Source organism: Pirellulales bacterium (genome assembly GCA_019694455.1).
In the GTDB taxonomy this organism is placed as follows: domain Bacteria; phylum Planctomycetota; class Planctomycetia; order Pirellulales; family JAEUIK01; genus JAIBBY01.
In genome coordinates this window covers 1-57,671 of the sequence record JAIBBY010000017.1, presented here as the reverse complement: position 1 = coordinate 57,671, position 57,671 = coordinate 1, and the positions used below count along the sequence as shown (strand labels likewise).

At 64.0% G+C, this 57,671-nt stretch carries 49 protein-coding genes and 1 other RNA gene (1 of these 50 running past the window's edge); 28 read left to right on the top strand and 22 right to left on the bottom strand.

Annotated elements, in window-relative coordinates; all coding sequences use genetic code 11:
- The 7 genes from K1X71_09070 to K1X71_09040 all read left to right on the top strand — a co-directional run.
- Nucleotides 1-648, top strand: the 3' portion of a protein-coding gene (locus tag K1X71_09070; GenBank protein ID MBX7073286.1) for a class I SAM-dependent methyltransferase. Its footprint begins 135 nt before the window's first position; 648 of the gene's 783 nt are visible here — the last part of the coding sequence; its start codon lies off the left edge, out of view; the stop codon is at nucleotides 646-648.
- Between the two features lie 25 nt (nucleotides 649-673).
- Nucleotides 674-1,405: a class I SAM-dependent methyltransferase gene (locus K1X71_09065; GenBank protein ID MBX7073285.1), complete on the top strand. Its 732-nt coding sequence runs from the start codon at nucleotides 674-676 to the stop codon at nucleotides 1,403-1,405.
- A gap of 36 nt (nucleotides 1,406-1,441) precedes the next feature.
- Nucleotides 1,442-2,068: a CatB-related O-acetyltransferase gene (locus K1X71_09060; protein ID MBX7073284.1), complete on the top strand. Its 627-nt coding sequence runs from the start codon at nucleotides 1,442-1,444 to the stop codon at nucleotides 2,066-2,068.
- Between the two features lie 132 nt (nucleotides 2,069-2,200).
- Nucleotides 2,201-3,136: a zinc ABC transporter substrate-binding protein gene (locus K1X71_09055; GenBank protein MBX7073283.1), complete on the top strand. Its 936-nt coding sequence runs from the start codon at nucleotides 2,201-2,203 to the stop codon at nucleotides 3,134-3,136.
- Between the two features lie 65 nt (nucleotides 3,137-3,201).
- Complete coding sequence (locus tag K1X71_09050; protein ID MBX7073282.1) at nucleotides 3,202-3,984, top strand: metal ABC transporter ATP-binding protein; 783 nt, start codon at nucleotides 3,202-3,204, stop codon at nucleotides 3,982-3,984.
- Nucleotides 3,981-5,174 carry a metal ABC transporter permease gene (locus tag K1X71_09045; protein MBX7073281.1) on the top strand — a complete coding sequence of 398 codons (1,194 nt, stop codon included), beginning with the start codon at nucleotides 3,981-3,983 and terminating at the stop codon, nucleotides 5,172-5,174. Before K1X71_09050 ends, K1X71_09045 begins: the two co-directional genes overlap by 4 nt.
- Complete coding sequence (locus K1X71_09040; GenBank protein ID MBX7073280.1) at nucleotides 5,171-6,472, top strand: metal ABC transporter permease; 1,302 nt, start codon at nucleotides 5,171-5,173, stop codon at nucleotides 6,470-6,472. Before K1X71_09045 ends, K1X71_09040 begins: the two co-directional genes overlap by 4 nt.
- 284 nt (nucleotides 6,473-6,756) lie before the next feature.
- Here K1X71_09040 and K1X71_09035 read toward each other — a convergent pair whose 3' ends face one another.
- From K1X71_09035 to K1X71_09025, 3 genes are all read right to left on the bottom strand, one after another.
- Nucleotides 6,757-7,995: an insulinase family protein gene (locus K1X71_09035; protein ID MBX7073279.1), complete on the bottom strand. Its 1,239-nt coding sequence runs from the start codon at nucleotides 7,993-7,995 to the stop codon at nucleotides 6,757-6,759.
- The gene (locus K1X71_09030) at nucleotides 7,970-9,223 is read right to left on the bottom strand and encodes an insulinase family protein (GenBank protein ID MBX7073278.1); all 1,254 of its coding nucleotides are present in this window, start codon (nucleotides 9,221-9,223) and stop codon (nucleotides 7,970-7,972) included. The genes K1X71_09035 and K1X71_09030 overlap by 26 nt, the downstream gene beginning before the upstream one ends.
- A 94-nt stretch (nucleotides 9,224-9,317) precedes the next feature.
- Nucleotides 9,318-9,869 carry a GNAT family N-acetyltransferase gene (locus K1X71_09025; protein ID MBX7073277.1) on the bottom strand — a complete coding sequence of 184 codons (552 nt, stop codon included), beginning with the start codon at nucleotides 9,867-9,869 and terminating at the stop codon, nucleotides 9,318-9,320.
- 628 nt (nucleotides 9,870-10,497) lie between these two features.
- On the opposite strand from K1X71_09025, the gene K1X71_09020 reads away from it, so the two are divergent.
- From K1X71_09020 to K1X71_08985, 8 genes are all read left to right on the top strand, one after another.
- Complete coding sequence (locus K1X71_09020; protein MBX7073276.1) at nucleotides 10,498-12,300, top strand: HEAT repeat domain-containing protein; 1,803 nt, start codon at nucleotides 10,498-10,500, stop codon at nucleotides 12,298-12,300.
- A gap of 284 nt (nucleotides 12,301-12,584) precedes the next feature.
- Nucleotides 12,585-13,637, top strand: coding sequence for a hypothetical protein (locus K1X71_09015; GenBank protein MBX7073275.1), 1,053 nt, complete (start codon nucleotides 12,585-12,587; stop codon nucleotides 13,635-13,637).
- A gap of 41 nt (nucleotides 13,638-13,678) precedes the next feature.
- Nucleotides 13,679-14,821 (top strand): hypothetical protein, encoded by a 1,143-nt coding sequence (locus tag K1X71_09010; GenBank protein MBX7073274.1) that lies wholly within the window; start codon nucleotides 13,679-13,681, stop codon nucleotides 14,819-14,821.
- A gap of 81 nt (nucleotides 14,822-14,902) precedes the next feature.
- Nucleotides 14,903-16,627 carry an acyl-CoA dehydrogenase family protein gene (locus K1X71_09005; GenBank protein ID MBX7073273.1) on the top strand — a complete coding sequence of 575 codons (1,725 nt, stop codon included), beginning with the start codon at nucleotides 14,903-14,905 and terminating at the stop codon, nucleotides 16,625-16,627.
- A 21-nt stretch (nucleotides 16,628-16,648) separates the two neighbouring features.
- Nucleotides 16,649-17,518 carry a fumarylacetoacetate hydrolase family protein gene (locus tag K1X71_09000; protein ID MBX7073272.1) on the top strand — a complete coding sequence of 290 codons (870 nt, stop codon included), beginning with the start codon at nucleotides 16,649-16,651 and terminating at the stop codon, nucleotides 17,516-17,518.
- Nucleotides 17,519-17,631: 113 nt separating this feature from the next.
- Nucleotides 17,632-18,141, top strand: coding sequence for a VanZ family protein (locus K1X71_08995; protein MBX7073271.1), 510 nt, complete (start codon nucleotides 17,632-17,634; stop codon nucleotides 18,139-18,141).
- A gap of 36 nt (nucleotides 18,142-18,177) precedes the next feature.
- A complete protein-coding gene (locus tag K1X71_08990) occupies nucleotides 18,178-18,582 on the top strand; it encodes a hypothetical protein (GenBank protein MBX7073270.1) in 405 nt (134 codons plus the stop codon).
- A 101-nt stretch (nucleotides 18,583-18,683) separates the two neighbouring features.
- Nucleotides 18,684-19,967, top strand: a complete 1,284-nt coding sequence (locus K1X71_08985) for a nucleoside permease (protein ID MBX7073269.1) — start codon at nucleotides 18,684-18,686, stop codon at nucleotides 19,965-19,967.
- Nucleotides 19,968-19,983: 16 nt separating this feature from the next.
- Here the strand turns inward: K1X71_08985 and K1X71_08980 are convergent, their stop codons facing one another.
- Both K1X71_08980 and K1X71_08975 read right to left on the bottom strand, forming a co-directional pair.
- Entirely contained in the window at nucleotides 19,984-21,459 is a 1,476-nt protein-coding gene (locus K1X71_08980) for a DUF1501 domain-containing protein (GenBank protein MBX7073268.1), read from the bottom strand.
- A complete protein-coding gene (locus K1X71_08975) occupies nucleotides 21,437-24,541 on the bottom strand; it encodes a PSD1 and planctomycete cytochrome C domain-containing protein (GenBank protein MBX7073267.1) in 3,105 nt (1,034 codons plus the stop codon). The genes K1X71_08980 and K1X71_08975 overlap by 23 nt, the downstream gene beginning before the upstream one ends.
- Before the next feature lie 187 nt (nucleotides 24,542-24,728).
- Between K1X71_08975 and K1X71_08970 the strand changes: the two genes are divergently transcribed.
- Nucleotides 24,729-25,667: a sugar phosphate isomerase/epimerase gene (locus K1X71_08970; protein ID MBX7073266.1), complete on the top strand. Its 939-nt coding sequence runs from the start codon at nucleotides 24,729-24,731 to the stop codon at nucleotides 25,665-25,667.
- 403 nt (nucleotides 25,668-26,070) lie between these two features.
- The gene (locus K1X71_08965) at nucleotides 26,071-26,463 is read left to right on the top strand and encodes a hypothetical protein (protein ID MBX7073265.1); all 393 of its coding nucleotides are present in this window, start codon (nucleotides 26,071-26,073) and stop codon (nucleotides 26,461-26,463) included.
- A gap of 405 nt (nucleotides 26,464-26,868) precedes the next feature.
- Here K1X71_08965 and rnpB read toward each other — a convergent pair.
- Nucleotides 26,869-27,268: RNase P RNA component class A (rnpB, locus tag K1X71_08960), an RNA gene on the bottom strand.
- Between the two features lie 302 nt (nucleotides 27,269-27,570).
- Between rnpB and K1X71_08955 the strand changes: the two genes are divergently transcribed.
- Complete coding sequence (locus tag K1X71_08955) at nucleotides 27,571-27,798, top strand: hypothetical protein (protein ID MBX7073264.1); 228 nt, start codon at nucleotides 27,571-27,573, stop codon at nucleotides 27,796-27,798.
- A 339-nt stretch (nucleotides 27,799-28,137) separates the two neighbouring features.
- On the opposite strand, the gene K1X71_08950 is transcribed toward K1X71_08955, so the two are convergent.
- The 3 genes from K1X71_08950 to K1X71_08940 form a co-directional block, all read right to left on the bottom strand.
- Complete coding sequence (locus K1X71_08950; protein MBX7073263.1) at nucleotides 28,138-31,206, bottom strand: CusA/CzcA family heavy metal efflux RND transporter; 3,069 nt, start codon at nucleotides 31,204-31,206, stop codon at nucleotides 28,138-28,140.
- A 35-nt stretch (nucleotides 31,207-31,241) separates the two neighbouring features.
- Nucleotides 31,242-32,675: an efflux RND transporter periplasmic adaptor subunit gene (locus K1X71_08945; GenBank protein MBX7073262.1), complete on the bottom strand. Its 1,434-nt coding sequence runs from the start codon at nucleotides 32,673-32,675 to the stop codon at nucleotides 31,242-31,244.
- Nucleotides 32,676-32,817: 142 nt separating this feature from the next.
- Complete coding sequence (locus tag K1X71_08940; protein ID MBX7073261.1) at nucleotides 32,818-33,207, bottom strand: hypothetical protein; 390 nt, start codon at nucleotides 33,205-33,207, stop codon at nucleotides 32,818-32,820.
- A gap of 361 nt (nucleotides 33,208-33,568) precedes the next feature.
- Between K1X71_08940 and K1X71_08935 the strand changes: the two genes are divergently transcribed.
- From K1X71_08935 to K1X71_08915, 5 genes are all read left to right on the top strand, one after another.
- Entirely contained in the window at nucleotides 33,569-33,802 is a 234-nt protein-coding gene (locus K1X71_08935; protein MBX7073260.1) for a type II toxin-antitoxin system prevent-host-death family antitoxin, read from the top strand.
- Nucleotides 33,802-34,188, top strand: coding sequence for a type II toxin-antitoxin system VapC family toxin (locus K1X71_08930; protein MBX7073259.1), 387 nt, complete (start codon nucleotides 33,802-33,804; stop codon nucleotides 34,186-34,188). The genes K1X71_08935 and K1X71_08930 overlap by 1 nt, the downstream gene beginning before the upstream one ends.
- A 4-nt stretch (nucleotides 34,189-34,192) precedes the next feature.
- On the top strand, nucleotides 34,193-34,378 hold the full coding sequence (locus tag K1X71_08925) for a hypothetical protein (protein MBX7073258.1): 186 nt from the start codon (nucleotides 34,193-34,195) through the stop codon (nucleotides 34,376-34,378).
- A gap of 332 nt (nucleotides 34,379-34,710) precedes the next feature.
- Nucleotides 34,711-35,220 carry a hypothetical protein gene (locus tag K1X71_08920; protein ID MBX7073257.1) on the top strand — a complete coding sequence of 170 codons (510 nt, stop codon included), beginning with the start codon at nucleotides 34,711-34,713 and terminating at the stop codon, nucleotides 35,218-35,220.
- Between the two features lie 101 nt (nucleotides 35,221-35,321).
- A complete protein-coding gene (locus tag K1X71_08915) occupies nucleotides 35,322-36,269 on the top strand; it encodes an alpha/beta hydrolase (protein ID MBX7073256.1) in 948 nt (315 codons plus the stop codon).
- Between the two features lie 56 nt (nucleotides 36,270-36,325).
- Here K1X71_08915 and K1X71_08910 read toward each other — a convergent pair whose 3' ends face one another.
- From K1X71_08910 to K1X71_08890, 5 genes are all read right to left on the bottom strand, one after another.
- On the bottom strand, nucleotides 36,326-37,411 hold the full coding sequence (locus K1X71_08910; GenBank protein MBX7073255.1) for a hypothetical protein: 1,086 nt from the start codon (nucleotides 37,409-37,411) through the stop codon (nucleotides 36,326-36,328).
- Nucleotides 37,412-37,773: 362 nt separating this feature from the next.
- Nucleotides 37,774-38,301, bottom strand: a complete 528-nt coding sequence (locus K1X71_08905) for a hypothetical protein (GenBank protein ID MBX7073254.1) — start codon at nucleotides 38,299-38,301, stop codon at nucleotides 37,774-37,776.
- A 102-nt stretch (nucleotides 38,302-38,403) separates the two neighbouring features.
- The gene (locus K1X71_08900; protein MBX7073253.1) at nucleotides 38,404-38,889 is read right to left on the bottom strand and encodes a VOC family protein; all 486 of its coding nucleotides are present in this window, start codon (nucleotides 38,887-38,889) and stop codon (nucleotides 38,404-38,406) included.
- A gap of 226 nt (nucleotides 38,890-39,115) precedes the next feature.
- Nucleotides 39,116-40,120: a class 1 fructose-bisphosphatase gene (gene fbp / locus K1X71_08895; protein ID MBX7073252.1), complete on the bottom strand. Its 1,005-nt coding sequence runs from the start codon at nucleotides 40,118-40,120 to the stop codon at nucleotides 39,116-39,118.
- Nucleotides 40,121-40,246: 126 nt separating this feature from the next.
- Nucleotides 40,247-41,398, bottom strand: a complete 1,152-nt coding sequence (locus tag K1X71_08890; protein ID MBX7073251.1) for a hypothetical protein — start codon at nucleotides 41,396-41,398, stop codon at nucleotides 40,247-40,249.
- 75 nt (nucleotides 41,399-41,473) lie between these two features.
- Here K1X71_08890 and K1X71_08885 point away from each other — a divergent pair, with 75 nt between their 5' ends.
- Together K1X71_08885 and K1X71_08880 are read left to right on the top strand one after the other, a co-directional pair.
- A complete protein-coding gene (locus tag K1X71_08885; GenBank protein ID MBX7073250.1) occupies nucleotides 41,474-42,439 on the top strand; it encodes a DMT family transporter in 966 nt (321 codons plus the stop codon).
- A gap of 77 nt (nucleotides 42,440-42,516) precedes the next feature.
- Entirely contained in the window at nucleotides 42,517-43,665 is a 1,149-nt protein-coding gene (locus tag K1X71_08880) for a hypothetical protein (GenBank protein ID MBX7073249.1), read from the top strand.
- 250 nt (nucleotides 43,666-43,915) lie between these two features.
- On the opposite strand, the gene K1X71_08875 is transcribed toward K1X71_08880, so the two are convergent.
- Together K1X71_08875 and K1X71_08870 are read right to left on the bottom strand one after the other, a co-directional pair.
- On the bottom strand, nucleotides 43,916-44,509 hold the full coding sequence (locus tag K1X71_08875; GenBank protein MBX7073248.1) for a hypothetical protein: 594 nt from the start codon (nucleotides 44,507-44,509) through the stop codon (nucleotides 43,916-43,918).
- Nucleotides 44,510-44,654: 145 nt separating this feature from the next.
- Nucleotides 44,655-45,131, bottom strand: coding sequence for an FHA domain-containing protein (locus K1X71_08870; protein MBX7073247.1), 477 nt, complete (start codon nucleotides 45,129-45,131; stop codon nucleotides 44,655-44,657).
- Between the two features lie 111 nt (nucleotides 45,132-45,242).
- Between K1X71_08870 and K1X71_08865 the strand changes: the two genes are divergently transcribed.
- The 3 genes from K1X71_08865 to K1X71_08855 all read left to right on the top strand — a co-directional run bounded on the left by K1X71_08865 (nucleotide 45,243) and on the right by K1X71_08855 (nucleotide 49,608).
- The gene (locus K1X71_08865; protein MBX7073246.1) at nucleotides 45,243-46,202 is read left to right on the top strand and encodes a TIGR01212 family radical SAM protein; all 960 of its coding nucleotides are present in this window, start codon (nucleotides 45,243-45,245) and stop codon (nucleotides 46,200-46,202) included.
- A 1-nt stretch (nucleotide 46,203) separates the two neighbouring features.
- Entirely contained in the window at nucleotides 46,204-46,860 is a 657-nt protein-coding gene (locus K1X71_08860) for a hypothetical protein (GenBank protein ID MBX7073245.1), read from the top strand.
- 273 nt (nucleotides 46,861-47,133) lie between these two features.
- Entirely contained in the window at nucleotides 47,134-49,608 is a 2,475-nt protein-coding gene (locus K1X71_08855) for a DUF1549 domain-containing protein (GenBank protein MBX7073244.1), read from the top strand.
- A gap of 21 nt (nucleotides 49,609-49,629) precedes the next feature.
- Here the strand turns inward: K1X71_08855 and K1X71_08850 are convergent, their stop codons facing one another.
- From K1X71_08850 to K1X71_08825, 6 genes are all read right to left on the bottom strand, one after another.
- Nucleotides 49,630-50,997, bottom strand: coding sequence for a TolC family protein (locus K1X71_08850; GenBank protein MBX7073243.1), 1,368 nt, complete (start codon nucleotides 50,995-50,997; stop codon nucleotides 49,630-49,632).
- Between the two features lie 236 nt (nucleotides 50,998-51,233).
- Nucleotides 51,234-51,986, bottom strand: a complete 753-nt coding sequence (locus tag K1X71_08845) for a ThuA domain-containing protein (GenBank protein ID MBX7073242.1) — start codon at nucleotides 51,984-51,986, stop codon at nucleotides 51,234-51,236.
- Between the two features lie 2 nt (nucleotides 51,987-51,988).
- Nucleotides 51,989-52,819 (bottom strand): purine-nucleoside phosphorylase, encoded by an 831-nt coding sequence (locus tag K1X71_08840; protein MBX7073241.1) that lies wholly within the window; start codon nucleotides 52,817-52,819, stop codon nucleotides 51,989-51,991.
- 291 nt (nucleotides 52,820-53,110) lie between these two features.
- On the bottom strand, nucleotides 53,111-54,043 hold the full coding sequence (locus tag K1X71_08835) for a hypothetical protein (protein MBX7073240.1): 933 nt from the start codon (nucleotides 54,041-54,043) through the stop codon (nucleotides 53,111-53,113).
- A gap of 312 nt (nucleotides 54,044-54,355) precedes the next feature.
- Nucleotides 54,356-55,786 (bottom strand): aminotransferase class V-fold PLP-dependent enzyme, encoded by a 1,431-nt coding sequence (locus K1X71_08830; protein MBX7073239.1) that lies wholly within the window; start codon nucleotides 55,784-55,786, stop codon nucleotides 54,356-54,358.
- A 12-nt stretch (nucleotides 55,787-55,798) separates the two neighbouring features.
- The gene (locus K1X71_08825; protein ID MBX7073238.1) at nucleotides 55,799-57,430 is read right to left on the bottom strand and encodes an FGGY-family carbohydrate kinase; all 1,632 of its coding nucleotides are present in this window, start codon (nucleotides 57,428-57,430) and stop codon (nucleotides 55,799-55,801) included.
- Nucleotides 57,431-57,671: the final 241 nt, after the last annotated feature.

Below are 57,671 nucleotides of genomic sequence, written 5' to 3'. Positions count from 1 at the left end.
CACACCCCCGCCAGCCGCGCGATTCCGCTGGCCAGCGGCCTGCGCTACGATCAACTCCTGGCCTACATCGCCGAGCGGCCCTCTCTCTCCATCCTGGAAATCGGCGTCGCCCGCGCCGCCAACACCATGCGGATGCTGGCCTTCGCCGATTGGCTAGGCGGCAAGCCGCGCTACACCGGCATCGACCTGTTCGGCTCGCTCACCGATCAGCAGTTCGAGCAGTCGTATTGCAGCGCCAACAAGCGCCCCATGTCACGCGACGCCACGCTGGCCAACCTGCGCCTACTGCTGGGAGACGACATCGCTGGCCGCATCGAACTCCTCGAAGGGCTCAGCCACAATGTCCTCCCCCGCTTGCTCGCCCGCGGGCGCAAGTACGACCTCATCTTCATCGACGGCGGCCACTCCTACGAAGATGTCTCCAGCGACTGGCTAAGCTGCCAACAATTGCTCGCGCCCGGCGGAACGATCGCCTTCGACGACTATCCCAATTGGGGCGTCGGCCCCACAGTGGCCGAGATCGACCCCGCCCGCTGGCAGGTGCGCGTGCTGCCGCAGCGCGACAGTTTCCAGAACCATCGCACCGACGAAGATCCCTCGCCCGTGCGGCATCATCAATTGGTCGAAGCGCGGCGCCGCGCCGGCTAAAGCGCCAGCGCCACAGGGGAAAACCATGACCTCACATTCCATCGCCGCGCCACGTTTGGATTCCAATAGCGCCGCGACCATCTCCTGGTCCACGCTCTACGGTCATCGCAAGCGCGCCGCGCGCCGCCTGGGCGACGTCTACGATCTGCCGCTTGCCAAGCGCGTCCGCGATCTGCTGCTGGGCGAACTCGGCGAACTCTCCAATACCGTCGCCCGACCCGCCGTGCTCGAGGTCGGCGCCGGCGATCGCTCGATGGGCCTGTCGATCGCCGAGCGGTTTCCGCTGGTCGGCTATCAATCGCTCGATATCGACCCCCAGGGCAACCACGACTATCACGATTGGAGCGAGGTCGATCGCCAGTTCGACGCGGTCTTCGCCTTCGAGGTCATCGAGCACCTGCCGATCGAGGCGATTCCTGGCTGGCTCGACCAGATCGCCACGCGGCTGGCGCCGGGCGGCCGCCTGTTGATCAGCACCCCCAACACCTATTATCCCCCCGCCTACCTGCGCGACGCCACGCATCGCACCCCTCTCTGCTACGACGAACTGGCCGGGCTCGTCTCCGCCGCCGGCCTGGAGGTCGATCGCGTGGTCCGCATCTATCACGATCCGGTGCATCGAAAACTGCTCAAGCGATTCGCCTTTGGCTGGCTGTTTCGCTTGCTTGGTTTCGACTATGCCCGGCAGATCGTGCTGGTCGCCCATCGCAGCGCCGAGCCGTTGTCCGCCGCAGTCGAGCACCGCGCCGCCGCCTGAGCCGACCGTGCCACGCCTTCAACACGAGCGCACTCAATGTCGTCCATCTCTCCACCAGCAGCCCCACCCTTGATGCAGCCGCCACAGCAGTGGCGCGGTGGCGTGCGGATGTATCGCGAGCCGCTGATCACGCCGCAGCTAGAAATCGGCCAGTTCACCTATCATGGCGACGACCTTAAATACAAGACCTGGGCGCCCGGCGAAAAAATCATCATCGGCGCCTTCTGCTCGATCGCGCACGGCGTGTCGATCAACGTCGGCGGCGGCCACGGCCCCGAACTCGTCTCGACCTTTCCCTTTGACTACTTCTTTCTCAACCGCCCCAAGCCGCATCGCACCTATCGCACCACGCCCCACACCGTGATCGGCAGCGACGTCTGGATCGGCGCCTCCGCCACCATCCTAAGCGGCGTGCAAATCGGCTCGGGCGCCATCATCGGCAGTTGCGCGGTCGTCGCCAGCGACGTCGCCCCCTATAGCATTGTGGCCGGCAACCCGGCGCGCCCCATCCGCTGCCGCTTCGAGTCCCCCGTGGTCGAACGCCTGCTACGCATCGAGTGGTGGAATTGGGACGAAGCCACAATTCGCTCCCGGATCGAATGGTTCTATCGCCCCATCGCCGATTTTCTCGCCGAGTTCGATCGGCCCCAGGCCGCCGCCTGACTCGCTCGGCGGGCACACGATCCCTCCCACCCCTCTCGCGCAAGAATTCGCGCTTGGCATGCGCCGACAGAACAGCTATGATTTTGTCGTGCCAAAATAAACGTTTAGGTCAGTCAAAATCGAAAGCGCTCCATGCGACGCGCACTGCCCCTGCTTGGGTTACTGCTTGGACTTCTTCTGTCGGGCTGCGCCAAGGACGCTAGCCACTACAGCGAGTCCGCCACCTACCAAGGCGCCGGACCCATTCGCGCCCTCTGCACCACCGGCATGGTGGCCGACATCGTACGCAACATCGGTGGCGACGCCGTCGCCGTCGATCAACTCATGGGCGCTGGCGTCGATCCGCATCTCTACAAAGCCTCGACCGGAGACGTCGAGCGCCTGAGCTCCGCCGACGTGATCTTCTATTCCGGCCTGCATCTCGAGGGCAAACTGGCCGAACTCTTCGATCGTATGGCCCATTCCAAGCGCGTCGTTGCCGTCGCTGATGGAATTCCCGCCGACCGGCTGCTCCCGGTCGCGGGCGGCCTTTACGACCCGCATGTGTGGTTCGATGTATCGCTCTGGCGGCTCGCCGCAGAGCACGCTCGCGACGAGCTAGCCCGCTTCGATCCCCCGCGCGCCGCCGAATATCGCCAACGCGCCGAGGCGTATCTGCGGAGCCTCGACGAACTAGATCAGTATGTGCGCGCCCGCGTCGCCGAACTGCCCGAGTCGCACCGCGTGCTCGTCACCGCGCACGACGCCTTTCATTACTTTGGTCGCGCTTATGGCCTGGAACTGAAACCAATCCAAGGGGTCAGCACCGACGCCGAAGCCGGTGTGCGCGAAATCAACGAACTAGTCCGCTACCTCGTCGATCACAAGATCAAGGCCGTGTTCGTCGAAACTAGCGTGAGCGAGCGCAATATCCGCGCGCTCGTCGAAGGTTGCGCCGCCTCGGACCACGAAGTAAAGATTGGCGGCGAGCTGTTTTCCGACGCCATGGGCAAGGCCGGCACGCCCGAGGGTACCTATGTCGGCATGGTACGGCATAATGTGGACACGATTGTCGCGGCGTTAAAATGAAAGCCCTTCGTCAGCACGCCCCGCCCGGGCCGCGGCGCCAGCCACAGCCTCCCCCCGCCATCAACATGCCTGCCTCGCAGCCACAACCACCGGTGATCGAAGTCCACGATATGACCGTGGCCTATCACCGCAAGCCCGTGCTGTGGGACATTGATCTCGTCATCGACCAGCCGCGTCTGGTCGGCATCGTCGGTCCCAATGGCGCCGGCAAGAGCACGCTCATCAAGGCCATCTTGGGGCTCGCTCCCTTGGCCAGCGGCTACGTGCGCATCCGTGGCGCCGCGGTCAGCGCCGAGCGCCGACAGATCGGATACGTGCCGCAGCGCGAGAGCGTCGATTGGGACTTTCCTGTCACCGCCATCGATGTCGTGCTAATGGGCACTTACGGCCGCTTGGGCTGGTTCCGTCGTCCCGGCAAGGCGCAGCGCCAACTGGCGCTTCAGTGCCTCGATCAGGTCGGCATGGCCGACTTCGCCACGCGGCAGATTGGCCAACTCTCCGGTGGACAGCAGCAGCGCGTCTTTCTGGCCCGCGCCCTGGCGCAGCAGGCCGACATTTATTTCATGGACGAGCCCATGGCGGGCGTCGACGCCGCCACCGAGCAGGTCATCTTTTCACTGCTTCAGCAGTTGCGCGCGCAAAACAAAACCGTGCTCGTCGTGCATCACGACCTGCGCACCGTGGCGCGCTATTACGAATATCTCATTCTGCTCAACATGGGACTTGTCGCCAGCGGCCCGGTCGATCAAGTCTTCACGCCAGAAAACTTGCAGCGCGCCTACGGCGGCAGACTCGCGGTGCTCGACGACGCCGCCGAGGCCATTCGCGCCCGAGAACGCAGCCCGTGATCAGCTACAACACCACCATCGTCCTGCTCGGCGCCAGTCTGCTCGGCGCTAGCGCCGGGCTGGTCGGCAGCTTCGCCGTGCTCCGCCGCCGCTCGCTGATGGGAGACGCGCTGGCCCATGCCGCGCTCCCCGGCCTGTGTATCGCGTTCCTCATCGTCGGCGGCCGCAACCTGCCGGCAATGCAACTGGGCGCGTTCGCCACCGGCGTCGCCGGCGTGTTGATTGTCGCCGGCCTGCGCCGCTACACCCGCATCAAAGAAGACGCCGCCATCGGCATCGTGCTCTCGGTCTTCTTCGGGCTCGGCATCGTGCTGGTGCGGCTGATTCAAAATCAAACCACCACCGGCAGCAAGGCCGGCCTTGACTCGTACATCTACGGCAAAACGGCCGGCATGATCGCCAGCGACGTTTATTTCATCGCCGGCGTCTCGGTCGTCTGCCTGCTCACGATCGCGCTCTTGTTCAAAGAGTTTCGCGTCGTCTCGTTCGATCCCGGTTTTGCCCACGTGCAGGGCCTGCCCACCTTCGCGCTAGACACCCTCCTCATGGCGCTCATCTCGCTGACCGTCGTGATCGGCCTGCCAGCCGTCGGCGTGGTGCTGGTGGCGGCGCTCTTGATTTTGCCCGCCGCCGCGGCCCGCTTTTGGACCGATCGCCTCGGCCGCATGGTCCTCTTGGCTAGCGCGCTTGGCTGGCTCATTGGCGCCGTCGGCGCGGCGCTCAGCGCGCGCTACAGTGGGCTGCCGACTGGCCCGGTCATTGTGCTTGTCGGCGCCGCGGTCTTCTTGTTCTCGGTGCTGCTGGCGCCGCGCCGCGGTTTTGTCGCCCGCGCACTGCGCCGGCAGTCGCTGCGGCGTCGCGTTGCCGATCAACAATTGCTCGAAAATCTCGCCCCGGCCGTCAATCGTGCGCTCGATCTTCCCCCCCTCTCGCCCGCTCAGCAGCGCCGCGCTCTGGGACAAGGTTGGATCGAGCAAGCCGCCGGTCGCCTGCGCCTCGCCGCGCCCGGCGCCCAGGCCGCCCAACAGGCCGCCCGCCGCAATGCCGCCTGGCGGATGCTCCTGCGCGACTATCCCGACCAGATTCCCGGCCTGTTCGATCTCGACTTCGACGAGGCCCGCCAAAACCTCACCCCCGATCTACGCGCGCAGCTAGAGCGCCGCCTCCTGCTTGCCGGAGCCGCGCCATGAACGACGCTTGGTTTGGCCTCTCCGAGTCGATCCTCTGGACAATCCTCGTCGCCGGCATCTCCAACACCTCCTGCGCGCTGCTCGGCTGCTACCTCGTGCTCCGCCGCCTCAGCCTGCTCGGCGACGCCATCAGCCACGCCGTCCTGCCGGGCATCGTGCTCGCCTATCTGCTCACCGGCACGCTCGGCGCCGTGCCGATCATGATCGGCGCCGCCCTGTTTGGCGTCCTCACCACGCTGCTGACTGCCACACTTCGCGATCAAGGCAGCGTGCCAGAAGACGCCGGCATGGGCGTCGTCTTCACCTCGCTCTTTGCGCTTGGCGTCATCCTGCTCACCACCTTCGCGCACGATGTGCATCTCGATGTCGATTGCGTGCTCTATGGCCTCTTGGAGTTCATTCCGCTAGACACCGTCAGCTTCGCCGGCTGGGAGATTCCGCGGGCACTCGGCGGCATGGCGCTCACGCTCTTGTTGGTGCTGATCTTCGTCTTCGCCCTCTGGAAAGAGCTTAAGTTGGTATCGTTCGACGATTCCCTGGCCACCGCCATGGGCTTTAGCGCGACCGGTCTGCACTATTTTTTGATGTCGATGGTGGCCATCGTTACTGTCACTTCGTTCGAGGCGGTTGGTTCCATCCTGGTGATCGCCATGCTGATCGTGCCCGCCGCCACCGCGCAGTTGCTCACCGATCGTCTGCGCTCGATGCTCATTGGCGCCGTGCTGGTCGGTTGGATCGCCGCCATTGGCGGCGCCTTGGCGGCCACCTGGCTCAACACCAGCGTCGCGGGCATGATGGCCGTGGTCGCCGGCCTCCAGTTCGCGCTGGCCGTGTTCTTCGCGCCCCGCTATGGATTGGTCAGCCGCGCGCTGCACACGCTTTCGCTGACATTGCGTATCTATGGCGAAGACGTTTTGGCCACCCTCTACCGCCAGGAAGAAGAACGAGCCTCAGACGCCGAACCTGTCGCCGTGCCGGTCTGGGAAATCAGCGCGGCCGGTCGCGGGCCGAGCGCTTGGCTGGTGGCGCCACGCCTTTGGTGGCGCGGCGACGTCCGCCCCGTTCCACACGGCCGACTCGCGCTCACCGAGAGCGGCCGGCAGAAAGCGCAGTCGCTCGTCCGCGCCCATCGCCTCTGGGAGGCCTACATCGGCAGTCATTTCGAGTTGCCGCTCGATCACCTGCACGCGCCCGCCGAACGCTGGGAACACTACGTCGGCCCCGCGCTACAAGCGCAAATGGCCGACGAACTGGCCCAGCCCGGCAGCGATCCCCACGGCCGCTCCATCCCCGAATAGTGGGCAGGCTTTCTCCGCAACCCACGCCCCATCTCCCGGCAGGTAGGCTCACCTGCTCTCAACTCGCCGCGCGGCGTGTGCCATTTGTCCATGTGCCATTGGCTCCGCCAGTGGGAAGCAGCTAACGAATCTCCATCCGCGCGGCTCCTTCTCTTCCGCCTCGCCCCCACGCAGCGAAGCGCAGTAGGCGCCAGAGGCAGCGGTCGCAGACCGCGGTGAGGGGGTCTTCCGCTTACCTCCCCCCTCCGCGTTTCTGCGGTTCGACTTCCTTCCACGGCGCCCGACTACTGCGGCTCGTCCACCGTTGCCAGCGGTCCCACCGCCATCGTCATATTGCGAGTGAGTGGATAGCGCTTCAAGATCGAAGCCAAATCATCGAGCCGCACAGCGTCGATCGCGTTCAGGTCGTCGCGCACCGTCACATAGCGGTGGCGATGCAGCCAATTCATGCCGACCGAAAACAATCGCGATCGCGGCCGCTCGCTCCCTAGCACCACGCGCGACTTCATCTTGCGCTTCGCCTGCTCCAGTTCGCCCGCGCGAAAACCCTCCCCCTCCGCCTGACGATACACCTTGAGGATCGTCGCGAGATTGTCCGCCACGTTCTCCGGCGTCGTGGATAGGTACGTGAGATAGATCCCCGCGCCGTCGTACTCGTAATGCGACAAACTCACGCTCTCGGCCAATCCCGGATCGACCAGTTCCCAATAGAGTCGGCTCCCCGTGTCATCCCCCAAAATGCTGGCCAACAACTTGGCCGCGTAACGCTCGTCGTCGAGCGAACCCGGCGCGTCGGCAAGTTGCAGCACATACTCCTGCGTCGCCTGGGGCTTGTGCAGGCAGCGGAACCCCGCCTCGGGCAAGGGACGATCTACCTGGCGGTCGGCCTTCATCGGTTGCCAGCCGCCGCAATAGCGTTCGGCCGACGCCACCAGCGCGTCGAAGTCGATCTTCCCCGCCGCGACCAGCGTGATGTTGCTCGGGCAGTATTGGCGCTCGAAATAGGCCCGCATCGCCTCGACCGGCAGCGCTTCGATGCTCGCGACGCTCCCCAGCACGCTATGGCTCAAGGGATGCCGCCCAAAGAATGCGGCGCGGCATTTGTCGTCGGCGCCGTAGGGAGGCTGGTCGTCGTACATCTTGATTTCTTCGATGATCACCTGCTTTTCGGTGTCGAAATCGTCGGGCCGCAGCGACGGCCGCATGATGTCGCCCAACAGGCCCACCGACCGATCGACAAACTCCGGCAAGATGGCCGCATAGTAAACCGTGTTCTCCTCGCTGGTGAAGGCGTTGTAGTGCGCGCCCATCTCGTCGAATTCGCGGTTCACGTCTTCCGCCGTGCGCGTCGGCGTCCCCTTGAACACCATGTGCTCCAGAAAGTGGCTCACGCCCGCCAAATCCTCGGTCTCGTCGCGCGCGCCGGTGCGCACAAAGTAGCCGACAGACGACGAGTAGGCGTCGGCGCTCGTCTCGGCGATGATTTCCAGTCCGTTCTTAAGCGCGTGCTGATGAAACACGATCGGGCGTCTCCAATGGGCGCGGGCCGAGAGTGACAATGGTGAAGTCGCGCGGCGGATGCGCCGCCAGATATTCGTTAATCGATGCGCACGACAAATCGTCGACCAATTGCCCCAGTTCGGCCAGCGTGCGCACCTGCCCCAGGTGATACCAGTCGCGCGCCACGGCGCCGCTGCGGGCAGAACTCGACTCTTGCTGCATGATGAGCGAGCTTTTGATCCGCGCCTTCAAGCGTTCCAACTCGCGCTCCTGCACCCCGTCGGCCAGTCGCGCCAGTTCGGCCAGCATCACGTCGAGCGTTTCTTGCGCGCGCTCGGCGCTGGTGCCGGCGTAGCTGATCACCGCGCCCCGATCTCGCAAGGTGTAATAGCTGGCGTACACGCTGTAGCACAGGCCGCGCTTCTCGCGCACCTCGGTGAAGTAGCGCGAGCTCATGCCCCCCGACAGCGCCCCCACCGCGCCCCAGGCCTGAAAATACCGCGGATCGCGATACGGCACGCTGGCGTACGCAATGCCGATCTGCGTTTGATTCGTGTCCAAATGCACATGCGCCGACTGCTCGCCGCGCGGCCCCTCGCTCGGCAAGGGTTCATCGCGCGCCGGCCAATCACCCAGCAGCGCGCCCACATGATCGCGCAGCGCCGGCCAGTCGAAACGCCCCGCGACCCCCAAGATCGTGCCGTTGGGCCGAAAGTAGCGGCGGTGGAAGGCGCCGATGTCGGCGATGTCGATCGCTTCCAGCCCCGCCTGATCCCCAGTGTTCGCGCGGCCCCACGGCGCGTGAAAGTGACGCCGCCGCAATTCGACCATCAACTTGTGGTGCGGATCGTCCTCCACCGCCTGCAGTTCTTGCAGCATCACCTGGCGCCCCGCCTCAATCTGCTCGGCCGGCAGGTGCGGGCGGCGAATCACGTCGGCGTAGATGGCCAGCGCGTCAAACAGATTCTCGCCCACCGTCGCGCCGCTGAAACTGGTGTGCGCGTCGCTCACCGACTCCCCGCGTTCCACACCAAGGCAATCGAGCGCGTCCACAAACTGTCGGCTGTCGCGGTCGCCGGCGCCGCGCAACAACATCTCGCAGTTAAAACCCGACAATCCCGACCGATCGGCCGGTTCATAGATGCAACCCGCCGGCACAAGCAGCGTGAACGCCGCGCTCTCCAGCCAACTCATCTCCTCGGCCACCAGCGCCAGGCCGTTGTCGTACTGGTGGGAATATTGTTTTGACATCAGGCTTCCTGGGTCTTGATCTAGCGGGCCACCGGCGGCGCGAACTGTCAGAATCGCCGTCCGCACAACCCTTTTGCGGCGCGCGTGCCGCTCATCAGGTGTACGCCACTTCCACCGCTTTGAAGACGGTTCGCGCTTTGCGAAATCCAAGTCGGCGATACAAGCGAATCGCCCCGTCGTTCTGCGCGGTCACCTCCAGAAACGCCCGCTGCAGGCCCGACCGTCGAAATCCGTCGAGCGCTTGCAGCAGCAGCGCCGAGCCTAGCCCCAGGCCGCGGTGCTGTGGCACGATGCCGAGGTTCTGGATCGCGCCCTGCCCCGATCGATCGCGGATGCCTTGCACCGTGCCGCACGCGCGCGAGGCCGCGCCCGGCCGGTCGTGCACCACCAGCCAGGTGGCCGCCGGCAGAAACCCCTCTTTGCGACTGATCTCTTGCATCAAGCGTTGGCACCCTTCCGACTCGCCCAGACAGGGAAACACGTTGGCGTCGATCTCGCTGTGGAAGCTGCGGTACTTGGTGTCGGCGTGCAGCGCCAACAGCGATGGATCCCAGCCGACAAAGCGATAGCCCGGCGGCAACTCCGGCGCGGGTGCGCGCCGGAGGTCGATCTCCATGCGATAACGCTTGAAATAGGTCAGAACCATAGGTTCGTTCGCAGACTCACCGGAAGGCCGCGCGACCAGCCGAAACAGCGTCGAGCACGCCCATTCCCAGCGCTGCTCGAATCGTAGCCGGGTGGTTGGAGAGGGTCAACTTATCGGGTTGCGCAGGACGTGAGGACCATGCCGGCAGGGCGCCGCCAGCGCCCGGCGGGGCCGGGCCGCCACTAGCTAGAATCGGCGGTCCAGCGCCCCCCGGCGCGGCGATTCATCGCCAATTGACACAGCCGTCAAGGGCGTTAGCAACCGCTGGCAAGGCGCGTACTGGCGGCTGGCAAGTACGGGTATATTGAGCGACTGAGCCGCTTACAGCGCGTACTCACCGGATGAACAAGCATGTGGCCCAGACGACACGATCAACACGACGCGGATGGGTGGTGCGCCGTCTGTTCATTGACCGCGACTTGGCCAAGATGCGCGGCGGTTGAATTGGCCGTGCATTTTTTGTCCTCGTTTTTTTCGCGCTTTTTTCTTTGCCTCCGCTGCCGAACTGCGGTATCCCTAAACCTTGACGCCACGGTATTCGGAACCCCGTGGCGCAAGGAACCTGTGGGACCCCAAGCGGCCCGTCGCGCCGCCCGTCCCAATTCAACTTGAGAACAGGAGGGCTGTCATGCGCGCGCCGCTGTGGGCATTTTTGGTGGTTGGTGTGGTGAGCGTCATTCCAGCGCGGCCTCTCTGGGCCGACGGCAGCTTGTTCGACGCGCCCCAGAAGTCGCCCCCCCTCATCGACGAGCGGGCCGACGACGCCGTGGCCGCCTCGCGCGATCTGGTGCAACAAGCGCTCGAGTGCGAACTGGCCGGCGACGACCAGGGCCGCCGACTCTATCTCGAAGAAGCGCTCGAACTCGACCCCAACAACGCGCTGGCGCATTGGCAATTGGGGCACCTGCAAATTGACCGTAAATGGCTGACTCTCGAACAGGCCACGGCCGATCCGCCCAAGGGGCGGCGACTCGAGCAGTACCGCAACGAGCGCTCCCGCGCCGGCAACCAGGCCAGCGATCAATTCGCGCTGGCCGAGGCGTGCCGCCGCGCCGGCCTGCTGGACGAGGCCCGCGCCCACTTGCGCGCGGCGCTCGCCAGCGATCCGCAATTGGCGTTCGACGCCAGCGCCTACGAGTTGGCGCCCTATCGCGGCGAGTGGCTCACCCGCGACGAACTTCGGGCGCGCGAGCGCCAAGCCGCCGAGCGGCGCCGCGCGGGCTACAAGTGGCGCAAGCCGATCGCCCGCATCCGGCAGCATCTTGACGACAACGACGAGCAAGACCGCCAGCAGGCCGAGGAAGAATTGGCCAACATCGACGATCCCAACGCCGCCGGCGTGATTGACGAACTCCTCTTGTCCAGTCCCGACGAGCAAACCGCGCTCGCCGGCGTCGATGCGCTCGAGCGCATCGAGGGGCAAGACGCCGCCGACGCGTTGGCCCTCGGCTCCCTGGACAGCCCCTCCGACGCAGTGCGGCAATCGGCCGCCGAGGCGCTGCGCGGTCGCTCGGTCTATAGCTACGCGCCGCAGATGTTGGCCTCGCTAGAGTCCCCCATCGAGGCCCGTTTCAGCTCCATCGCCCAGCCCGGCGCCACCACCTATCGCCTGACATTGCGCCGCGAAGGCCCCATGACCGATCTGGTCTTCAACCGTAGCGTCAACCTGATGCAGGCCAATGTGCCGGGCGCCATGCCCACCGACGACGATCGCCCCTCGCGCGAGCGCGAGCAACTGGCCCGCGACGCCGATCGCGCCGAGCGCCGCATCGTCGCCTTCAACGTGGCGGCCAACCAGCGCAACAATCGGGTCCGCAGCGCCCTGCGCACCGCGGCCGATGCCGATGGCACAACGCCCCGCGAACTATGGCAATGGTGGTACGACACCAACGACATCTACTATCCGCCGCAAGCGCTGGTCGAAACCGTCAATTCCACGGTGGCGCTGACCGAAACGCCGCAGTCACCGCTCATCGTTGAGTGCTTCATTGCCGGCACCAAGGTCTGGACCGCCACCGGCCCGGTGGCCATCGAAACCATCGCCATTGGCGATCGCGTCCTGAGCCAGGATGTGGAAACCGGCGAACTCGCCCTGCGCCCGGTGCTCTCCACCTCGGTGCGCCCCGCGACGCAACTGCTCAAGCTCTCTGTCGATGGCGAAACCTTCGTCGTGACGCGTGGGCACCCCTTGTGGGTGGTGGGTCACGGCTGGCGCATGGCCCACGAGTGCGCGGTGGGCGACCGGCTGCGCACGCTCGATGGCACGGTGACCATCGAAGCGATCGATCAGGGCCCCAAAGCCCAGGCCTATAACTTTGTCGTCGCGCAGATGAACAGTTACTTCGTCGGCGAGGCCAAACTGCTGGCGCACGACAATTCGCTGCGGCGCCCCATCGCCCTGGCGCTGCCGGGCTTGGCGCAGGCCAAGTAAGCTGCGCCGACTGGACGCTTTGCCCGCTTATGAGAACCGCCGCAAACTGGTGGATCTCGATCTGGCCGCCCGAGGTGGTCGAGCTTGACCCCTCTGGCGGCGTCTGATATTCCCCTGCGCGGCCACGGTTGCGTAGCAGGCTGCGCGCTTGCTGGCCGCACGTCTCATGGGCTTGTCAACCAGCGATATCGGAAGCGGCTCCACTGGCTCGGTCGTCACGGTTCATCTCACTACTGTTCGCGGCGCTGGCGCTGGCGGCGACTCCCGCCGTTGCGCAGCGCATCGTGTTTCCGTCGGGCGTCAACGACCCGGCCGGAACCCTGGTCACCCCTGCGCCGCCGATCACGTCGCCGGCTTACCCCGCGCCCACCTTCACCACGCCCGCGCCCACCTACACGCCCCCGCCGATCCCCACGTTGCCGTCATTCGATCCCTATGCCGCGCCGGCGGCGCAGCCCGCGCCCTTCTTTCCGCAAAGCGCGGCCGCGCAACCCGGCGTCATGCGCTCCGACGGCATCTTCATCCCCAGCGTCCGCTTCTTGGAGCAGATTCGCTTCGAGGGCGAATGGATCGCCCGCAATGGTCTGGGCGGGCTGGGCATCACCAGCATGGACCTGAACGCGTCGTTCACGCTGCCGATCTTCGCGCGGCAACCGCCGTTCTATGTCACGCCCGGTTTTGGAGTGCATTTCTGGGACGGTCCCGACACTGGCTTCTATAGCTGGTTTCCGCCGCAAAGCCGCCCCGATTTGCCGCCGCGCACCTTCGACGCTTATCTCGACATCGCCTGGCGCCCCGTCATCACGCCGTGGCTCAGCGGCGATCTCGGCTTTCGCGTCGGTGTCTACTCCGACTTCAACTACGTCAACAACGACAGCATCCGCTTGCCCAGCCGAGGACTCGGCATCGTCACCCTCAATCCGCGCTGGCAGGTGGCGGCCGGCGCCGTGTATCTCGACCGCTTCGGCGTCAAGATCTTGCCGGCGGGCGGCGCCATCTGGACACCGCGTCCCGATGTGCGCTGGGAAATTTTGTTTCCGCGACCCAAGCTCGCGCAGCGCGTTTACACCTTGCGCAGCACCGATCTCTGGGGCTACGTCGCAGGCGAGTATGGCGGCGGCGCGTGGACCATCGAGCGCGTCAACGGCGCGCACGACTCGTTCGACTACAACGACTTTCGCGTGCTGCTCGGCATGGAAACGCGCGGCGCCTCGCGCATGCGCGGTTGGTTCGAGGTCGGCTTTGTGTGGAATCGCAGCCTGCAATACTACCGCACCCAAACACCCGGCATTGGCCCCTACGACACCGTCATGCTCCGCGGCGGTCTGATTTATTAGCGGCAATCGCATGCTGTTGGCGCCGCCAACGCTAGGCCCTTGTGACCACCCTTCCATCCAATTCTGGCCTCCGACTCGCCGCTTGGTGCGCCGGTCTGCTCGTTGCGCTGGCGCGCCTCGCGCCGGCTCAGCCAGCGCCCGCCGAGGTCAACCCCTTTTCCGTACAGATCGCGGCGCCGGCGGCCATGCGTCCCGCCGCGGACAACTGGCTCGACGCCCGCGCCCTGCCGTATTGGACGCCCCCTCCGCGCGGCCTGCCACCCACCGCCGACGCTCGTCCCGCCGCCTACTACGACCCTACCACCGAAAATCGCGATCTGATCGTCGTCCCTCCCCCCATCCGCCCCTTGCCCCCGGTGTCAGAAGAGGGCGACGTGAACACCTGCGCGCCGCCGCAGTTCGGCGCCCCCAAGGAAGGAGTCTTCCAGCAACTCAGCTTCACCAAGACGGTGCTGCTTGGTGGCGCCGGCGACAACATCAGCTTTCTCGATTTCGCCCTGAAGTCGACCTTTGGGTTTCCCCTGCCCACGCGCGACGCCCCCTTGCTGGTGTCGCCGGGCTTCACCGCGCACCTCTTGGATGGCCCCACCAGCACCGACCTGCCCGGCCATCTCTTTGAAACCTTCGTCGAGTTCCGTCACCTGCGGCGGATCAACTCGGCGCTGGCCATCGACCTTGCCTTCCTCCCCGGCATCTTTGGCGACTACGCGTTCATCAACAGCACCACTTGGCGCTATCAGGGCCGAGGCGCCGTCGTCTTCACTTGCAACCCGGCCTTGCAACTCGTGGCGGGCATCGCCTATATCGATCGCGAGAACATCCGCTATCTCCCCATCGCCGGGCTGATCTGGGTTCCCAACGACAAGTGGCGCATCGAGGCCATCGCGCCGCGGCCGCGCATCGCCCACCAATTTGCCGGCGGTTCGCGCCGCCAATGGTGGAGCTATCTGGCGGGCGAGTTCGGCGGCAACTCGTACAGCATCCTGCGCGCCACCGGCGAGCAAGACGTCGCCACTTATCAAGACCTGCGGATGTTGGTCGGCATCGAACGCAAGACCGTCAAAGGGCACAATATCTCCTGGGAAGCCGGCTACGTCTTTGCCCGACACTTGGAGTACAAGAGCGGCACGCCGTCTCTCAACCCGGGCGAAACGGTGCTGCTCCGCGCCAGCACAGTCTATTAGCCGCTCTGTGGCCGGCGCGCTTTTCTTGAATCGCTCAAAATGCGAGAATCGTGCCTATCCAACATCCCAGGCGCGACACCCATGTCCAACTACTTTCAAGATCCCCCCCGGCTGACGAATCAATTTCTGGCCGATCGCCTGCTGCGCGACTACCTGTCGCGGCATCTGCCCGAAGATGTCCATGCCGAAGTCGAGCCCGACCTGACACGCCTCGGAGAGCGCGTCGTCGGCGATATCGCCGCCTGGGGCGCCGACGCCGAGGCGCAAGAACCGCGGTTGGAGTCGTTCGATCCCTGGGGGCGCCGCATCGATCGCATCGACACCGCCCGCGGCTGGCGCGAGCTGGATCGCATTTCCGCCGAAGAAGGCATGGTCGCCATTGGCTACGAGCGCCGCCAAGGACCGCTGTCGCGGCTGTATCAATTCGCCAAGCTCTACTTGTTCAATCCGTCGTCCGCCATCTATACCTGTCCGCTGGCCATGACCGATGGCGCCGCGCGGCTCATCGAAGTCCACGGCGACGAATTCCTGCGCGCCGGCGCCTATCAGCGGCTGACCAGCCGCGACCCCGAGCAGTTCTGGACCGCCGGCCAATGGATGACCGAGCGCGCCGGCGGCTCCGACGTCGGCCAAAGCGAAACCGTCGCGCGCCGTGTGGGCGATGCCTACCGCCTCTACGGCGACAAATGGTTCACCTCCGCCACTACCTCGCAAATGGCCTTCACGCTCGCGCGAATCGAAGACGACGCAGGACGTTCCACCCCCGGTAGCCGTGGGCTCAGCCTGTTCTATCTCGAAACGCGCGACGCCGCTGGTCGCTTGAACGCCATCGAGATTCACCGCCTCAAAGACAAGCTGGGCACCCGCGCGTTGCCAACGGCCGAGCTCAGTCTGCGCGGCACGCCCGCTCGGCTGGTCGGACAGGCCAATCGCGGCGTGCCGCAGATCACGGCGCTGGTGAACGTCACACGGATATACAACACGGTGTGCGCCGTTTCCGGCATGCGCCGCGCCGTGGCGCTGGCCCGCGACTTTGCCGCCCGCCGCGAGGCCTTTGGACGCCCGCTGGCCGAACAGCCGCTGCATGCCGAGACGTTGGCCGATTTGGAACTGGAGTTTCAAGCCGGTTTCCACCTCGGCTTTCATGTGGTGCGGCTGCTGGGTCTGGATGAATGCGGCGCGGCCACGCCCGAAGAGAGCGCCGAACTGCGCCTGCTCACCCCGCTGGCCAAGCTCTACACCGGCAAGCAAGCGGCGGCGGTCGCCAGCGAAACCCTCGAAGCCTTTGGCGGCGCCGGCTACATCGAGAACACTGGCATTCCCAAGCTGCTGCGCGACGCGCAGGTCCTTTCGATCTGGGAAGGCACCACCAATGTCCTCAGCCTCGACGCGCTGCGCGCGATCGAGAAAGACGAAGCCCTGCCTCCCGTGCTCGACGCGATCCAGCGCCGCCAATGCGATGTGCGACTCGCGGAATGCGCGCCCTTGGCCGACGCCATCGACGCCGCAACCGCCCAGATTCGCGCTTGGCTGCCCGAGGCGCTCAACGACAGCGTCGCCAGCCTGCAAACCGGAGCGCGCGGCTTCGCGTTTGCGCTGGCGCGCACCTACATTGCCTCTTTGTTGCTCGATCATGCCCAATGGGAGCTAGAGACGCTCGGCAGCCGCCGCGGTTTGGTCGTCGCGCGGCGCTGGTGCGCCAAGAATCTGGCGCCTTTGGTCCATGCCGATGCGTCGCACCGCGCCGAGAGCCAGGCCTTGGCCACCGACGGCGATCTGGCCGCCCAGCCGCAACCCGTTCATTAAATTTTCGCACAGACAGGCGATATGCAGCTCATCAAGGCGCACGACCAGACCGGCCAGACCGTGATCGGATATGTCGCCGGGGCAGAAGTTCATCAACTCGATGTCGGTTTCAACCGCTATCGCGCCCTGGCCGACCTGCTGCACGCCCCAGACCTCGCCGCCAGCGTGGCTGAACTCGTTCGCCAGTCGCCGCGCGCCTGGCCGTTGGCCGAACTCAAACTGTTGCCGCCGATCGATCGGCAGGAAGTCTGGGCCGCAGGCGTCACGTATCGCCGCAGCAAGATCGCGCGAATGGAAGAATCAGTCGGCGCGGCCCAGTTCTACGATCAGGTGTACGCCGCCGATCGGCCGGAACTGTTTTTCAAGGCCACGCCTCATCGCGTGGTGGGGCACGATGCGCCGGTGCGCATCCGCCGTGACGCGCGCTGGAACGTGCCCGAGCCAGAACTGGCGCTGGTCGTCAATCCGCGCGGCGCGATCGTCGGCTACACGATCGGCAACGACATGAGCTCGCGCGACATCGAAGGCGAGAATCCGCTCTATCTGCCGCAAGCCAAGGTGTACGACGCCTGCTGCGCGCTCGGCCCCGGCATTGTCCTGGCCGACGCCGAACACACGTTCGACGATGCGGCCATCGAGCTGGTGATCCAGCGCCATGGCGCCGTCGTCTTTTCCGGCCAGGCCAACACCAATCAACTGGCCCGCGGCTACGCCGATCTGGTCGGCTGGCTCACGCGCGAATGCAGCTTTCCCGAAGGGGCGATTCTGCTCACCGGCGCCGGCATTGTGCCCGGGGATGATTTCACGCTCGCGGCTGGCGACCAGATCGAAATTACCATCGCCGGGATTGGCACGCTGCGCAACACCGTGACTCGCGCCGACGACTGCTAGCACGCGAAAAATCGACGCCACAGGCGCCGAATACGCCGCCGGGCCCTGTCGGCGCGGCGTGACCTATGCTTCAATAACCTGTCGCAGGGGAATTCACTACTCCGAAGCTCTACATGTCGACTACCGCCGCCGCGCTCGAACTGGACCACGCCGCTACCGATCCGGTGTTGCAGATTGCCCGCGCCTCGCGCCGCCGACTGGCCATTGGGGTCGTCGCCGTCTATGCCAGCATGCTGATCCTCGGCACGCATTGGCCGCGCCTGCACCTGCCGCAATTGCCGACCTTCTTTTCGCTTGACAAGGTGCTGCATTTTTCTGGCTACGGCATGCTGACCTTGCTGTTGCTTTCGCTGCCGACCGGCATCTTCCGCCGCCCCGAAGGGGGCTACCGCTCCCCCGCCTGGCTGGCCGCGGCCTGCATCTTTTTGGCGGTCGCCTGCGTCTCGTTTCTCGACGAGGTGACCCAACCGTTGGTCTCGCGCGACATGGACGCGGTCGATTGGGCCTGCGATGTCAGCGGTTCGCTCACCGCGCTGATCTTGGTCGCCGGCGCGATCGCGATCGGTTCGCTATCGGCCAACCGCTCGGCGACGATCCAACCCAAGTCGCATGTGGTAGATTAGGCGTAGACGCGTCTAACCTGACGGGCGTGCATTGCGATGAGCACAGACTCCAATCTCAACGCCGATGAATCGCCGCGTCCCGCCGCGCTTGACGAACAGCCGGCCCCGCCACGGACGGTCGCGCCCGACGACGAGTCGCATGCGCTGAAGTTCGAACCTTCCCCAGACGATGCCGACGAATCCGACGCCGCGTTCGACCTGGGCGATCTGGAAAAGACCCACTCGCCCTTGGCGGCCTCGGTCTTGACCTCGAATCTGGGGCAAAGTCGACCCGCCGCCAACTCCGACTCCACGGCGCCTCATCCCTGGCTGCGACCACTGGCCCGCCTGGCGGGGCATCTGGTCTTTGCGCTGTTGGGACTGGTGATCGGCTACATCGTGCTCTGCCTCATCAATCCGCGCGGCAACTTCTTGCAGCTTCCGCTCCCCGGCCTGCGCTAACTCGCCATCGCCAAAGTTTTGCGGCTTTTGTCGCTGCGCGCGGCTTCGTAGAATGGCGGCCTTGTTTTCGCAGCCGACTTGGTTCGCCCCGCGAGGCCCGCATGTCCTTTTCCAAAGATCCCAACTCCGCCGACGCCAATCCTTATTCCAACCCGGTAAGCGCGCCAGAGGTCGGCGTGCGGCCGCTGCCCGTCACCGTGCGTACCCATTTGTCGGTGATGATGTTCTTGCAGTACTTCGTGTGGGGTTGCTGGTGGGTGACGCTCGGCACCTACCTGAACAAAACACTCCAGTTCTCTGGTCAACAAGTCGGCTTGGCCTACGGCACGGCGGCGCTGGCGGCGATGATCGCCCCCTTCTTTGTCGGCATGGTCGCCGATCGCTTTTTCGCCACGCAACGCATTCTGGCGGTGTTGCATCTGGTCGGCGCCGTCATTCTGCTGGCCGTGTCGCAGGTGCAGCAGTTTCCGCTCGTGTATATCGCGCTTTTGGCCTATTACCTGTGCTACATGCCGACGCTGGCGCTCACCAATTCGCTCTCGTTCCATCACATGAGCGACCCGGCCAAGCAGTTTCCCGGCATTCGCGTGCTCGGCACGATTGGCTGGATCGCCGCGGGCCTCTTGATTGGTCGCATGCAGATCGAGGCGCAGAATCTGCCAATTCAAATCGCCGCCGCCGGCTCCGTACTGCTCGGGCTGTATTGTCTGGTGCTGCCCAATACGCCACCGTCAAACCCCGATGGACAAGTCACTTGGCGCGCCGTGCTTGGCCTCGACGCCTTGAGCCTCATGCGCCGTTGGCCCTTTGCGGTGTTTGTGGTCGGGTCGTTTCTGATCTGCATTCCCTTGCAGTTCTACTACACCTGGACCAATCCCTTCCTCAACGAGGTCGGCGTCGCCGAGCCAGCCGCCAAAATGACCTACGGACAAATGTCCGAAATCTTCTTCATGTTGGTCATGCCGCTGTTTTTCGCGCGGCTCGGTGTCAAATACATGCTGCTGACCGGCATGGCCTGTTGGGCCGCCCGCTATGTGTTCTTTGCCTTTGGTAACGCCAATAGCGGCATGCCGCTGTTGTACGCCGGCATCATCTTGCACGGCATCTGCTACGACTTCTTCTTCGTCACCGGGCAAATCTATGTCGATCGCGAGGCCAATAGCAACATCCGGGCCGCCGCGCAAGGCTTCATCGCCTTTGTCACCCTGGGGTTGGGCGGCTTCATCGGAACCTATATTTCTGGCTGGGTCGTCGACCACTACACCTCGGCCGACAGCGTGCATAACTGGCAGGCCATCTGGCTAGTGCCCGCTGCGGGCGCCGCCGTGGTGATGGTGCTCTTCGCGCTATTGTTCCACGACCACGGCGATCGCGGCAAAGCCTGATCGCCGCGCCAGTCGCCTAACTCACCACATCATGCACTACGCGGCCGGCCACATCGGTCAGGCGGAAGTCGCGGCCGCTGTAGCGATACGTCAGCCGCTCGTGATCGATGCCCAATAAGTGCAAGATCGTGGCGTGCAAATCGTTCACGCTCACTCGGTTGTCAACCGCCTTGTGGCCAATCTCGTCGGTGGCGCCGTACCGCGCGCCCCCCTTAGCGCCGCCCCCCGCCAGCCACGCGGTGAAGGCGTGCGGATTATGGTCGCGCCCCGTGCTCCCCTTCTGCGCGATCGGCAAGCGGCCAAACTCGCCGCACCAGATCACCAGCGTCGAATCCAATAGCCCTCGGGCCTTGAGGTCGGTCAATAGCCCGGCGATTGGCTGATCGGTCTCCCCCGCGAAGCCGCGATGATTCTGCGCGATGTTGGTGTGCCCGTCCCAGCTTCGCTCGTTCTCCATGCCCCCCGAATAGATCTGCACAAACCGCACCCCGCGCTCCACCAACCGCCGCGCGGTCAGCACCTGCCGGGCAAAATGTTTGCACTTCGGGTTGTCCAGCCCGTACAGGCTTTTGATGTTTTCTGGCTCGCTGTCGATGTCGAGCGCCTCGGGCGCCGCGATCTGCATGCGGTACGCCAGTTCAAAACTCTCGATCCGCGCGGCCAGTTCGGCGTCGGCCGGGTTCTCCGCCAGGTGCCGCTGGTTGAGTTGCTGCACGTAGTCGATCTGCGCGCGCTGCTGCGCGTCGGTCATCGTGTCGCGGCGATACAGGTTGTTGATCGGCGCCCCTTGCGCGTTGAGCGCCGATCCCTGAAACACCCCCGGCAAAAAACCCGCGCCCCAGTTCTGCGCGTGCCCCTTCGGCAACCCGCGCCCCAGCGTGTCGTACATCACGACGAACGCGGGCAGGTTCTGGCTTTCGCTCCCCAGGCCATAGGTCACCCACGCCCCCACGCACGGAAAGCCCATCCGGCTCATGCCCGTGTTGATCTGAAACAGCGCCGGCGAGTGATTGTTCGTCTCCGTGTAGCAGGAGTAGAGCAGCGCCATGTCGTCCACATGTTGGGCCATGCCGGGAAAAATCTCCGAGACCCACGTCCCCGACTCCCCATGCTGCGCGAACTGGAAAGGCGACTTCATCAGCGGCCCCACCTGATCGGTGAAGAAGCCGGTGTTCTTGTCAAAGCCTTCCAGTTCCTTGCCGTCGCGCTTTTCGAGTTCTGGCTTGTAGTCCCAGGTGTCAACTTGGCTGGGACCGCCATTCATGAACAGCCAGATGACGTTCTTGGCCTGGGCCGGAAAGTGCCCCGCGTGCGCTGCCAACGGATTGAGCGCCAACGGCGCGGCGGCCGCGCTCCCCAGCAGGCCCTGCTCCTGCAAGAGTCCGGCCAGCGCCAACATGCCGCACCCCGCGCCCGCCTTGGTCAGCAGTTCGCGGCGCGACAGCGGCCCCGGGTTCACAATAACGCGATCATTCGACATAGATAAACTCATTGGAACAAAATAGCGCTTGGCAAAAATCGGCCGTGGCCATCCGCCGCGGGTTGGTATGTCCCGTCGCGCGGTAACTCGCTTGCTGCGCCTCCAGAAACTTGACCGCGTCCCCCTGCTCGTCCGCCGTGGCGGGTCGCCCCAAGGTCCGCAGAAACGCGGCGTCGATGAGCGCGATCCAGTCGCTGGGATAATTTTGGTCGAGCGTCTCGGCCAGCGACGCTCCGCACTGCGCCAGGTGTTCGTTGTTCAGTAGCGCCAAGGCTTGCGGCGCCACGGTGGTCGCGCTCCGCACGGCGATCGGCGTCAGCGCCTCCGGCGCGTCGAACAGCGTCATCGTCGGAATCAATTGGCTGCGCTTCACAAAGAAGTAAATGCTCCGCCGCCGCTGCGCCTCGTCGAGCGTGCCCGGGCCAAACATCGTCGTGTCCAATCGCCCGCTGGCGGCCAGCATCGCGTCGCGGAGCGCTTCGGCCTCCAGCCGCTGCCGATTGCGCCGCCAGAGTAGCCGATTCTCCGGGTCGATCGCCGCGCGCGCGTCGTCGCTTGCCACGGTCTGCATGTAGGCGGCGCTGGTCATCATGAGCTTGTGCAGCGGCTTCAGCCGCCAACCGCCGCGCACCAGTTCGCCCGCCAGCCATTCCAGCAATTCCGGATGCGTCGGCCGCTCGCCTTGTTTTCCAAAGTCGCTCGGCGTGGCCGCGATGCCGCGGCCAAAATGGTGCTGCCACAGTCGATTGGCCATCACCCGCGCCGCCAGCGCGCCGGCGCCCTGCTCGGTGTCGGTGATCCATCGCGCCAAGGCCGCCCGCCGATGCGCCGTGCGCGCGCCCGCCGGCGGCGCGACTTGCCAATGCCGCTCCGCGTCGGGCGCGGTGGTCAGCACCTGCAAAAACGCCGGCGTCGCCACCCCTTGCTTCTGGCTCAGGTCGCCGCGCTTGAGCAGGTACGTTTCTTCAAAGAAGTCCGCCCCTTGCGTGTGAAAGCGAATCGCCGGCAAGCCCTCGCTGGTGATCATCACCTTGGCCAGCGTCGGTCGCGGCGCCAGCCGCGCGTGCGTCTCGACGATCTCGTTGAGTCGCCGCCATTCCGCATCGGTCGGCCCAAACCAAGTAAGCAAACGCTGGCGATCCTCCGCGCTGCGCTGCGCCGCCGGCAGCGTCACAATGCGTTCGATCTCAACCGTCTCGGCCAGTGTGCCCGACTCGGCGCCAAAGGCGGGCGAACTCGCCGCGCTGCTGATTGCCACGCGCAGCCGCCCGATGCTGTGCCGCTGATTCGCCTCGAACTTGAGCGTTAGCGCCAAGCGCTCGCCGCTGGCAGGCGTGACCGGCGCTTCCAGATCGAACGCCGCCACATGGTTTTTGCCAAACTCAGGATCTACCGCCCAGCAAGATTTGGGGTCGTCGTCGATCGCGGCGGCGACTGGCAAGCCCGCCTGTTCAAAGTCGGCGCGCGGCCGCGTCAGCTTGACCGCGGTCGCCGTTGCGCTGGCGTCCGCCGGCACGATGGTCAGCCGCGCGTCGCACAATCCAAAGTTGCCGTTGTCGGCCCTGCCCGGCCCCGATTTTGGCAGCGATCCGTCGGCCAGCGCCTCGATGCGGATCGCCGTCACCGGTCCCAGCGCCGCGGAGAACTCCAACCGGTATTCATCCGTGTCGCTGTTCGTCCCCGAGGCCAGGTACGAGCCGTCGGCCTGCCTGGTGAAGGTCGCCCCTCCTTTTGACGTTAGCGCGCTCGGCGCCACGATCATCCAGGTCGGCCGCGCCGGCGCCACACCGCGCGCCAGCCAGGCGTCGAGCAACCCCGGCAACACATCGGCTTCGTACTTTGCGCGCGCGGCCACCAGCGGCGCGTGCTGCGCGTCGAACTCGGCCTGCGCCTGCCGCGTGCGTTCGGGTTCCAGATCCAACTCAATCTCGCTGCGCACCGTGGTGGTGAACGTCGCCAGCAGGTGGTAGTAGTCGCTGGTCGGGATCGGATCGAACTTGTGATCGTGACACCGAGCGCAGCCAATCGTCAGCCCCAGAAAGGCCGTGCCGGTGGTGTTCACCATGTCGTCCAGTTCGTCGTAGCGTTCCTTCTCCACCTGGTTGGCGGTGATCTGCGTGGCATGGGTGCCAGCGCCCAAAAAGCCCGTGGCCAACAGCGCCTGAGGATTGTCCGGCTCCAACTCGTCGCCCGCGATCTGCAACCGCACAAAGCGGTCGTACGCCATGTCGTCGTTCAAAGCGCGAATCACAAAGTCGCGATAGTGATACGCGTGCGGCCGATCATAATCCTGCTCGTAGCCGTGGCTCTCCGCGAACCGCGCCAAGTCGAGCCAGTGCCGCCCCCATCGCTCGCCATAGTGTCCGCTGGCGAGCAGTCGGTCGATCAACTTCTCGTAGGCCGCCGGATCGCGATCGGCCACAAACGCCTCGACTTCTTCCGCGCTCGGCGGCAAGCCGATCAAGTCGAGCGACGCGCGGCGGATCAGCGTGCGGCGATTGGCGATCGGGTTGGGCCGCAGCGCCTCCTCTTCCAGCTTGGCCAGCACAAAACGATCGACCACGTTGCGATGCCAGCCCGCCACCTCCGGCGGCGTCACCGTCGCCAGTGGCAAGAACGACCAATGCTGGCGGTCTTCGGCGGTGACTACGGCGCTCCCCTGCAGCGCTCCTTCCCCTTCGACCAGCGGTTTATCGTACGGCGCGCCCAAGTCGATCCAACGACCAATGGCGTCGATCGCCGTGTCAGGAAGTTGGTCCTGCTCAAACGGCATGGCGGGCTCTTCCGCATGCCGGATGAGCGACATCACCCAACTATCGGCCGCCTTGTCCGCCACCCCTGGCTCGCCAGACGCACCTCCTTTTAATAGCCCTTCGCGCGTGGAAAGGTTAAAGTCCCCCTCCACCTTCTTGCCGCCGTGGCAGTCGAGACAATGCTGGACCAATAGCCCCCGCACCTGCGACTTGAAAAGCTCTTGCCCCGCCGCCATCCGCTCGGCATGATCGGGCGCGACCGCCGCCGGTTCCTCTCCCTGCGCCGCTGCCAGACCAGCGCCGGCGGCAATTAACACGATCCATCCCAGGACAATCTTCATCGAGCGACTCCGGCCGGCGCGAACCTCGAGCATCGACCCGCCATTATCGCCCAGTCGCGACGGCCGCTCAACGCGCCCTGACGCGCGGCGCCAGCCCGCATGTTTGTGGCCGTTTCTGGCGGCTTCTATACTGGCCCGCTGCCACGCGCTACCGTTTCGCACTCTCCGCTTGCAAGGAACTTCGCTCATGTCACAACCACTTCCCCGCCGCGCGGTGCTCAAGGCGGCTGGCGTCGCCGCCGCTGCCGCTACCGGCGGACTGGAAATCGCCTCCCTAGGAAAATCGCTCATGGCCGCCGATCCCGCCGCGCCGCTGTTCAGAATCTCGCTGGCCGAGTGGTCGCTGCACAAGACGCTGTTTGGCCATAAGCTCGACCATCTCGATTTCGTCAAGGTCGCGCGCGAAGACTACGGCATCGAGGCGGTCGAGTACGTCAATCAGTTCTTCAAGACCAAGGCCAAAGATCAGTCGTATCTGACCGACATGAAGACCCGCGCCGACGACCTCGGCGTCAAGAGCCTGCTCATCATGATCGATGGCGAAGGCGCCCTCGGCGACAGCGACGAGAAGAAGCGACTCAAGGCGGTCGAAAACCATCACAAGTGGGTCGAGGCGGCCAAATTCCTCGGTTGCCACTCCATCCGCGTCAACGCCCATAGCGAAGGGAGCTTCGACGAGCAGCAAAAGCTTGCCGCCGATGGCCTACGACGTCTCTCGGAGTTCGCCGCCCCCCATGGCCTCAACGTGCTGGTGGAAAATCACGGCGGCCTGTCCTCCAACGGCAAATGGCTGGCCGGGGTCATGAAGCTGGTCGGCCTGCCCAACTGCGGCACCTTGCCCGACTTTGGCAACTTCCGCCTCAGCAAAGACGAGGAGTACGACCGCTACCAAGGCGTGGCCGAACTCATGCCGCTGGCCAAGGCGGTCAGCGCCAAGAGCCACGACTTCGACGCCGACGGCAACGAAACCCACACCGACTATAAGAAGATGATGCAGATCGTCCTCGACGCCGGGTACCACGGCTACGTCGGCATCGAGTACGAGGGGAGCAAGGCCCCCGAGCCAGAAGGGATCAAGCTGACCAAGGCCCTCCTCGAACGGGTACGGACCGAACTGGCCGGCTGACCCTCTATTCCTCCCCTTGACCATCCCAGGCCCTGCGAGATTCCTCGCGGGGCCTTTTCTTTTGGGGCGCAAAGCGCGGCTACGGCACCAATGGCTTGCCAGCACCGCGCAGCTTATCTGGTCGCTAGCGCTAGCGAGAAACTTTGTCGATTTTATGGACCGCGCGAGCTGGACACTTTTTTCAGTGCAACTCGACCACCTGCACAAAAAACAGGCAGGTCACTCGCTGCACGAATTCAGGCAGCCCTGCATCAAACCAAGGCACGCTGACGCCAATCGACCCTAACTGCTGTCATTGCAACGATATGGACGCATTGACTTGACGCCTGCCGACAATCTCGACAAGTTCGCGGCCCACGGCGGGCCGGTCAAACAAAATTCGACCAGACAGTAAGGAGACGAAATGGCTAACAAGTATCAGGAAGTCCTTATGGTGGCCCACGACCTCTACTCCCAAGACCCCGACTGGGTCACTTTCTTCCGAGAGATCCTCGGCATTGAAGGGGCCGTGCGCAAGAGCTTCGCCAGCCAGGAGCAGTTCGCCGAGTTCGAAAAGACCCGCGAGCACCAGCAGATTCAGGGTATGCTCGCCAAACTCCGCGAACGCGGCCGCGGCAAACCCAACCAGCCAGAGCCCACCCGCGTCATCACCGTCCGCCTCCCCAAGAGCCTGCACGACTCGCTGCGGGCAGAAGCTCACGACCGCAAGACCAGCATGAACCGGCTCTGCATCGCCAAGCTGCTGCAAGGGGTCGACGAGCACCTGCTGTCCCCCGTTTCGCAGGTGGTGGAATAACCCGCCCGGCCGCCAGATCGGGATACGGATTCGGTCTGGCGGCGACAGAACGACACAATGCCGGAGGGCGTTGGCCCTCACCAGGCGGTTTCGGCCCGCGACCGGCCACCACGGTCCGGCCTAAGCCGACTCGCGCAAGCTGCTATCAGGTCAATGCCGCGCCACGCGTCGCTCAAGGATGAGCGCGCGGGGAGCGGCCCTGGCTCGGGCAGGCGCCCTCCGGCATGTCTTCTGTCTTGCCACGCGCAAGCAGACGACAATTGCCCCACGTCGCCCGGCGCGATCGTCGCTGGCGGCGCGCAGGTCGCTCGTTGTGCCGCTGTGGCGAATAGCGCCGTTGCTGCTACCCCTCGCAGCGCCGCTGTCGCTCGCCGTGCCTCGCTATCCCCTCACAAAATAGAAAAAATCCGGAGTGGACCTGTAAGCCGGGTTCTGTGCCGGCGTGTTGCGCCGGCGGCGATCATTTCTCTAGGCCGCCGATTGCTCGGCGGCTCCAGCAACCTACCCGGAGGTGGTGGCGACACGGACCGCGTCGCGCCGGCGCTTGCGCGCCAGCTTCCTCCTGCTTGGTCTTGCTCCCGGTGGGGTTTGCCTAGCCAGGCTGGTCGCCCAGCCTGCTGGTGAGCTCTTACCTCACCGTTTCACCCTTACCGCGTCGCTTGCGCGCCGCAGGCGGTTTGCTTTCTGTTGCACTTTCCCTGGCCTCGCGGCCGGTGGGAGTTACCCACCACCGTGTCCTGTGGAGCCCAGACTTTCCTCCCGCGCGTGCCTTGCGGCCCGCGCCGACGATCGCCCGGTCCACTCCGGAATGTGTGGCTATTGTACAACGGCCGCCGCCGCGCGTGGGTTCAATTGCCAGCGCGGCGGCGAGACTCGACCGCCGCCCACGATGGAATTCTCTGCTTAGCCCCCGCCCCGCATGCCCGCGCAAGACCGACCATCCCAACGAGGCGCCGCTTGCGGCGCAGCTCGCCTAGTTTCAAGCAACCCCGCACCATGGGGCACGGTATACTGTCTTTGATAGCCGCTTGCCGCCGAATCGTGCTCCGCAGCCGACCGTCCCCCGAGTTGCTGCCTCCACGCGCCACCCCTCACCGAGTTTCTACCATGACAACCGTCACCCTGGCCGAAGCCATGGCCAAGCTCGAAGAACTCGTCGATCACCTGGCCCCCGGCGAGACAATCGTGATCGTCAAAGACGACAAGCCAGTGGCGCAATTATCGGGGGCCAAAGCCGCAAAGCCGCAGCCGGTGTTCGGCGGTTGTCGCGACCTGGTGACGATCGTTGCCGACGACGAGGAGCACCTCGCCAGCTTCGATGAGGCGCTCCAATGAAGCTGCTGCTCGACGCGCACTCGCTCCTCTGGTATTCGGCGGGCGACACGCGCTTGAGCGCCGCCGCGAAAAACAAATGGTCGCGCGCGGTGCTCAACCAATAAGTCCAGCCGCGCTGCCGGCGCTGGGGTCGGTCTTGCGCCGTTTCCACCTGATGCGGATTGTCGCTCATGGTTCTCAACTTGAGTTAGGGCGTCGCCGCCAGGCCTGCGGCGACAGGGCAGATTTCGGTCATCGGCTTCGGCGAATCGTCGCGGCCATGTGACGGGATGGCGCCCGCGTCAGGCGCCAATCGCCGCAGAGCCACAAGCATCGTCCAACAAACCGGATGCGCCATTTTCAATGTTGTGTTCTTGGCGCGAACCAAGGGTATATCGCGGGCAGCACCAAAGCGGTGAGCATCGTCGACGTGATGAGCCCGCCAATGACGACAGATGCCAGCGGCCGCTGAATCTCGGCGCCGGCCGTTGTGGATATGGCCATCGGCAGAAAGCCTAGGCTTGCCACCGATGCCGTCATCAACACAGGCCGCAATCGCAACAAGGCGGTCTCGCGCGCCGCGGTACGCAAGTCGGTTCCGGTGGTTCGCATGCCCTCCGCGCCGCTCACCCAAACCAATCCGTTCAGCACCGCCACTCCAAACAGCGCAATAAAGCCCACGCCGGCTGAAATGCTAAATGGCATCCCCCGCAGCGCGAGCGCGATGATTCCGCCCGAAGCGGCAATGGGGACCGCCAAATAAATGAGTAGCGCCAGTCGCATCGATCCGAATGTGCCATAGAGCAACAAAAAGATCAGCAGCAGCACGATCGGCGTAATGATCGCCAGCCGCAGACTTGCCGACTGCAGATTCTCAAAATCTCCTCCCCATTGAATGGAATAGCCAGTCGGCAGGGGTACATGGTCTTGAATCGCCCGTTGGGCCTCGTAGACGAAGCTCGCCACGTCGCGATTGCGCACATTGACCGACACGTACGTGCGGCGCCGCATGGCCTCGTGGTCGATGCCAGGAGGGCTCTCGTCCAAAATAACGTCGGCTAGCTCGCTTAAGGGAACTTGGCTGCCAGCGGCGGTATTGATGGGAAGTTGCTTCAGCAAATACTCGCTTTCGCGCCACAACGGCGGATACCGGACAATGATCGGAAACCGGGCGCGCCCTTCCAATACCTGGCCCACTTCATAGCCGCCGACCGTGGAGACGGCATTCATCACGGCCGCGGCATCGATGCCATAGGCGGCAAGTCGATCGGGCTTGACTTGAACACGCAAGGTCGGCACGTTTGCCTGATAATCGGCTTTGACATCGGCCGCGCCGGGAATGCCGCGGAGCACGCTTTCGATTTGCTTGCCTTTCTCGGCAAGGATCTCCATGTCGTCCCCATAAAGCAGCACCGCCACATCGGCCTTGACGCCGGCCACGAGCTCATCGACTCGCATTTCGATGGGCTGACTGAAGCCAAACTTGATGCCGGGAATTCGCTCCGCCAACTCCTTTGACATTGCTTCGATCAACTCGTCACGAGACTTCGCGACCGGCCATTCGGCGGTTTCCTTGAGCAGCACCCACACGTCGGTTTGATGCACTCCCATCACGTCATTGGCGACTTCCGGACGTCCGGTCTTCGAAAACACGGTTCGCACTTCGGGAAATTCGCGCAGCAATTGCTCGATCGATGTGGACATCGTGATCGCGTCTTCCAGGCTCGCGCTCGGCAGACGCACCACCTCGATCAACAGATCTCCCTCGTCCAGCCGAGGCATGAACTCGGCCCCCAAATAACGCGCTATCGGGATGCTGGTCAAAAATAACGCCAACGCCAAGCAGACCGTCACAACCGGCGAGCGAATCGCCCGATGCAGTATGGGTTGATAAACGCGCTTGAAGGCGCGAATCAGCCATACCTCGCGTTCATTCATCTGGCGCGGGAGACATAGCGAGGCCAAAACGGGCATCAGCGTCAAGGACAACACCAACGAGCCAGCGAGCGCGAAAAGAACGGTCAATGCCATGGGACGAAACAGTTTGCCTTCCGTGCCCTGCAAGGCCAGGATCGGCAAATAGACGACGGCGATGATCAATTCGCCAAACATGGTCGGCTTACGCACTTCAATGGCGGCGTCGCGTATGACATCGGAGTGCGACTTGCCCGTATTTCCATGCGAGAGATGTCGTATGCAGTTCTCGACCATGATGACCGAGCTATCGACAATCAAGCCAAAATCAATGGCCCCCAGGCTCATCAAACTGGCCGTAATGCCCGTTGCGGCCATGACATTGGTCGCAAAGAGCATCGACAACGGAATCGCCAGGGCTACGATGATCCCGGCGCGGATGCTGCCAAGCAGCAGCAGCAACACCATCACGACCAACGCGCCCCCTTCGATCAGGTTGTGCAATACCGTGTCCAGCGTGCGCTCGATCAGGTGGGCTCGGTCATACGTCACTTCTAAAGTGACGCCAGCGGGGAGCGAGCTTTCGATCTCGTGAAGTTTTTCCTTGGCCCGTTCCACTACGATCCGCGAGTTCTCGCCGATCAACATCATGACCATTCCCGTCACGGCTTCGCCGCGGCCGTCACGCGTGACCGCTCCTTGGCGAACCATCGGAGCGATGTTCACCTTGCCTAGATCGCCGATCACCAGTGGCGTGCCGTCCAAACTCTGACGCACAATGACCGCTTCGATGTCCGCGACGGTCTTGAGCAACGACTGCCCGCGGATGTAACGCTGCTCGCCGTGATGCACGATATAGCCGCCCCCCGCGCTGGCGTTGTTCTGGGCTAGCGCATTGAATACTTCCGGCAGCGTGATTTCGTGGGCGGCGATTTTGTCCGGATCAATGGCCACTTCATAGGTTTTGTAAAAACCGCCATGCACATTGATCTCGGTCACGCCCGGAACTTGCCGCATTCTGGGAGCGATCTCCCACTCCAGCAGTGTCCTCAGTTCCATCGGCGTGTAGCCGTCACCGCGAACCTCAAATTGCAGCACCTCGCCAAGCGCGGTCGTTAGTACGCCGATCGTCGGTGTGCCATATCCTTGGATGACTCGCTCGCGGGCGTCGCCAAGCCGCTCGCTGACAAGCTGTCGCGCGCGAAAGATGTCGGTCCCCTCGTTGAAAACGATGGTCACCAGCGATAACCCGAACTTGGAGACGCTGCGAATCTGCTCCACATTGGGCAGCCCATTCATCGTGGATTCAACGGCGTAGGTCACATACTGTTCGACTTCCAGCGGCGAGAGCGCGCCCGCTTTGGTCACCACTTGCACCTGAACATTGGTCATGTCCGGCACGGCGTCGATCGGTAGCGTAATGGCGCTATACAGACCGCCCATCGCCATCAATCCCACCATGGCGAGCACCAGCAAGGGGCTTTTGAGCGACAGTTCAATCAATCGGGAGAGCATGAGTTGCCTTGCTACTGAATGAGGAAGGACCAAGTTCAGTCGTCCTGGCCGCGGAGGAGCCATTCGCTTTTGAGATAGAAGGCCCCTTCCGACACGACCGGATCGCCTTCCTGCACTCCGCTGAGGACTTCGATCCAATGTTCCGTCGCCATGCCAAGCGAGACATCTGTTTTGCGGTAGGCGCCTTCGCCGGCCGCCACGAACACAAAGGCTTGCGACTCATGACGCATGACCGCCCCCTCTGGCACGACCAGCGCGCGCCGCGGCGCGCCAAAGGGAATCGTCACCCAAGCAAACATGCCCGGTTTGAACCGTCCCGCGGCGTTGTCCAGTTCGGCCACCACAGGCACCGCATGACTTTGCGGCGACGTGCCCACCGAGACGAATAGCGGCGTCGCTGGCAAGCGCTGGTCGGGCACCGCCGGACAGTCCACCGTGACGTTGGTGACGCTGCGCAGGTCGAAATCCGCCCATTCGCGCGCGTAGATCTGCGCGGAAACCCATACCGTGTCCACGTTGGCGAGGACAAACAAATTCTGCGACGCGTTGAATTGAACGCCGTCGGTGACAAAGCGTTGCTCGACAAAGCCATCGATGCTCGACTGCAGCACCACTTCACACAAACTCGCGTCCAGTGGTGTGGTCGACAACTCGGCGAATGGCCCCAGGTGCAGGCGAAGTTTCTGCCGATTGACCGCAACCAGGCGTTCCGCGTGTTCGAGGTTGGCTTGGGCCAGATCGCGGCGCTGCGCCGCTTCGAAGCGCGATTGTTCGCAAATCCCCAAGAAGTTCGCCCGGGCGACTTCTTTGTCGCTTTTTCGTTCGCGAATCGTGTTTCTCGGCAGCGCGCCGGTCAGCGACTCGCTAGATCGGTAAGTCCCCTCGGCAAACAAGTACCGGGAATACGCCGAGACAATCTTGTCGCGGTGGTTTCCTAGCGGCCGGTCCTGGTATTCGCGCTCGATCTCCTCGACCTGCGGATGGTTTTTCAGCGTCGCCTGCAGCGCTTCCAAATTGGTGGCGATTTCAGCCGCCCAATCGCGTTCGCGCCGAGCGATCGCGCAATCGGCTTCTGCCTTCACGATTTCGTCGCGCGCCAGTCCAACGGCAACGCTCGACAGTATCGCCAGGCGATCTCCTTTTTTTACTGCGTCGCCCGGTGTGACCAGCACTTGCGAAACCAGGCCGTCCACCGGCATCCTTACTTCCAGCCGCCGCGACTCGTTGTAGCCAATGCGTCCCGGAACTCGACGTTCATCTTGCAGCGCCCGAACTTCGGCGCTCGTGGTTTGCAGCCGGGCTTTCGCCGTCTGCGCCGGCGTCAAGCGAACGACCGATTCCAACTGAGCAAGTTCTTGCTGTTCCTCAACCGCGCCGACCTTGGTCGCTGTCGAATGGCCAAATGGATTGGCGGCTATCAGCGAAACGGCGATGAAGATCGTCCCGCCGGCGCCGGCGACAAGGGCCATGCGGGAGCGAGGAACCAGTGCGCGCAGGCGCGCATAACAGGCGGCGAGATTCAACACACAGGTACCCTTCGTTAGTCAGATTCGAAAAACAGCGCTGCCAGCGTGCAGTGCCGCGAGACCTAAACTCGACTCGAAGGGAAGGTCAAATCTGAAAAGAGGCGATGAGCGCGCGCAGTGCCCTACCAGAGGGTGCTGGCGCTTCGTCCCGACGATGGCGCAACCAAACCGGTTCACTGTCGAAGCCGTGGTTGAGCGGCGGCTCAGACAATTGAAAGTCCAATGCCAGCCAATAGCTGAACGCTAGATCGTCGACTTGCGGCGCGGCGACAAAAATCACCCCTTGGCAAATGCAGCCCGTTTCGTTTTGACACCGGGGAGGGGCCGGCGGGGTGATGCGGTCACTGCTGGTATGAGACGCCTGCGCCATGCGCAAGAAGTAACCAGCGCGGTAAGCCTTGTGGCGCACACAATTGAACGGGCAGAGCGTCACCGCTCCGAGCACTAGCAACGTGATGGCGCGTCGTGGCTTCATGGAGCATCCAATTTTACTTGCGGTGGGCGGCTGCCGCAAATCGTAGCGTTCACGGGCGACTGGCCAGTTTTCCTGGCGTCGTTAATTGTTTTGGTGGTTTAAGGTTGTCCAGCGTTGGTTCCAGAGTTCGCTGTCGTTGAGAGCGCCCAGGGCCACCATGAATTCGGCGTTGGTCGAGCTCCCACGCCGCGCGCAAGTCCGACCATCAAAACGAGGCGCTGCTTGCTCCGCAGGTTTCGAGAGAACCGCGCACCACGGGCCACGGTATACTGTCTTTAGCAGTCGGTTGCCGCTGGATCGCGCCCTCGGCCAGCCGACCGTCCCCCGGGTTACCGTCTCCACCACTCACCGAGTTTCGCCCATGACAACCGTCACCCTGGCCGAAGCCAAGGCCAAGCTGGAAGAACTCGTCGATCACCTGGCTCCCGGTGAGACGATCGTGATTACTCAGGGTGACAGGCCAGTCGCGCGGCTCGTGCCGCCGGTCGAGGCTCCATCGCAACCAGCCAGGCGCCAGTTGGGCTGCATGCAAGGCAGCTTGACCGTCGTCCGTGACGATGACAGCCACCTCGAAGACTTCGCCGAGTACATGTAATGCGGGTGTTGCTCGACACGCACACGTTTCTGTGGGCAGGACTGAACAGCCCCAAACTCAGTGAACATGCTCGAGCGATCTTCGACGATCCCGCGGCGCAGGTTTCCGTCAGCGTGGTCAGTCTGTGGGAGATCGCCATCAAATTGGGGAAGGGCACGCTGAACTTGAGCGAACCCTTCGAGCCGTTTGTCAATCGCGTGCTACAGGAACTGGTCGTCGACCGTCTGCCGATCAAAATGCCCCATCTCAACTGCCTGACCTCGCTGCCTTACCATCATCGCGATCCGTTCGACCGCTTGCTCATAGCGCAGGCGCTGGCCGAGGGTGTGCCGCTGTTGAGCGCCGATGCCGAACTGGACGCCTATGGCTTGCAGCGAATTTGGTAGCGGAATGGCGCATCGCAAGAGCTATATCATCGCACCCGGCGGCTTAATACCGCACCAGCGCACCACTCGACGGTTGATCTTGGCGCTGATCTGCGGCGCGGCGCTTTTGGCCCTCTGGGGCGTTTCGGTGGGTCAGCGCGCACAACTCAAGCGGCGAGCTCTGTCGCAGTCACTGGCGTTATTCGACTGAAACGATCGCTCACCCAGAACCCTGCACATTGTTTGTGGTCTTCAAGGCGCGGTTACGATCGACACCAAAAGTCCAGCGGCTCAGGCCGCGGGCGGGTTCTTGATTCAACCCGGCGGCGCGATCGTGCATTCCCCAGAAGAAGCGCTCGAAAGCTTGCTGTCCACGCCCGAACTGGCGGCTAGCCCTGTTGTTGCCAATGGGGAGCCTCTGATGCGGCGAATCCGCTCGTGGCTCTGGCACTACTTTCCGAGCTTCATGTCCAACTGACGCCACCATCTCTCAATGTTAGTTTTCCTCGCCACGTTCGTTCCTCCGAAGCCGAACCGCCATCGATGACCGCGACCAACCAGCGCGACCAGGTGTGCCGACTGGCAAAGTCGCGTCCCGATCTGGCGCTGGAAAAAGCCCGCGAAATCACGGAGCCGTGGTTCCGTGCGCAGGCATTGGCATGCGTGGCTCGCCACACTGCCGGGAAAACCGTCGCCATTGCCAACGAGGCGGCGCGTGCGGCGTTATTATGCGACGATGCGTACAAACAAACCGCCGTGAGGGCCTGGGAGATCGCAGCGCTTGCCGAAGCGGGGGTGGTTGCCGAGGCCTCGCGCCGCCTGCGCGAGTTGGTCAAAGCCAGTGCAGCGGTCGTTCCCCTTGCCTCACGCGCGGAGGCGTTGTTCCTCTTGTTGCAGGCGGCCGCCTGTCTTTCATCGGGCGACAGGCAATCGGTGCATCAGGTCCTACAACAAGCGTGTGCGCACGATGGCCATTGGCGCTGCCAGCGAGCGCTGCGCGACGCTCAGCGGATCGAAAACGGAGAACAGGCCCCGCGTCCCTTCTTCCAATAGCAAGCTTCTTTCGCCGGCGCTGCGGTTCAACTACCCTAATATTCTCCCGGCCCGATCGCGCGTCGGTTCCTTCCCGCCACACACTTTCCCACCGGATCATCATGTCACGTCACGCCCAAAAATTCGCATCGCTCTTGTTGCTCGCCATCGGTTTTTGCGCCTCCCCCACTTGGGCCGCTGAGCCGGTCCCCTGCACCGTCGTCGACGATGTGGTCTACGGTCACAAGGATGGGCTGGCCCTCACCATGGATGTCGTCACCCCCAAAGAGAACGCCAAGGGGCTAGGCATCGTGCTGGTGTCGAGCGGCGGCTGGCGATCGGGCAAGTCCGACGTCCCCGGCGAGGAGCAACACCGCCTCGAACACGAGCATTGGACGCAAGGTCTGCTGCGCGGCGGCTACACGCTGTTTGTCGCGCGCCACGGCAGCGGTCCGCGCTATCACATTGGCGAGATGATCGACGACATGCGCCGCGCCGTCCGCTTTGTGCGCCTGCGCGCCGCCGACTTCCATGTCGATCCCGCCCGCATCGGCATCACCAGCGGTTCGTCGGGCGGGCATCTCTCGCTCATGGTGGCCGCCACTGGCGACGACGGCAATGCCGAATCCAAAGACCCCGTCGAGCGCCAAAGTAGCCGCGTGCAGGCCGTGGTCGCCTGGTTTCCGCCGACCGATCTGGTGAACTGGAGCAAGCCCGGCGGCTACAAGTTGATTCAGACGTTGCGTCCCAAAATGTTCGAGGAGATGTTTGGCGAGGTGACCAACATCGAGGAGCAACTCAAGAGCGTCTCGCCGATCTACTTTGTCACCCCCGACGACGCGCCGCTATTGCTCTTGCATGGCGACAAAGACGCCACCGTGCCGCTGCAACAATCCGAAGTGCTCAAGGCCAAGTACGACGAGGTCGGCCTGCCCGTCAAGTTGATCGTCGAGCCGGGCGGAACACATCGCGGCTGGGACGGCATCCTGGATGAATACCCGGCCGTCTGGGAATGGTTCGACAAATACCTGCAACCCAGCGTCGCCGCCGCGCCCGCCGCCGCCGAGTAGCCGGCGCATAGCGCGCGGCTACTGGGCCCAATGGCATGACCACAATGCCGCGCGTCTCATTTCGGCGGATTAACGGTTCCCGCTGGACCTACCAGTCCCGACTCGGCCAAATCAGCCAAGTTGTAATCGTCCAGCGCAAGCAGGCGGCTAGCGCCAGGGGCCGGCGGCTTGTGTAGGCCATTGACTTGAGTGGTCGCGGGCACCTGGATCGAAAAATCCTTGTCAGCGGGAGGACGACCGCCCAGATCGTCAGATTCCCAGACTTTCGCGATCCACACCTTCCCGGCGCGATTCGATGGCTTGACGGGTCCCGCGCATACTCGCACTCGTTTGGCCATCATTCCTGTTCCACAGGCGACAAAACGATCCGCGCGCCCCACGGAGCGAAACAACTCCGTGCCGGCGTTATCCTGGCTTATCTCTGTGATGCTTTCGATCACTGGTGGCGAATAGCCGGTGTAAAATCTGACCATCCTTGTATACGTGCCCTCTTTGGGACTGACTCGCCGCAAGGTTGCTTGCAAGTGCGTCGCATCGGCCTTTTCCACTTGAGATGTCACCGATTCTTCGAATTCCGGTCTTGCCTCAAAACCTCCCAGTGGTTGGCCATCGACGCCGCCGCCGAATGCAAACGGCGTAACGATTGCCCCTCCAACGCTGGGAATCCACAGTTTGTCAACCGTATCTGCCCGCCGACGAGCGAACTGCGCTGAATCGCCAAAATTGCCTCGGCGCGGAAAATACGTCAGGAACATCGCGCCATTGCTTACAGCGTCGATGGAGACATTGGTGATCCGCGATCCCGATCCATCAATGGACACGTCGGCGGGCGGCTTGCCGTAGTCGATGGAACAGCGCAATTGCTTATCACGCTTGCAAAAGACGCCATGCGCGGCGTCTTCATTCTTTGGTTTTCCGATTTTGGCGCCGAAGCGCCCCTCGAGCCCATCATCAAGGGTCGCTGCTGTTCCTTGGCGGTAGGTGAAGGTGCAATAAAACGACAGGCCGCAGCGCCACTCATCGACAGCGGCGTCCAAAACACGAATTGACTCATCCGCGTTGCTCGGCGCCTGGCCCGCGATCGCGACACTGAGCAAGCCCGCAATCAACATCGCATTCATAAATACCTCCGCCGACATCATTCAACGGCATTAGCGCAGCATACAATCGCGAGAATGTTGAGTACGCCCGCAAGAGCTAAAACGGCGCCAACCACATGCTTGGCGGCACGCTCCGCAAACAGCCAACTGGCAGTCGAAAAGCCCATGCCCACAACCGCTAAGAAGTAGAGAAGAGATCGGTCGTTTGGGTTGAGTCAGCTACTTTCGGAAATTATCGGCAAAAACCGCGCACGTCAAGAAAAAGTTCTGAAATCACAAGGGTTACAAGGACTTGCCGAGCATGGTTCAACGATTATTTGGCGCCGAAGTCCACGCCGTCCGCCGCCGAGTAGCCGGCGCATAGCGCGCGGCTACTGGCGGTGCTTGTCGGCGAAGTGCGGCGGTTACTTCTGGCGTTTGAATTCAAACGCGGACTTGCCCGCTTCCTTGCCGTCGCTGTAGTTCGTCCATTCCGTTTTGAGGGTGTCTTGGTCCACAAACGTGAAGGTGACGCTGCGCATGTACATGTCCTTGTCCGACGCGAGGTTGGTCGCCCTGACGAACTCGAAGGCCACCTGATTGTCGCCTGGCCTGGGCTTGGCCCGCATCTGCGGCTGATTGCCCAGCATGCAGTAGTGCGTGAGCAACAGCGAATCGCCATCCGGGTGAATGACCGTGACCATTTCGTGGTCGGTGTCGGGCCCCATGGTCTCGACGACGGCGCTGCCGCCGGAGGTGACTTTATAGACGACGCGGACCTCTTGCTCCGTGTCGCCGTGCATTCCTTTGCCGATCCATTCCCCTTCGAGCATTGCAAATCGCTCCAGCGCGGGGGCTTCTTTGTGCGCTGATTGGTCTCTTGCCTCGACGGCATGCGATAGCCCGACGGTGCAATATGCGATCACGAGCGTAGCGGCGAGTTTGCTTTTCATGTGGTGCGCCTTGTTGTTGGTTGGGTGCAAGTCTTGGTGTGCGCGGACGGGTAGCGCTTGCGCGCCGCCTCGCCCGCTATGAGAAATCCGATGCGGATTGGTCTACGCCCCTTGCGCAAACGCCTCGACCATCGCCGCTTGCATCTGCTCCGGCGTCAGGTCGTGCTGGTGCGTGGCGAACGACCACTTGTGCCCAAACGGGTCAGCCACCACGCCGTAGCGGTCTCCCCAAAACATATCGGCGGGCGGCATCACCACCGTCGCCCCTGCTTCCTGCGCGCGCTGGATGGCGGCGTCGCAATCCACCACGTACTGATGCAGCGTCACCGGCGTCCCCCCCAGCGCCTGCGGTGTCTCCGACTTGCCATCGCAATACTCCGGAAAGTCGTCGACCAAAAACACCAGACTCGTGCCGATTCGCAGCGCGGCGTGCATGATCCGCCCGCCGTCGGGCGCCGGCATCCGCGTGACCACCTCGGCGCCAAACGCCTGCTTGTAAAACGCGATCGCCTGGTCGCAACCCGCGCAAACCAGGTGCGGAATCAAGTGTTCGTGTCCCGGTGGAATCGGTTGCTTCGATGGACTCATGTTCGATCTCCTGTGCGAAATTCGGGGGGAGCGGTTCCGGTAAACTGACCGTGCCCACTGACATGGCGGCGGCAACTGCTGTCAGCCACTTGCCGCGTCGCCGCCGGGGCCGTCATCAGATAGTCGCGTGGCCCCCCGCCGTTTCGACAAGAAAATCGATTTTCTTTTTCGTCGCGATTCTTCGGTGGAATTGCCGTGAATTGATGCGGCGCGCTGGCCAAATCCCCTATTCCCGACCGTTCTTCTTGGCAAACGTCAGCAGCCGCTCGATCTCGTAAGGGCTCCCCACATACAGCGGCGTGCGCTGATGCAGATTTTCCGGCTCAATCTCCAAGATGCGGCGTCGGCCGTCGGTCGCCATGCCGCCGGCCTGCTCCGCCAGATAGGCGATTGGGTTGGCCTCGTACATCAGCCGCAATTTGCCTTGCGCGTATTGATCGGTGGGCGGATACAGAAAAATGCCCCCCTTCATCAACGTGCGATGGAAGTCGGCCACCAGCGACCCAATGTAGCGCGACGAATAGTGCGTGTCGTCGTCGCCGCTCTTGAGCCAATGCAAAAATCGCCGGCAATACTCGGGAAAGCCGTCGGCGTTCGCCTCGTTCACCGAATAGATGCTGCCGCGCGCCGGCATCCGCAAGTTGGGGTGGCTCAACAGATACGCGCCGATCGATGGCTCCAACGTGAAGCCATGCACCCCTTCGCCCGACGAATAGACCAGCATCGTCGACGAGCCATACAGCACGTATCCCGCGGCCACCTGCTGCGCGCCTGGTTGCAGCACATCGGCCGCGGCGCCCTTGCCGCCCCCTGGCTCATGGCGAAAGACGGCGAAGATCGTCCCCACGCTGATGTTCAGATCAATGTTCGACGAGCCATCAAGCGGGTCGAAGATCACCACATAGCGCCCGCTCTCGGCGTTGTCGAGCACCACCACAGGCTCCTCATTCTCTTCCGAGGCCAGCGCCGCCACCGTGCTGCGATACTCCAGGCAATTCAATAGCGCCTGGTTGGCGAACACATCAAGCTTTTGTTGCTGCTCTCCTTGCACGTTGATCGAACCCGCCGCCCCCATCTGATCGCTCAACCCGGCGCGGCGCACCACCGCGGCAATCAACTTGGTCGCCAGCGTGATGCCAGACAACAGCCAACTGAACTCGCCCGACGCGTCCGGAAACCGCGACTTCTGTTGCTTGAGAATATGATGCTCCACCGTCATCGCGGTTCGCAGAGCTTCGCCAGTGGTGGGCGTCATCGTAGCGCCAGTCGCAAGAGGAGAGGGATCGATTACCGGCGCGCCAGAAAAAAAGCGCGCCGAGACTGCGGCCAGCATATCAGCCCGCCAGCGGCCTGCCAGTCAATTGCGATCCGACTCGTCGGCGCTTCGCCGGCGCAGTTCGGTCGACGAAATGTCCTGCCGAAACATCTCCGCGGGCACCTCCTGGCACAGCGATAACAATGCCGGCGGCAGGCTCATGTCGGCCAGGCCTTGGAATCGCCCCTCGACCGTTCGGCCAAACACCAGAAACCGCGCCCCGGCCGCGGCCAACTCGCCAATCGCCGCGTCGCGCGCCGCGGCGTCGCCGTCGTAGTAGCGCAGCGCGGCGATGCGTTCGATCGTGTCGGCGCCGACCACAAAGGTCGCCCCCGGAAACACCTTGGCCTTGTCAATGAATCGCGGCGCCCGCGTGAACCACACCGGCTCGTCGCCGCCAAACTGCGCCTGCCGCGCCTCCATTTCCAAATAGTCCAGCGTCGGCTTGTCTACGTTGGCGATGGAGATTTCGTGTTGCGCCCCTTGCCCCGTCAGTCGCTCCGCGACCTCGGCCATCTGCCGGTGCCCCGTATGCCGCGGATGAAACGCGCCGGGGAACACCACCAATCCGCTCCGGTGGCGCTCGTCGTGCTCGCGCGCTGTCTGGCGCGTCCCCAACAGCAGCGCTTGCCACTCTTCTGGCGCCCGACAAGCGCGCCGCTCGATCCGCTCTTGCTCAACCAACTCCAGCGAGTCCCACGGCGCGGGCACGCCCACCCCTTCCGCCGCCGCGCACAACACGAGCTCGGCGACCAACCGCTCTTCTTCTTTGCGTGTGCGCGCGCCCTTGACCAACTCCAACGACGCGCTCGCGGTCAGTCCCGCCGTTTGCCAGGCCACGTGCGCCCGGTGCGCGCCGCGCTTTGGCCGATCGCTCATCAAGCTGGCCGTGCAGCCAACCGCCGCGAGCAGCGTGGCCGACTCCGGCGCCAAGCGGCGCGCGCGCTCAAACGCCGCCATCGCCATCACTCGGCTGGTGGCCTCAGAGCAATATTGCTCGGGCTGCGCGCCCAGATAGTTCGTCAGCGCCGCGCTCGAGTACGGCACGACCGCCTCCAGCAGCGAGCGCGAACCGCCCGGCACGCGCAACAACCAGCCGATCGATTCCGTGCCGCCGCCTGTTATCACCAGTGTCAACTGGCGGCCAGCGTGGTGAATCGAGTCTGCCAATCTGTCGAGCGCTGCGGCGTCCATCGACTCCATCGTAGCGTGCGGCGCGCGGAAGACAGCCCCTCGCGGGTTTTGCCGGCGCCACCTACAATCGCTGGCGTGGATCCCGCCGCCGACAACTTCGACTTGCAGCACGCTCCGCATTGGGTCGCCGGCACACTATGGGGATTGCTCTCCGCGCTCGGCTACGCCTTGACCAATATCTTTTTGCGGCGGCTGTCGGTCGACACCGATCCCGCCTGGGCGTCGTGCATGAAGTCGCTCCCCACCTTTCTGGTGGCTGCGGTAATTCTTGCACGCGCTGCCGGCAAAGGCCAAACGGTATGGCCCGGCGCCCGCGCCGCGTGGTGGTTGCTCGCCACCGGATTGATGGTTCAGTTCTCCGGCAACTTGGTTTTTCAGTGGGCGCTGGGCGTCATTGGCCTCGCCCTCTCGGTCCCCCTCTCGTTTGGCACGATGATCGTGGCCAGCGGCCTGCTGGGGCGGCTGTGGCTGCGCGAGCCGATCACGCCGCGCATGTTGGCGGCCATGGGGCTATTGCTCCTCTCGATCGCGCTGTTGAGCGCCAGCGCCGCCGACGATAGCCACCAACTACCGCGCAGCTCCAGTTTGGAAGCCTCTCCCTGGTTGACCACCCTCGGCGTGGTCGGCGCCTGCTCCACCGGCATCTCGTATGCCCTGGTGGCGGTGGCCGTCCGCCTGGCGACTCGGCGACTGCCCGTCTCGACCACCGCGCTCATCATCTGCGGCACGGGGGTCTTCGCCCTCGGCGGCGTCGCCCTGCTGCGATTGGGTATGTCGGGCATCGCCGCCAGCTTCGCCGCGCGCTGGCCGCAACTGGTTGGCGCCGGCGCCTTCAACGTGGTGGGGTTTTTCTCGCTTGGCTTCTGCCTGCGTTACATTTCGGTCGTGCATGCCAACGTGCTCAACTCGGCGCAAATCGCCATTGCGGCGACCTGCGGTGTGCTCTGGTTCGGCGAGCCCAGCGACGCCGCGCTAGTGGCCGGCGTGGCGCTCACCATCGTCGGACTGGTGGCGATGCAATATCGCGGCCACGCCAACTGAATCGTTGTCGTCTCCGCCGCGCCCGGGTTAGAATGTCGCGCTCGACCACTGGACTTACGGAGCTAGAGACCCCCTCGATGCACACGACAAAATTCCGCGCGCCGATCGTGGCGCTGCTGCTTGTTTGCCTGTCCGCGCCGGCTTGGTCGCGCGCCGCCGAGACCGCGCTCTCCGGTGAATTGGCGACCCTCTTGGCGGTCAAGAATTTTGGCGAAGGGAACGTCGCCGCTGGCCAGGCGTGGCAAAAGGTGGCGCAGGCGCCGGCCGACCAGCTACCGGTCATCTTGCAAGCCATGGACTCCGCTTCCCCGCTGGCGGCCAACTGGATTCGCGCCGCGGTCGACGCCATCGCTGAGCGCGAACTGAAGCGGGGCGGCAAACTCCCCGCCGACAAGCTGGAAGCGTTCGTCCTGGCGACCAGTCACGACGCCCGGCCGCGCCGCGTGGCCTTCGAGTGGCTCACCAAGATCGACGCCACCGCCCCCGATCGCCTGATTCCCCACATGCTCGACGATCCGGGCGCCGACTTTCGCCGCGAGGCGATCGAGCGCTTGGTCGCCACCGCCGACGACCTGCACCAGGCCGAAAAGAAAACCGAGGCGCTCGCCTTCTATCGCCGCGCCTTCGACAAATCGCGCGACATTGAGCAAATCAAAGCTCTCGCCGACAAGTTGAAGTCGCTCGGCGAACAGGTCGATCTGACCGCGCATTTTGGCTTCTTGGTCAAGTGGAAGATGATTGGCCCCTTCGACAATACGGCGCTCGCCGGCTTCGACGCCGTCTATCCTCCGGAAAAGAAGATCGAGCCCGCCGCCAAATACGACGGCAAGTCCGCCCCGGTCACCTGGCAAGAGCACGCCACCACCGATGAGTTTGGCATGGTCGACGTGAACGCCGCGCTCGGCAAGGCGAATGGCGTGGCCGCCTACGCCTGCTATGAGTTCGATTCCCCTCAAGAGCGCGACATCGATATCCGCCTCGGCAGCCCCAACGCGCACAAGCTCTGGCTCAACGGGCAGTTGCTCTCGCAAAGCGCCTCGTACCACACCAACGAAGGCATCGATCAGTTCATCGCCAAGGGCCGGCTCAAGCGCGGAAAGAACATCATCTTGCTCAAGTCGCTGCAAAACGAGCAAAAAGAGACGTGGGCGCAGGACTGGAAGTTTCAATTGCGCGTCTGCGACGCCATCGGCACGCCGATCCCCGACGCCGATTCCGATTCTTGATCGCGCGACCCAAGTATCTGCAAGCGCCCATTTCGACCTTCGCCCCGCTCGCGGTGGGTGGCATGCCCAAGCGTAGCAAGCGCAGCGTGGGCATGTGACCGCGAGTTGGCCAAGTTCGGCCTTCTCCCTCCGGGAGAAGGTGGCCGATAGGCCGGATGAGGGACCGCGCGACGAGTCCCGACATGCCCCGCCATCATTCAGGAAGCGCAGGGCTTCCAAGTGTGCGGTGGGTGACATGCCCAAGCGGCAACTAGAAAAATCCGCCGAAGAACGCTCCCTGCGGCCACATCATCAGCGCCGGTCGCATCGCGTTTCGCGCCGACACGTCGCGCGCGTCGCGGGCGTTATCCACAAACCGGTCTTGCGCGCGCCCCGCCGCCGACCGCATGCTGTCCTGAAAACGCGTCGCCGATTCCGACTGCGCGTCGCGCACCCGCTGCAATCGCGCCAGCGACTGCTCCCGCCATTGCCGATACGCCTCGCGCCGATCCTCCAGCGAGACTCGATCGCGAAACGCCGCGATCAGCCCGCGCAGTTGGCTGGTGGTCATGCGGTCGATTTGCGCTCGCAGTTCCGGTATCTGCTCGACGCGATACCCCTCGTTGGCCACCAGATGGGCCACCAGTTGATCGCGGTCGCTGGCGCTCACCTCCGCCAGTTCATCGGTCGCTGGCTCGCCTGCCGCTAGACTCTCTGCCGCCGGATTCTCCGCCACTTGCGCGCTGGTCGGCGCGCCGGCCAGCGCGGATTGCCGCGCGTCGTGGCCCCCCAATACTATGAGCCAGATCGGCGCGGCCCCCACGACAATACCTATCAATCGTGACCAGCCAGTGCGTGCGGACATCGGCGGGGCCTCCTGCGCAAGTGGGCAAGTTCTAGATGGCGGCTTGCGCTGCAACACGCGCCGGCCGCTCACTTCATCTTAGCGGCGCGCGACGTTTGTGCCAGCAATCGCCACTAGGCGCGCAATGAAGAACAAAGAGGTAGGACTATACCGGACGATTCGGATCGCGAATCTGCCCCGCTTCGTCGTTCAGCACGTCGTAGCGCTTCGGTTCGCCAGAACCTTGCGACGCGCCTTGCTTCATCAGGCCAGCCCGGTCGAGCAACGAGCGGCCAAAGATCTCCGACTTCACATCGTCGTTGGGCGGAGGACCCACGGCGCCCAGCTCCACCGGCACGTAGTTCACTTCGTATTTGTGCTTGGCCACGACTAGCGTATCACCCGGATCGAGCCGTTTCTCAGTGATCGGGATGCCGTTCACCTTGGTGCCGTTGCGGCTCTTGAGGTCGCGGGCGTACCAATAGCCCCCGTTCACGTAAAGCTGGCAATGGTGCGCAGAGACATTCGGAAAGCGCAGCACAATGTCGCAACTTTCGCGGCGCCCAATCAACAGATCCTTCTTGATCATTGGAATGGGGTCGCCCCCACCAATGGGGATCAATTCGCCGAAGGTATTAGCCATGATCAGTCGTAATCGCCCGTTTCTTGTTCAACCCCTGTTGTAGTCGTAAGATCACACTGGCCAAGTAGTTGAACTGTGCGCCAGTGTAGTTGGACCCCCCGCGTGACGTCAATCAACCCACCCCCCGCGCAGCACGCCGCCGGCGACTGGCGCGCGGCCGGTCTGCGCTATCACGCCTACAACTTCTTTCTGCGCCAAAAGTTCGGTCAGCGGGTCCAAAAGGTCAGCCTCGACGCCGGGTTTACCTGTCCCAACGTCGATGGCACGGTGGCCATTGGCGGTTGCGTTTTTTGCGACAACCGTAGCTTCAGCCCCAGCCGCCGCGCGCCCCGCGTCCCCATCCAAGATCAGTTGGACGATGGCATCCGCCGCCTCAAGTGGCGCTATCAGGTCGACCGCTTTCTGGCCTACTTTCAGCCGGCCACCAACACCTATGCCCCGGTCGAGCGCCTGCGGCCGCTGTACGAGGCGGCGCTCGCCCATCCACAAGTCGTCGGCCTGGCCATCGGCACCCGGCCCGATTGCGTCCCCGCCGACGTGCTCGACCTGCTCGGCACGCTGGCCCAAGACGCCTATCTCTCGGTCGAGTACGGCATGCAGACCATGCACGACCGCTCGCTCGACTGGATGAATCGTGGGCATCATCACGACGCCACGATCGACGCCATGCACCGCAGCCGCGGACGCGGCTTTGAGATCTGCGCGCACATCATGCTGGGCCTGCCGGGCGAAACGCGCGACGACATGCTGGCCACCGCGGCCGAGGTGGCGCGGCTTGGCTTCGACGCGGTGAAGATCCACAACCTCTACGCCGTCGAGCGCACGCCGCTGGCCGAGCAGTTGCGCTCAGGACAAGTGAAGCTGCTCGAGCGCGACGAGTACATCGCCGTGCTGGTCGACTTCATCGAGCGCTTGCCGCCGCAGATGGTGGTCGAGCGACTGACCGGCGAGGCCCCGCCCGATTACTTCGTCGCCCCCGCCTGGTGCCTCGACAAGCCGGCGCTGCGTCAGGCCATCGACCTGGAATTCACCCGCCGCGACTCCTGGCAAGGCAAACGGTGGCGAGGTTAGTGTGCCGCCAATCAAGGTCATCCAGCTTCCGACCTGGCCCAGGCTCTCTGGCGCGGCGCCGAGCGGCGAGCCAAAGATGTGGCAGTTCAACGAGACACCCAACTCGATCGAGATTGTGCCGGCGCCGACTTCCAAGGGATGGATGCTTCTCGCTTTTGCCTATGCCGCCGTAATGCTGCTGGGCGCGCTGGCGGTGCTGCTCTTGGCGCCAAATATCGCCAACCCGTGGCGCCTGCTAGCGTTTAGCATCGTGCCAGTGATTGGCGTCGCCGGCGGCTGTTTGTTCGTTCAACTACTACACGAATACGAGCGGAAGCTCGGACCAATTCTGATCGTGGATTGGCCTGCCGATGAAGTGCGATTGCCGCGCGCCGCGCGGTCATGGCCGATCGACCGTGTGCGGCGGCTGGACATCGTGCATGGGCGTTACTCGATTCCATTCGGCAAGTACGACCGGCCACATTGGGACGTCAATCCGATGGTGGAGTTGCAGTTGGTGATTGACGAGGAGGGCGCTTGCTCCGCCTGGCCGTTGGTCGGGGCCAACGGCCGCAGCAACTGCGATGTGGTTTACGTCGCCAATCGCCTGGCCGAACGGTTCGGCGTGTCAGTCGATGTTGTGGACGACGACCACAATGCTCCGTCCGCTCACCGCTGATTCCCGCCCACCTCCTCAGCGCCCCCCCGCTTCCTCGCCCGTAACCCCTTGCCGCCTGGGCAATTGGTAGGCCCTGCCAAAACGCCCCAACACATCAACAAGTGTTCAAATTTGCTTGCCAATGCCGCCGGGAATTGCGAAAATCAACCCTGCCCACCTGAGAACATGGATTGTTCCACCCAACCCGCCTCTGGAGATGCAGTGATGTGTCGCTCGGTCCTACTCGGCATCTGTGCTGCGCTGGCTAGTTTTGCCTGCCTCACCCGCTCGGTCATGGCCGAAGACACCCCCGCGGCGCCCGCCGCTGCCACGACCCCCGCGGCCACTCCCGCCCCCGCCGATTCCGCCGCCGTCGAAAATCTGGGCCCCGCGCAATCGCTGTTCATCGAAGCGGGCAGGCCCGGCGAAGCCAACTTCACCCTCAACGGCCGCGACGCCCGCCGCCAATTGGTCGTCACCGCCGACTATGGCAACGCGCAACTCCGCGATGTCACCCCTCTGGTCGTCTATAGCGCGGCGCCCGCCGGTATCGTCGAGATCGACTCGACCGGACTGGTCACCCCGCTGGCCGATGGTCAGGCGACGATCACCGCCAGCGGGCCCGACGGCAAGACCGCTGCCTCCACCGTGACGGTGGCGCACATCACCGAACAAGTCCCCATCAACTTTCCGAACCAGATCACCCCCATCTTCACCAAGCTCGGCTGCAACGGCGGTGGCTGCCACGGCAAGGCGAGCGGACAAAACGGCTTCAAGCTGTCGCTCCTCGGCTTCGAACCGAGCGAAGACTATGAATACCTGGTGAAAGAGGGACGCGGCCGACGGGTGTTTCCCGCCGCGCCCGAGTTGAGCCTGGTGCTGCAAAAGGCGACCAACGCGGTCCCGCACGGCGGCGGCCAGCGGCTCACCAAAGACAGCCACGAGTATCGCCTGCTCAAGCGCTGGATCGAGCAAGGCATGCCCTATGGCAAGCCCGAAGACCCCTCCGTCGCGCGCATCGAAATCTATCCCGTCAATCGCACCATGATCCGCCGCGGCCAGCAGCAGGTGGCGGTTCTCGCGCATTACACCGATGGCTCGGTCGAGGATGTCACCCGCACCGCGACCTATGACCCCAACGATCCAGAAATGGCCGAAGTCGGCGTCGGCGGTTTGGTCAAAACGCTCGATCTGGCCGGCGACGTCGCCATCATGGCCCGCTATCAAGGGCAGGTGGCCGTGTTCCGCGCCAGCATCCCGCTCGGCGCCAAGGTCGAGGCGTTTCCGCCCGCCAAAAACTTCATTGACGATCTGGTGTTCGGCAAACTCAAGACGCTCGGCATTCCCCCTTCGGCCCCCTGCGACGACGCCACCTTCCTGCGGCGCACGGCGATCGACATTGCCGGCCGGTTGCCCACGCCTGACGAAACCAAAAAGTTCCTGGCCGACCCGGATCCCGCCAAGCGCGATCGCTGGATCGACGAGCTCTTGGCCAGCGGAGCGTATGCCGACTACTTCGCCAACAAGTGGAGCGCCGTGCTCCGCAACAAACGCGAGAACGCCGACTTCGCGCATGGCACCTTCGCGTTTCACGATTGGATTCGCGACGCGCTCTATCACAACAAGCCGTACGACCACTTCGTCCGCGAGATCGTCGCCGCCGCTGGCGAGCCGAGCACCAATCCCCCGGTCATCTGGTATCGCGAATTAAAAGAAGTGAACCAGCAGGTCGAAGACACCGCGCAGCTCTTCCTTGGCCTGCGGATTCAGTGCGCCCGTTGCCATCATCATCCGTTCGAAAAGTGGAGCCAGCACGATTATTTCGGCGTGGCGGCCTTCTTCTCGCGCGTCGGCCGCAAGCCGGCCGAACTCGCCGGCGAGCAGATCATCTTTCACAACCGCGGCGTCGCCAGCGCCAAGCACCCCAAGACCGGCGCCGTCATCAAACCCGCCGGCCTCGGCGCCCCGGTGCACGATATCGCCGCCGACCGCGATCCGCGCCAGCTACTGGTCGATTGGATGGTGGCCAAGGACAACCCCTTCTTCGCGCCCGCCCTGGTCAATCGCTATTGGAAGCACTTCTTCGATCGCGGGCTGGTCGATCCAGAAGACGACATGCGCGTGACCAACCCCGCCTCCAATCCCGAGCTGCTCAGTGCCCTGTCGCAGAGCTTCGTCGAGAGCGGCTTTGATCTGAAAGGCCTCGTCCGCGCAATCTGCCAGTCGCAAACATATCAATTGGCCTCGGAGCCCAACGAGTACAATCTCAGCGACAAACAAAACTACTCGCGCTTTTACCCCAAACGCCTGACGGCCGAGGTGCTGCTCGACGCCATCAATCAGGTGACCGATTCGACCACCGACTTTGGCGACCTGCCTCCCGGCACCCGCGCCGTGCAACTCCCCGATCAGCAGGCCAACAGTTACTTCCTCACCGTGTTCGGCCGTCCGCAGGCAGACACTGCCTGCGAGTGTGAGCGCTCGCAAGAGGCGAACCTGGCGCAGAGCTTGCACTTATTGAACTCGCCCGAGATTCAAGGCAAGCTGACCGCGGCGCAAGGCCGCGCGGCCAAACTGGCCGCCGACGCCGCTCGCGGCGACGAAGACAAGCTGCGCGAACTGTATCTGTGGGTCTACTCGCGCGAGCCCGTGGCCGAAGAACTGGCCATCGCCACGGCGCACTTGGCCAAGAACACCAACAAGCAGCAGGCCTACGAAGACATCGTCTGGGCGCTCGTCAACACCAAAGAGTTCTTGTTCAACCACTAGGCGCAGCGCGCATCCGCTTCCCTACGGAAACCGCTCAATCTGCAATAGTCCCGCCAGCCGCGCGCCGGCCAGCCACCGCTGTTCCTGTGACGCCACGTTGGCCAGATTGCTTTCCAGCAGCGTCCGCTGCGACGCCAACAACCGCAGGAAGTCGACCTCCCCCTGCGCAAACGCCTCGGCGTTGATGTGCTGTATCTCCCGCGCGCGTGGCAGAATCTCGCGCTGGAAATAATTCACCCGCTCTTGCGCCTGAATGAAGTTGCCCAGCGCCTCGGCCACCTGCGCCGAAAGTTCGTTCTGCACGCGCGCCAATTGCTGCGAGGCCACCCCCACGTTGGCTTGCGCCGCGCGGATGTTCCCTTGATTGCGGTTCCACAGCGGCACCGTCATGGTGAATTGCCAGATCGCCTGGTGCATCTCCGGAAAGATCTGCCGCTGATAACCCGCCATCGCCGTCAGGTTCGGTATCGGTTCCACGATCGCCCGTTCGAGCAACAGCCGATTGCGGCGAATCTCCACGCGGGCAATCTCGGCCGCCGCGTTGCGCGAGAGCACTCCTTGCCGCACCGCCTCGTATTGCAAGTCGGGTAGCGCCGCCGACAAGTCGCCGCGTACGCGCATGATGGTGATCTGTGGCAACCCAATCGCCGCCGTCAACTCGCGGCGCGTGGCCGCCAAGAGCGCCAGCGCGTTCTCCAGTTCCATCTCGGCGCGGTCCTGCTCGATGCGCAACAGCAGCGCGTCGGTCTTGGCGCCTTCCCCCCCTTCGTACAACTTTTCGGCCGCCTCGCGCGAGCGCGTCGCCACGCCCACCAGGTTGCGCAGCACCTCCACCCGCTCTTGGGCCACCAGCGTGCTGTAGAAGGTCGTGCGCACCGCGGTCAACAATTCAAACCGCGTGCGCACAAAGTTCAACTGCGCTTGCCGCCAGCCTTGCATCGCCGCGCCGCGACTGAGCCGCAACTTGCCGGCCGTGATGAATTCTTGCGTTGCAAAGCCGTTGTACTGAGACTCCGCCCCCGACATCTGCGGCGACTGCACATTGATCGTCGGGTTCGGATACAGCCCCGCCTGCAGCGCTTCGCCCCGCGCCGCGGTGGCGGCATCGGCCGCCTCGCGCAAGTTGGGGCTGTTGGCCAGCGCCATGCCCACCACTTCGTCCAGCGTCGTGCCCGGCACCTTGCGTCCGCGAACCGTCTCCGGCGCGGCGGGCGGTAGCGGCGTCACTCGCGCCGCGCCGCTCGGTGGCGCATGTAGGCCAAATTGCGCCACCGCAGGCGGTGACGGGGGAGGCGCCGCCGGCTGTTTCGCGGGCTGAGCGCCGGCGATGTCAGCGCGCCACAGGCAACAAGCGGCGACGATCAAAAAACAAGGCCAGGTGGTTCGCATGCAGTCTCGTCGTGGCAGGTCGGATTCGCGTCTCACCGCTGCGGCGCGTCGGCACATGCCAAACCGCCAGAGCGATTGGTCCAATCGCTCCAATGAGTTTCTTCGTCGCGCGCCGCACACTTCAAGCAAACCAGCCGTCGCGCATGGCAAGGGCGCCGAAGTCCGCAAGACTCGCCGCCGCGCCGCTGCTTTGCCCAATCGAAAGAGCTTGCCAAAACGGGCGCTAGCATCGGCCGCTAGCCAACTCGGCCGGTCGTCCACAGCAGCCCGTTTGCCAGCATGCGGCGAAAGCTGGCTTCGCCAAAATCGCCAGGATGCCCCAGCGAGGTGTAAAACACCCGCCCGCCACGCTGCTCGCGCGTCCAGGCGATCGGCTCGGTGTGCCCCGGGATGCTGCCACGTAGTAGCACCGTCACATCGCTAGCGACCTGCCGATTGCGGTATAAGCTCCCCGCCGATTCATACGGCTCAAAGCCCGCCAAGATCGGATGCTCGCGGGTCGCGTCGACCATTTCGATCCGCGTCTTCGGCCCGTCGGCATAGTGATTGCCGTAGTCGCCGCCAAACACCTCCTTGTCGAGCGCCAGCCAGTTTTGAAACGCATGGCTCGCCGTGCGCACCCCCACCACCGGCCGCCCCGACAGGCAATACTTCTTGACGCGCTCCAGCGGCTCGCCGTCGATGGTCATCCGCCGCGTGAACAAGAGCATCACGTCGCACTCGTCGAGTTGTTCGAGGCCCGGCAGGTTATCGTCACTCTTGCGAAAGGCCTTCAGCGAACGGATGCCGTGCTCGCGCTCCAGATACTCGGCGTAACCGGTCAGCGACTCGTCCGATTTGTACTCCAACGAGCCAGACACCAACAGCACGGTTAGCGGCCGCCGTGTTGGCGCGCCGTGCGCGCCAGCGGCGGATTGACCCAGCGCCGCCGCCGCGCCGGCGATGGCGCCCGCCAAAAACGCGCGACGCGATCCATGCCGCCATCGCATGGCTAGCGCTCCCGCTCGGCCGCCAACACGCCGCGCACGATCTTTTGCAGCTTCGGCTCCGCCTCGTTCGCACGCGCGATGATCTCCTCGATGTTCGCTGGCTGCAGCGCGTCGGGCAGACACAAATCAGTCACGATCGAAAGGCCCAACACGCGCAGCCCCGCATGCACCGCCACAATCACCTCGGGCACGGTCGACATGCCCACCACGTCGGCGCCGATGGCCCGCAAAAAGCGATACTCCGCGCGCGTCTCCAGATTCGGCCCCGTCACCGCCACATACACGCCGCGGTGCGCACAGATGTTTTCGCGCCGCGCGATGTCCAAGGCCCGCTCAATCAGCGCCGGGTCGTAAGGGCGGCACATGTCCGGAAAGCGCGGCCCCAGCCGATCGTCGTTGACGCCGATCAGCGGGTTGTCGTTCATCAGGTTGATATGGTCGTCGATCACCATGATGTCGCCGCCGCGATAGTAGGGATTCATCCCGCCGCAGGCGTTGGAGACGATCAATAGATTGGCGCCCAGCGCCTTCATCACCCGCACCGGAAAGGTGATCTGCGCCAGCGGGTAACCCTCGTAAGCGTGAATCCGCCCTTCCATGGCGATGACCGGCACGCCTTCCAGCCGGCCGCACACCAACCGGCCGGTGTGCCCCGTGGCGGTCGAGCGCGAGAAGTGCGGCACCTCGTCGTAACTGAGCGTAATCGGAGACTCGATCTGCGCGGCCAGCCCACCCAGGCCCGTGCCGAGGATGATGCCGGCGGCCGGCGGCGTGGGACATGCGGCCCGAATCCGGGCCACGGCGGCTTCGATCTTGGGATAAAGGTCAAGCATGAGGTAGTGATCGGTGGCTAGTGGTTTGGTGGGTGTTGGTGGTTAGTGCTGGGTATCGGAGTTTAGTGGCTGCTTATGGGCGATGATGGCAAATGATTGGCGTTGCTGCCGGTAGTTCGTGGTGAATGGTTGGTGTTCGTGGCGAATGACTCAGTAAATCTCGGCCTTCGCCCCGCTTGCGGGGAGAAGGTGGCCGCAGGCCGGATGAGGGGTCTTCCAACTTTCTCGTACTAGTGATCATCTCGCACAAAACCATAGCAGACGCGGCGCACGCGCCAACCAAGTAGTCGCTCACCCCCTCCCCTCCAGCAGCAGCACCAGCGCCCCCAGCGCGGCCACGCAGCCAATTAAAGCGGCAAAGCGCAGCGGGCTGGCCTTGCCGGCCGATTCACCCGGTTCCAACGGCGCCGGCAAAACATCTCCGGCCAGCGGTTGATACAGCCGCAGGCCGCTCGCCCGCGCCACGAGCGCCACCAAGAGCGTGCAAGTCAACGGGCCGGCCATGAGTGAAAACACTTCTCGGACGTCTGGAGGTACCCACCACCAGCGCGTGTACCCAAAGTACACAGCCGCGCCATTGATTGCGCAAGTCGCAACCCAAATTGCCAGCAGCCGCGCGCGATGTGATTGCGCCAACACCAAACCGAACAGTGGGACAATTTGCCACGTCGCCATCACGAACACCAGCACCATGAACATCTCATCCAACAAGCTACCGTCGAATTTTCCGACGATGGGAACAAATCCCCACAGCGCGAACGTCGCCGATAGCAGCGTGATCCAGCCCAGCAGGTGCGCGAGGCGAAAACGGCGCTCGCTCTCAAGCGCCCCATCGCTGCCGCCGCTCGCCACCAATCGCCAACCGCGATATCGGCGCAGCCACCAGCCAATGAATTGCGCGGCGCCGCAAATCGCGACCGCCATGACGATCATCTGCACGAAGGTTTCCGCATCGATGACCCGACCTCGATTGCTCGCCACACCCAGCAGCCAGGTCAGCGCGCACAGCCCAGAGAGATAAAACGCTCCCGTAACGCGAACCGCAGGCGGCGCTGTACCAAACACCCCCCACAGCCCCAGCAGCGCGGGCTCGGCAGTCATAAAGCCCAGCACAAACAGCGCCGCAATTCGATCGGCATCGTCCATCGGCAACAGCAGCACATTGCCCATGCCCAGCACCACGGAGAGCAGGGCGAACACGATGATGCGCTGGTTCGACGACATGCGCGGCCCCAAAAAATGAACATAGTTAGCGATAGGCGTAGCGGCCTATGAGTCGCTTCAACTGCTCAACTGGTCTCCTGCTCCGCTGACTGACGTGCCCCCTCCCTTTCTTTCCTCCCCGCGCCTCGGCGTCTCAGCGGTGAACAATCTTTCCTTCGCGTCTTAGCCCGCTTGGCGTGAGTCTCTTCCCACTAGCGGAGTCCGCCGCGCCACGAGCGAGCCGATTTCGGCCTTCGCCCCGCTTGCGGGGAGAAGGTGGCCGACAGGCCGGATGAGGGGCCTTCCCTTGCCACTCTCCACTACCCCCGACTCTCACAGCCGGTAATACACATCCATCACCTGACGCAGCATGTCGTGCACAATCTGCCGGTCGGGCACCATCGCCGCCATGCCGTAGATCGGCGCCATCCCTTCGGTCGCGCCGGGGTTCGCCTTCACAAAGTCGAGCGACTCGCGCAGGTCGCGCACAAACCGCTCGGCCACGCCCGGCTCGGCGTGCCGCAAGGTCGGACTCAGGTGGATTCCCGGCGGACGCTGCAACCCGGTCAGCGACCAGTGCCGCGCCGACATCTGCTCCAGCACCTCGTACATGTTCACCTCGTCGGAGCCAAAGGCGAACACGCCAACCGTCTGCCCAAAGATGTAAAGCTCTGGCATGTCGGCCACGCCTTGCTTCATGATCTTTACCGCCTCCATGATGCGGCGAGTGGCGTCCAGGTAGCCCTTCTCCCCCATGCTCATCAGCGCGGCCCAGCAGGCGGCGCTCAGTCCCCCCGGCCGACTGCCAGAAAAGGTCGGCGAATAATAAAGCCCCCCCGGCCAATCGGCGATGGTGAAGTATTGATGCCGCCGCAGCGCCCGCCCCCGATACAGCACCACCGAACTCCCCTTCGGCGCGTAACCATACTTGTGCGTGTCGCACGACATGCTGGTCACGCCAGGCACGCGAAAATCGAACACCGGCACCGGGTAGCCCAGCTTCTCGGCCCACGGCAAAAAGTATCCCCCCAGGCAACCGTCGACATGCAGGCCGCAGCCCTGCTCCTGGGCAATGGCGCCCATCTCGGCGATGGGGTCGATGGTGCCGTAAGGAAAGTTGACCGCCGACGCGACGATCGCAATGGTCCGCGGCGTGATCGCCTCGCGAATCGCCGCCAGGTCGGCGCGATAGTCGCCATCGAGCGGCGTCACCTTCAGATCGATGTTGAAGTATTGCCCCGCCTTGTGGAACGCCGCGTGCGCGCTGACCGGCACGACCAGCTCCGGCTCCGTGATGCCGCGCGTCTCGCGGGCATAGTCGCGATACGTCTTGATCGCCAGCAAGATGCTTTCCGATCCGCCGCTGGTCACCGATCCGCAAACGCCCTCCTCCGAACCAAACGGCGCCGTCGTCTGGCCGGCGCCCAGCATGTTCGCCGTCATGGCCACGATCTCGGCCTCGAACTTGGCGGCGCTCGGCCACAGATCGCTATGCAACTGATTGGCCTGCGATTGCAGTCCATAGGCCTTGTTCAAAAACTCGATGTGCTCACCGTCGCCGTGGTACACCGACCCCGAGGCGAAGCCGTCTTCCCAGCGCGCGTGCTCGCGCTCGCGCAATTCGGCGAACTGCTTCAAAATGGCGTCGCGCGCCACCCCCTCGCGCGGCAACTGCGCGTTTGTCTGCAACTCGCCACGGTAGGGGTGCATCATCTGGTCGATCGGGGCCAATAGGCCCAGGTCTTCGTCAGCGGCGTGCGACATGGCAGAGACTCCTTAAGCGGGTGGATCGGCGATCGCCGGCCGGCGTAGCGGCGAGCGGTTTAATCGGCGAAACAGTGGTCGATTCGCTTTATAAGCGGCCAGGAACGCTTTGAATAGTTCGTCGTACGTGGCGCGGTGCTCGGCCTGCGGTTCAAAGGTCGCCCGCACCTTCACCACGCGCGGTATCTCCTCCAGCGGCAACTTACCTAGCGCCGCCAGCGCCGTGAGCGCCGCGCCGCGGGCCAAGGCGTAGGTCGGATCGGCCATCTGCCGCACCGGCACGTTCAGCACGTTGGCCAGCGTCTGACACCACGTTGGCGAGCGCGCGCCGCCGCCAATAAAGTTCAGCTCCGCGAACGGCCGCCCGGTGAAGCGGCCTATCGCGTCGCGAACCCAACGCAGATTGTACGTCACCCCTTCCATCACCGCTCGCGCCGCGTGCCCGCGATGGTGCAACAGTGATTGATTCCAAAATCCGCCGCGCATGTCGGCGTCGCCGCTGGGGGGCCCCGCGCCGTTGAGCCACGGCAAAAAGATCAGCCCGTCGCTCCCAGGCGCCACCGACGAAACCAGTTGCTCCAACCGCTCCCAGGCGTCGGCCGGACGCGGGGCGTGGCTCAGCGCGTCGTCGGCCAATAGCCACTGATCCAAAAACGTCTCCAGGCACTTGCCCGCCGCCCCTTGCTCCGCCATCACCATGTTGCGGCCCGGCAGCGCCGCCGGCATGGTGGCGATGAAGTTGCCAATATGCGTCTTCTTGAACGGCACATGACAACTCATCCAAGACGTCGTCCCCACGCACACATGCCCGGCGTACTCGGCCACCGCGCCGCTCCCCACCAGCGCCGCCTGTGTGTCGCCAATGCCAATCACCACCGGCGTCTCGCGCGGCACGCCCCACAGCTCGGCCATCTCCGGCTTCACCGGCCCCAGCACGGTGTCGACCGGCAACAAGTCGGGCAGCTTCTCCCGATCCACGCCCGACCAGGCCAACAGCACCGGGTCGTAGTCGATGCGCCGCGCGTTGCGATTGTCGGTGAGCAAATAAGGAAACGCGGTGGAGTACGACGCCGCGCAGCGACCGGTGAGCCGAAAGTTGATAAAGTCCATCGGCTCCAGCAGCTTGTACGCCGCGCGATAGACGTCGGGCCGCTCGTGCTTGAGAAACAGCACATGCGCCAAGGAGTCCGCGCCCGAGTGCGTCGGCACGCCGCCGGTCATCCGCAGCCAGCGGATCAACTGCCGCACGCCATACCCGCTCACCTTGATCGGCCCATCCATCACGCGCTTGGTGTGCCGCGCGCCGCGGCTATCGGTCCAATGAATCGCGTTGTGCAGCGGCTCGCCGGCCTGGTCGACTGGCACGATCACCGACCATTGCGTGGCGCAGGCGATCGCCACAATGCTTTCGCGCGGCACGACGCCCGCCGCAGTCACCTCGCGGGCAGCCTCGCAGACCGCCCGCCACCACTGATTGGCGTCTTGCTCGCCGCCGCCATCGGCGGTGAGATAGGTGTCCACCTTGCGGCTGGCGCTGGCCAATAGGCGGCCGTCGGCGGAATAGAGAATTGCCTTGGGACCGCCGCTCCCCAGATCAATCGCCAGCACGCATTGCGGGTGAGAATTCGTGCTGGCAAGATTCATCAATTCGTCGACTCCAAGGGAGCCGATTCTGGCCGGTATCGTAGGCAGGTGTCAACGAGGGGCCTTGCCGCCTTCGGTTTCGCAAAACACTCGGCAAAAATCAGCCCTCCCCTACTCCCCCTTCTTCCCGCCTCGCCCCCACGCAGCGAAGCGCAGTAGGGGGAGAGGCAGCGACCGCAGGTCGCGGTGAGGGGGCATTTTTCTTAATCTCCTCCATCTCACCTCCGCGTCTTTGCGTCTC

Bases quoted from the DNA above. Each gene is read 5' to 3' on its own strand.
- K1X71_09065 (MBX7073285.1), top strand. From the start codon at position 674: ATGACCTCACATTCCATCGCCGCGCCACGTTTGGATTCCAATAGCGCC.
- K1X71_09060 (MBX7073284.1), top strand. From the start codon at position 1,442: ATGTCGTCCATCTCTCCACCAGCAGCCCCACCCTTGATGCAGCCGCCA.
- K1X71_09055 (MBX7073283.1), top strand. From the start codon at position 2,201: ATGCGACGCGCACTGCCCCTGCTTGGGTTACTGCTTGGACTTCTTCTG.
- K1X71_09050 (MBX7073282.1), top strand. From the start codon at position 3,202: ATGCCTGCCTCGCAGCCACAACCACCGGTGATCGAAGTCCACGATATG.
- K1X71_09040 (MBX7073280.1), top strand. From the start codon at position 5,171: ATGAACGACGCTTGGTTTGGCCTCTCCGAGTCGATCCTCTGGACAATC.
- K1X71_09030 (MBX7073278.1), bottom strand. From the start codon at position 9,223: ATGTCAAAACAATATTCCCACCAGTACGACAACGGCCTGGCGCTGGTG.
- K1X71_09025 (MBX7073277.1), bottom strand. From the start codon at position 9,869: ATGGTTCTGACCTATTTCAAGCGTTATCGCATGGAGATCGACCTCCGG.
- K1X71_09020 (MBX7073276.1), top strand. From the start codon at position 10,498: ATGCGCGCGCCGCTGTGGGCATTTTTGGTGGTTGGTGTGGTGAGCGTC.
- K1X71_09005 (MBX7073273.1), top strand. From the start codon at position 14,903: ATGTCCAACTACTTTCAAGATCCCCCCCGGCTGACGAATCAATTTCTG.
- K1X71_09000 (MBX7073272.1), top strand. From the start codon at position 16,649: ATGCAGCTCATCAAGGCGCACGACCAGACCGGCCAGACCGTGATCGGA.
- K1X71_08995 (MBX7073271.1), top strand. From the start codon at position 17,632: ATGTCGACTACCGCCGCCGCGCTCGAACTGGACCACGCCGCTACCGAT.
- K1X71_08990 (MBX7073270.1), top strand. From the start codon at position 18,178: ATGAGCACAGACTCCAATCTCAACGCCGATGAATCGCCGCGTCCCGCC.
- K1X71_08985 (MBX7073269.1), top strand. From the start codon at position 18,684: ATGTCCTTTTCCAAAGATCCCAACTCCGCCGACGCCAATCCTTATTCC.
- K1X71_08980 (MBX7073268.1), bottom strand. From the start codon at position 21,459: ATGAGTTTATCTATGTCGAATGATCGCGTTATTGTGAACCCGGGGCCG.
- K1X71_08975 (MBX7073267.1), bottom strand. From the start codon at position 24,541: ATGAAGATTGTCCTGGGATGGATCGTGTTAATTGCCGCCGGCGCTGGT.
- K1X71_08970 (MBX7073266.1), top strand. From the start codon at position 24,729: ATGTCACAACCACTTCCCCGCCGCGCGGTGCTCAAGGCGGCTGGCGTC.
- K1X71_08965 (MBX7073265.1), top strand. From the start codon at position 26,071: ATGGCTAACAAGTATCAGGAAGTCCTTATGGTGGCCCACGACCTCTAC.
- K1X71_08955 (MBX7073264.1), top strand. From the start codon at position 27,571: ATGACAACCGTCACCCTGGCCGAAGCCATGGCCAAGCTCGAAGAACTC.
- K1X71_08950 (MBX7073263.1), bottom strand. From the start codon at position 31,206: ATGCTCTCCCGATTGATTGAACTGTCGCTCAAAAGCCCCTTGCTGGTG.
- K1X71_08945 (MBX7073262.1), bottom strand. From the start codon at position 32,675: ATGGCCCTTGTCGCCGGCGCCGGCGGGACGATCTTCATCGCCGTTTCG.
- K1X71_08940 (MBX7073261.1), bottom strand. From the start codon at position 33,207: ATGAAGCCACGACGCGCCATCACGTTGCTAGTGCTCGGAGCGGTGACG.
- K1X71_08935 (MBX7073260.1), top strand. From the start codon at position 33,569: ATGACAACCGTCACCCTGGCCGAAGCCAAGGCCAAGCTGGAAGAACTC.
- K1X71_08930 (MBX7073259.1), top strand. From the start codon at position 33,802: ATGCGGGTGTTGCTCGACACGCACACGTTTCTGTGGGCAGGACTGAAC.
- K1X71_08925 (MBX7073258.1), top strand. From the start codon at position 34,193: ATGGCGCATCGCAAGAGCTATATCATCGCACCCGGCGGCTTAATACCG.
- K1X71_08920 (MBX7073257.1), top strand. From the start codon at position 34,711: ATGACCGCGACCAACCAGCGCGACCAGGTGTGCCGACTGGCAAAGTCG.
- K1X71_08915 (MBX7073256.1), top strand. From the start codon at position 35,322: ATGTCACGTCACGCCCAAAAATTCGCATCGCTCTTGTTGCTCGCCATC.
- K1X71_08910 (MBX7073255.1), bottom strand. From the start codon at position 37,411: ATGATGTCGGCGGAGGTATTTATGAATGCGATGTTGATTGCGGGCTTG.
- K1X71_08905 (MBX7073254.1), bottom strand. From the start codon at position 38,301: ATGAAAAGCAAACTCGCCGCTACGCTCGTGATCGCATATTGCACCGTC.
- K1X71_08900 (MBX7073253.1), bottom strand. From the start codon at position 38,889: ATGAGTCCATCGAAGCAACCGATTCCACCGGGACACGAACACTTGATT.
- K1X71_08890 (MBX7073251.1), bottom strand. From the start codon at position 41,398: ATGGACGCCGCAGCGCTCGACAGATTGGCAGACTCGATTCACCACGCT.
- K1X71_08880 (MBX7073249.1), top strand. From the start codon at position 42,517: ATGCACACGACAAAATTCCGCGCGCCGATCGTGGCGCTGCTGCTTGTT.
- K1X71_08875 (MBX7073248.1), bottom strand. From the start codon at position 44,509: ATGTCCGCACGCACTGGCTGGTCACGATTGATAGGTATTGTCGTGGGG.
- K1X71_08870 (MBX7073247.1), bottom strand. From the start codon at position 45,131: ATGGCTAATACCTTCGGCGAATTGATCCCCATTGGTGGGGGCGACCCC.
- K1X71_08855 (MBX7073244.1), top strand. From the start codon at position 47,134: ATGGCCGAAGACACCCCCGCGGCGCCCGCCGCTGCCACGACCCCCGCG.
- K1X71_08850 (MBX7073243.1), bottom strand. From the start codon at position 50,997: ATGCGAACCACCTGGCCTTGTTTTTTGATCGTCGCCGCTTGTTGCCTG.
- K1X71_08845 (MBX7073242.1), bottom strand. From the start codon at position 51,986: ATGCGATGGCGGCATGGATCGCGTCGCGCGTTTTTGGCGGGCGCCATC.
- K1X71_08840 (MBX7073241.1), bottom strand. From the start codon at position 52,819: ATGCTTGACCTTTATCCCAAGATCGAAGCCGCCGTGGCCCGGATTCGG.
- K1X71_08835 (MBX7073240.1), bottom strand. From the start codon at position 54,043: ATGTCGTCGAACCAGCGCATCATCGTGTTCGCCCTGCTCTCCGTGGTG.
- K1X71_08830 (MBX7073239.1), bottom strand. From the start codon at position 55,786: ATGTCGCACGCCGCTGACGAAGACCTGGGCCTATTGGCCCCGATCGAC.
- K1X71_08825 (MBX7073238.1), bottom strand. From the start codon at position 57,430: ATGAATCTTGCCAGCACGAATTCTCACCCGCAATGCGTGCTGGCGATT.